Genomic DNA, 57,392 nt, shown 5'->3' with positions numbered 1-57,392 from the left:
CCTAAGTTTCTTCCTTGGGATGTGTACTTTCCTGGCGGTATCAAAGAAAGTCAGCACTGCGATTGGTCTGGGTGTTGCGGTTATCGTTGTACTTGGTATCGCGGTTCCTGTTAACCAAATCATCTATCAAGGTATCCTGGCACCAGGCGCTTTGGATAGTGTCCTAGGTATTACCGATCCGAAAGAATCAGTAGACCTTAGCTTCCTTTCGTTTATCACCTTTATCGGTGTTATCGCGGCACTTGTACAAATCTTAGAGATGATTCTCGATAAGTACTTCCCGCCACTTTATAACGCCCTAGGGATTTTCCTGCCACTTATTACCGTAAACTGTGCAATTTTTGGTGCGGTTTCTTTCATGGTAGCGAAAAACCTGACATTAGGTGAGAGTGTTGTATACGGTATTGGCTCCGGTGTTGGCTGGGCTTTAGCTATCGTATTGCTTGCGGGTCTGCGCGAGAAAATGAAGTACTCTGATGTACCTGATGGTTTGAAAGGTTTAGGGATTACGTTTATTACTGCAGGTTTGATGGCTTTTGGCTTTCTATCCTTCGGTGGTATCTCGTTATAAGGTTTAAGCAGGCCAACTAATCGGTTGGCCTCAAGTGAAGTTTAAAGGAAAAGTCGATGGAAATTATTCTCGGCGTAACGATGTTTACCGCAATCGTACTGGCATTGGTATTGGTAATTCTATTTGCCAAGTCCAAACTTGTTGCCAGCGGTGACGTTACCATTGCAATTAATGGCGATCCGGACAAAGCGGTAACAACTGCTGCGGGCGGCAAGCTACTGGGCGTGTTAGCGAACCAGGGTATTTTCGTTCCATCTGCCTGTGGTGGCGGTGGTACCTGTGGTCAGTGTCTTGTACACGTACATTCCGGTGGTGGTGATATCTTGCCGACTGAATTGGGTCACATCACGAAACGTGAAGCAAAAGAAGGCTGTCGTTTATCTTGTCAGGTAAACGTTAAGCAAGATATGGAAATTGAACTGGAAGATGAAATCTTCGGCGTTCAACAATGGGAATGTGAAGTTATTTCTAACGATAACAAAGCAACCTTCATTAAAGAATTGAAACTTGGCATTCCAGACGGCGAATCTGTACCGTTCCGTGCCGGTGGTTATATTCAAATTGAAGCACCAGCCCACCATATCAAATATAAAGAGTTTGAGATCCCCGAAGAATATCGTGGCGATTGGGAGCGTTTTGGCTTTTTTGATATTGAATCAAAAGTTGATACCGATACCCTGCGCGCCTATTCAATGGCGAACTACCCGGAAGAAGAAGGTATTATTATGCTAAACGTGCGTATTGCTACGCCGCCGCCTAATAACCTATCACTTCCTGCAGGTAAAATGTCTTCATATATCTGGAGCCTGAAAGCCGGTGATAAAGTCACCATCTCAGGTCCATTTGGTGAATTCTTTGCCAAAGATACCGATGCTGAAATGGTATTTGTTGGCGGTGGTGCGGGTATGGCGCCAATGCGTTCACACATTTTCGATCAGTTAAAACGTTTACAATCTAAGCGTAAGATCAGCTTCTGGTACGGTGCACGTTCATCACGTGAAATGTTCTATGAAGACGACTTTAATGGTCTTGCCGCTGAGAATGAAAATTTCGACTGGCATGTGGCATTATCTGATCCGCAACCGGAAGATAACTGGGAAGGTTATACCGGATTCATTCACAATGTTCTTTATGAAAACTATTTACGTGATCATGACGCGCCAGAAGACTGTGAATTTTATATGTGTGGTCCACCGATGATGAATGCTGCCGTGATTGGTATGCTGAAAGACTTAGGTGTGGAAGACGAAAATATCATGCTCGATGACTTTGGTGGTTAACCCCCGATAAGTGACTCGGCTTCAAAGAATCGAAAAGGTCAGACTGCAAAGTTCTGACCTTTTTTTTGTTGTATCAATCGTGCGGATGTCAGACTCTTTAATTTCATTTATAATGAGTCGCAATTAAGGTCGTTTATCTTTAAGGAACTGATTTGCGCGCTCTCTCTACTCATTACGCTGTGGCATTGCTGTGTACGTTGCTATTTGCCTGTACAGATCAAAAACCCAGCGAGCAATCCTCCTCGCATACCCCGCAAGAACAAAGTGATTCGACATCACAGCCTCTGCAAGAATTGCAATTAAGCGGTTATACCATGGGGCCGATTGTTTATACCGTTAAATTGATTGCCAACAAGCCGCAAATAGAGCAGGAAAATCTCGCCGGTGAAGTCGATCAATTACTGGTGGCTTTAAATAAGAAAATGTCGACTTGGGATAAGTCTTCAGAGTTATCCTTGATTAATCAGGGGAGCGCTGAGCAAGCCTACAATATATCCGATGAGTTACGAGTTGTTTTAAGTGAATCGATTCGCCTGGCTAAATTAACCCAAGGAAGCCTTGACGTCACGGTAGGACCGCTTGTGAATTTGTGGAGTTTCGGACCTGAAAACCGCCCGGAAAAAATTCCATCTAAGCAACAAATCGACGACGCGAAATCCAACATTGGCATTAATAAGCTGGTCCTGCAAGGGAATGAGCTACGTAAAAGGCAGGATGCCTTGTACGTGGATCTATCGGCAATCGCGAAAGGGTATGCCGTAGATAAAGTCGCTGAATTGCTCGAGCAACGCGGCCATCTAAACTACCTCGTTGATATCGGTGGCGAGATGCGCATTAAAGGTTACAAAATTGATAACAAACCCTGGAGAATCGCGGTTGAAAAGCCGGTTTCCGGGACAAGGGCTGTGCAAAAGGTTATAATGCCCGGCGATAACGCAGTCGCGACTTCAGGCGACTATCGAAACTATTTTGAAGTCGATGGCGTTCGCTATTCGCACACCATAGATCCGGCCACTGGCTGGCCGATAGATCACAAATTGGTATCGGTTACGGTTGTTCACCCGTCGGCAATGACCGCAGATGGACTGGCAACGGCGATTGAAGTTATGGGGCCAGAAAAAGGCTTTAAATTTGCTAAGCAACATCGTTTAGCAGTGTATTTGATATCAAAAACCGATAATGGTTTTTCAGAGCAGGCAACCGATTCATTTAAGCAACTGGTTGCTGAGTAACAGGTTAGATTTATGTCAGTCTTTTTATTAACATTTGCATTTTTTCTTATTATCGTGGCTGCTATGGCGGTTGGATATATTGTTCAGCAAAAAAGCCTGGCTGGCAGCTGTGGTGGTTTATCAACAATAGGAATTGATAAGGCCTGCAATTGTGATAACCCTTGTGAAAAGCGGCTGGAACGCGAGCGTCAGGAAAAGCTCAAGGGTGAGCAGATTAATATTAAAAACCTTTAAATACGTTTATCGTTTGCTCTTAGGTGGTGTTAGCGGCAGTTAATACCGCCTTGTTGTTTAAAGGACATTAAAATCTAAATCTAAATCTAAATCTAAGCACCAGGCCCCAGGCCCCAGAAATCGATGGTAGCGAGATTAAGATTCGCCTGGTGGATACAAGGCGAGAATACTGGCAACCGTGTTATCAATATTATTCTGGCGTTTTTCTGGGCTATCGTTACCTTTGGCATTAAAGGTGTCATATCCACGCCATATCAGTTTTCCTTGTTGATGAAAGTCAATCGTCACTCTCACTTCAACCGTTTCCCGGCCCGATACCGGAATCGATGTATTGACGCCAACACCCACTGAACTGCTACTTCCTGACCGTCCGGTACCCAAACCAATATTGATTGATGAATTATTTTGCTTGGTGCGAGTGGTAATAAAATGACTGACGGTTATGTGTTTCTCCGATTGTGGGTTGGCGCTTTTCGAGAAGCCTTTGGCGAGTAATTGGGTTTCAACAGCATTGGAAAGTCGCTGGTTAGTGAAATCATCATTTTTGATCCCCTGTTTACTCGGCTCCTGGCTAAATTCGTTGATCACTGAAAAATCTTTCTGGGTGTCATAATCCATAACCGCTGAAGAAGATTGACAACCGCTTAACAGTAAAACAACCATACTGGCGGTAAGCAAAGATAGCAATGAGTTAGAGCAGCGCTGGTGTGTAAGCATAATAGTCTTAATTTTTAGGGTTATTATTAGCTTATAGACATTCAGAGGTTATTTATCAACCCAATTAGGACACTGATTTTCAATCAAGTAACTCGATTTCCATATGTAGCTGATCACCGTTGCTGAACGCCAAGAGCTTATTGTCGTGCTGGCATACACCGATTTTTTGCGGCAACTTGCAAGGTTTTTTAAAGCCAATCTTACAATGTTCTGAGGTGATTTTTTTATCAAGCAATAAGCGATGACAAAGGTACATGCCGTGAATAATGGCGCGATCAAACCCAAACAGTTTTGCGCTAAAGTCATAAAGATGTATTGGATTGTAATCGCCGCTGACTTTCGCGTAACGGCGCGCAAGCTTATGATTAATCGCCAGAAAATATTGTTGTTGAAACGGCAGCCGTGCACGTTCGGATTTCGGTGCACCGTCTGCTCCTTTTATGCGTTTTAGCATTACATTGGTGTTGGTTAGGCAAAGCTTTTCTCGTTGATAAAACTCGATGCGCATTTCTATCAACTTTCCTTTTGGGTGCTCAATACCCTGAACAAGGTTAAATTGCAGATCAAAAGGTTGGCTTCGATCCAGCTGACAGTGACGCTGGAACTCGCTGGATAGATGGATTAACCCTAATGCCGGATAGGCAAACCGGATATCTGCCATGACCTGCAACATAAATGGAAAAGCACTGATGAACTCAAAACTGATCGGCAGTGATTGATCAGGGGAAATTTGCATCGCTTTACGAAATTTCTGCTGTTGTTTTTCGTTTGCCCGGCAGTTTGAAAAGTGGCATTGGAAATCGGCAATTTGTGCACTAGGAAGTGATTTTTTTAATAATAGTTTTAAATAGCTCAACATGAATATTACCGAAATTATGAAGGCCCGTTGAAGACCATCAGTGTGAATTCTTTACTTTAACGGATCCCGGTTATTTCGCAACTTATTCAGTGTCAACTTAAAGGGATTGTGGAGTCGGCGAAAAGGCGAGATTGGTAAGCACTAGGGGTTGAGGGGAGGTTGTTTGTTGATGACAGCATCGTTTAGCCATATCCGGCAACATTCAGAAGTGTGAGCGGCTTGTTAATCGGATTAAAGCAAACTTTTGCATCTATACTCTCTGTGTCTTGTACGCGCGATGTGCGCGTCTTATACGAGTCTAAATGTGTTTAGATTACAGGAGTGATTGTAATGAAACGACGTATTACTCGATTGAGTATCCATCAAAACGCGTTAATGGCCGGTATTTTAATGGCTACCGCGATGCTGCCTTTTTTAATCCCAATGATTCTGTTATCAAATATGGCACCAGAAGTCGCAAATCAAAGTCATGCAATGCCCGGATTTAGTGGTTGGGCACTACTTATTTTACCACTGATTTATTTTGTGTTTACCTACATTAGTGCTGCAATCATGTGTTTTATATACAATCTCCTCTCGCCGATGATTGGCGGTTTTGAAGTTGAGATTGAATCATTAGACGCAACTACAAAACTCAACACAAAAGCCTAACGATGCAAATACCTAATTGAGTAAATAAATAAAGTATCGGTGTTTGTAATATTGATCAATAACATCATTGATCACGCCGAGCTTAGACCAGCCCATCACGTCATAATCCTGGCCACCTTCGGTCAGGTGCACGACGGCTCGATAGTAGTGATGATCGTCATTGTCTGGATCGTCGTTAACCACTTCCATATCTTGATCACTTAAGTTTGGTTGCAAGTTTTTGTGTCGATACACCGCATAAATAAAATCAGGAGAGTCATCGAGACTGACCCTTAATTGCCATCCTTTATCGGACTCTTCGACTGTCGAGGTTTCCCCTAAATTATTGAATTCTTCTTGCAGCTCAATAAATGCCGGGTTCACAGTGTTTTCAATAAACTTGTCGATATTTTCTTTGGTTGGGTAATGGTTAATTTTGGTGAGCCGTTCGCGCCAGGATTTATTTTCCGCCCCAGCATGGGGGAAGGATGTCAGCAAAAAGCTTTCTTGCTTAAATGTTTCAACCCGTAATGCTTTTATCAGCCCTCCCATGGATAACATCAGGACGATGGTAAAGGGAAGTGCGCTGGCTATGGTCATAGTCTGTAGTGAATTCAAACCACCGGCCAACAATAAGATTCCTGCAACTAAGCCTACACAAATAGCCCAATAAATGCGCTGCCAAACTGGGGTGTTATTGTTGCCATACGAGCACAGCATATCAATAACCATTGCCCCCGAGTCGCAACTGGTAACGAAGAAAATCACGATCATTAATACCGTTAATCCTGCCAGGATCTCAGTAAACGGAAAGTGTTCTAAAAACACAAACAAGGCAACGGACGTGTTCTCCGAGACCATTTGCACTAAGTCATTAGCCTTACCACTACTGACCATTTCGATGGCGCTGTTTCCAAAAATGGTCATCCAGAACATAGTAAAAGCGCTGGGAATAATTAATACGCCAACAATGAACTGTCGTATGGTTCTGCCTCGAGATATGCGGGCGATAAACAAGCCGACAAACGGAGCCCAAGCTAACCACCAACCCCAGTAAAACAGGGTCCAACCACCAATCCACTCGGTTTTTTGATACGCATATAAATTAAACGTCGAGCGAACGATATGGGACAGGTAGTCACCAATGTTTTGCACATAAGCCGAGAGCAAAAACACGGTTGGCCCAAGAATAAATACCAACAACAGTAAACCTAAGGCTAAGCCCATGTTGGTTTCAGAAAGGCGCTTTATGCCTTTATCTAATCCGCTGACAACGGAGATAATCGCAAAGCCGATGATAATCGACATTAAAATAATTTGATTAAGGTTGTTTACTTCAATCCCAAATAAATAGTGAAACCCCGAGTTTACCTGAGAAGCCCCAAGGCCAAGAGAAGTGGCGACACCAAATACGGTACCAACCGCGGCGAAGATATCCACGAGGTGGCCAGGCCAGCCGTAAATTTTATTACCAATAAAGGGATATAGTGCGGATCTCAGGGTTAAGGGGAGATTCATTCGAAACGCGAAATACGCAAGAATTAATGCAACTACGGCATAGATAGCCCAAGCATGTAAACCCCAATGGAAGAACGTCGTTCGCATCGCTTCTCTGGCCGCTTCTATGGTTTCCGGCGCGGCATTTGGCGGCGATGAGTAGTGCATAATCGGTTCAGCAACGCTGAAAAACATTAACCCGATGCCCATGCCAGCGGCAAATAGCATCGAGATCCACGACATCATCGAGTAGGCGGGCTTGGAGTGATCAGGGCCTAAGCGAATGTCGCCATATTTGGAGACGCAAAGGAATATCACATAGACCAGGATAATGGCGACACTGAGAATATAGAACCAACTGGCATCTTTGATGATGACGTCTTGCAGGCTATTGAAGTTGTTTTCGGCGGATTTAGGCCAGATAACGGCGTAAACGAGAAGAAGCATTATGAGCGCAGAAGAACTGATGAAGACCGTTTTATTCAGTCCTGTGGGTTGAGATTTATTTGTCACTGCCGACTCCCGTAAATTACGTCTTTATGGAGAATTTCAATCACTTGCTTTTACTGCGCACCGGCAAGTTGAAATTAAGTATAGACAAGCTTCGTATAACTTCATTAATTCTTCATTTTCCGTGATTGCATTCCGAAAGATTAGTGATTAAACTGTTTATTTATACAGTGCTTGTGTTTAGCTTTAAATGAAAAGCAATTGGCGAGGTTGCTATTAAAAAAATTATTCATATCGATATGGACTGCTTTTATGCTGCCGTAGAGATGCGCGATAACCCGGCTTTGCGAGATATCCCGATTGCTATTGGTGGCAGCAGCGAGCGCGGTGTGATTGCCACCTGTAATTATCTCGCACGCAAATTCGGCGTTCGCTCCGCCATGCCGGTCGCCCACGCGTTAAGGTTGTGTCCCGATCTTACTATGGTGCCTGGACGCATGTCGGTATACAAAGAAGTGTCTGAACAGATCCGAGAAATTTTTCATCGCTACACGGATTTGATCGAACCTTTATCTCTTGATGAAGCGTATTTAGATGTTAGCGACAGTCCTCATTGTCAGGGAAGTGCGACTTTGATCGCCCAACGTATTCGCCAGGACATCTTTAACGAGCTCAATTTAACGGCTTCTGCGGGGGTAGCCTCTTGTAAGTTTGTTGCCAAGATTGCATCCGATGAAAATAAACCTGACGGTATCTGTGTGATTAAACCTGCAGAAATTATGGATTTTGTCGCAACGCTGGATTTAAAAAAAATTCCCGGAGTGGGTCCAAAAACATTACAAAAATTACACCGAAAGGGTCTTAAAACCGGTGCTGATGTCAGGCAATGCCATAAGGATGAATTGATTCAATGGTTTGGCAAATTTGGCGCTAGTTTATATGAACGCTGCCAAGGGATTGATAACCGGAGCGTTTCTCCAGACAGAGTAAGAAAATCGTTGGCTATCGAAACCACATTGGCCAAAAACATAGAAGGGGAGAGTGCGTGCCTCGATGTTCTCAATACGCTACTGCCAAAGTTTGAGCAAAGATTACAACGAACGGATGATCTATTGATTTGTCGGCAGGGCATAAAGGTGAAATTCGCGGATTTCACCCAAACCACAGTCGATCAAAGTTGTGCGCAACTCACCCCTGAGCAATTTCCAACATTACTGAAAGAAGCGCTTAATCGGGGCGAAGGTAAAGCTGTGCGTTTGCTTGGACTGCATGTCGGCTTTGCTGAGCATCAGGATAAACAACAACTCTGCTTTAATCTGTGATCCATCCATTTGCCCCAAAGGTATTGGTACTGGATTTTCCAGTGGAAATATCCCATAGTCAGAGGGTACCAAACATTCACTGGGTAATACTAAAAACAAATCAGGTAATACTATGAAAAACTTATCTATTTTATTGCTGCTAAGCAGCATGATGAGTCTGTCAGCGCAAGCCGCTCAAGACTTTTCAGATGTCAATATTGCGGCCAACAATGTCGCTGGTGACGTTTACATGTTAGAAGGCGCGGGCGGCAATATCGGCGTTCTGGCAACCGATGCAGGTTTGCTGTTGGTTGATGACCAATTCGAGCCACTGGCGGAAAAAATTGAAGCGGCAATGAAGGACATTAAAGATCAGCCATTAAGGTATGTGGTAAATACCCACTATCATGGTGACCATACTGGTGGTAATGCTTATTTCGCTCAGCATGCGCCAATATTTGCCCATGAAAATGTGCGCAAACGGGTGCTCGAAGACAACAAGAAAAGCGGCGAAAATTTGCCTGTTGTTACCTATAAAGACGGGGTTAAAATTTATCTTGATGATGAAGTGATTGAGCTAATGCACCTACCTTCTGGGCATACTGACGGCGATACCGTGGTGTACTTCACCAAACACAAAGTGTTGCATATGGGCGACTTGTTTTTTGAAGGACGTTTCCCATATATCGACATTACCCATGGTGGTAGTGTCAAAGGGTACTTGGCGAATATTACAAAGATCCGAAAAAGTTATGCGCAGGATATTAAAATCATCCCAGGGCATGGCAAATTAACTGACATGATTGGTCTGCAGTCGTTTATCGAAATGCTCACTTACTCTATCGATTTGGTTGAAACCGCTCTAGCAGAAGGTAAAACGGAAGAAGAAATATTGCAGGCCGGGATCGGTGAACAATATGAATCCTGGGGCTGGCAGTTTATTAACGAAGAACGTTGGTTGAAAACCTTAGTCGCCGATCTGAATAAGTAGCGCTTATCAGGGGGGGCGTTACAACCGTGCCTCTACTGTAAGACTTAGACAACAGAAACAAAAAAGCCCACAGGACTGTGGGCTTTTTGAGATTACTTTGAGTGATAACTTACTGTTCAGGTTTAAAGTTGTCGTTGAAAAAACGCATAATGGCGTTATTTAAATGTGTTTTCACCGGCTTGCCACGCATGCTGTGTTTCGAGCCAGGATAGGTCATTAAATCAAACATCTTATTGTTATCCTGCAATGTTTTAATTAACTTTGTGGTGTTAGTAAACAACACATTATCATCAGCCATACCATGATATAAAAACAGTTTGCCTGCAAATCCTTCGACATACGGAAACACTGAACTTTGTTCATAACCATCGGCATTGCTTTGTGGGTGCCCCAAATAACGCTCAGTATAATGAGTGTCGTATAGCAACCAGTCGGTTACAGGAGCACCACTGACCCCCGCCTGAAAATACTCTGGCGCTTTAAATAACGCCATCAAAGCCATATACCCACCATAACTGTGACCATAAATGCCGATACGTTCAGGATCGACAAATGGCAATGTTCTCAGATGTTTTACGCCTGTGATTTGATCGCTAAGCTCAACATCGCCAAGCTTTTTGTAGATCGGGAATTCAAACGCGGTGCCGCGGTAATTTGAACCACGGTTATCTAATTGATAGACAATGTAACCCTGGCTGACCATGTATTGAATCATATCCGCGCCACTCCATTGATTGGTGACGCGTTGTGCATGAGGGCCGCCATACACATGGACAATGACAGGGTATTTCTTACCAGGCTTGAGGTTCTTTGGCGTATACAGTTTGTAATACAGATCGACTTCACCGTCATCGGATTTGAGCGTGCCAAATTTTGGGGTTACCAGGGCATCGAGATAAGGAGCTACCGGATGGTTGGCATCCAGTGCATTTTCCAATAAATAGGTCATGCGCTCGCCATCGGCTTTATGCAAGCTTAATTGCGGTGCAGTGCTGATGCTGGAATAGTTATCCAGATAAGTCTGTTGGTCTTTGGCGAAACGGATCTTATGGAAACCACTACGCTTACTGATGCGGGTAACATGTTCCGGTGACTTACCATCAAGGGTTACCTTGTATAAATGCTTTTCCAATGGTGTATCGGCACGGCCGGTAAAATACACCCAACCTTGATTTTCATCAACCGCAACTAATTCATCGACTACCCATTTACCTTTGGTTAGCTGTGCAATTTGCTCTCCTTCGTAATTGTAAAGATACAAATGCTTAAATCCATCTTGTTCCGAGGCCCAGATAAACTGCCGGCTTTCCTTTAAAAACTGCAAGTCTTGGTTTAAATTAATCCAATGATCGGACGTTTCGGTAATGACCGTAGTGCCCACTCGGGATTTCAACTGATGAAAGCGCAGTTTTAAGGTTTGTTGATCGCGACTTTGCCACTGGTAACTCAAACCTTTGGAATCCGGCAGCCACTTAACCCGTGGCAAATAAATATCCTGTTCGTCCCCTAATGGGAAATTTTTCACTTTACGATTGCTGATTTGTACCGATTTCAATTTTACCGTGACATTGTTGGTACCAGTCGCAGGGTAGCGCTGTTCAAAGAGCTTGACTTCTTCCGCATAAATTTCATTGCGGATGGCAATATCAACACCTGCTTCGTCGACTTGAATGTATGCCAGATGTTTTTCATTGGGTGACCACCAATAGCCACTCATACGATCCATTTCTTCCTGCGCGACAAATTCCGCCATACCATTTTTGACCGTGCCCTTACCATCTTTGGTCAGTGCAATTTGCTTTTTATTGGGAGAAGAAACGTCAATAAGGTAAATATTTTGCTGCTTGATATAAGAGACATATTTTCCTTTTGGTGAAAATTTAATGTCGGTTTCCCAGTCTTCATCTTGAGTCAGTTGTATCGCGTTTTGTTGTTCAAGATTGTATAAGTAAAGATCGCCATTGATCGGGAATACGATACTGTCACCATTTGGAGAGATCACATATTCCATGATGCCTGAGCCGTAAACGCGTTGACGTTCACGACGCGCCTTCTCTTCGTCGCTTAGCTCTTCTTTGCCACTGAATATGCTGTTTGAATCGACCAGTAAGGTATGTTCGTTATCGGCAATATTGTATTGCCACAGGTCGTAACGGTTTTGATCTTCCTGCTTTGCCTTGAGATAAGATACCTTGGTACCATCCGGGAAATATTGGAGATTTTTCGATTTTTCACCGCTTAAGGAAGGCGCGCTGTAGATTCGTTCGATGGTTAATGGCTGGGATTCCACTTTAGTGGCTGTTGAGACTTGCTCTTGGGTCTGGGATTGTTCTGCATTACTGGTTGTGCTGAGCATCAACATCAGTATGCCGGATACTGCTTTGTTCATAATATCGCCAGGATCAATAGAATTAAATAACTGATTATTCTACTAACCAAAACCATGCCTGTCGAAAGGTTTTTATTATTCAGCTGGGTAAATGAACAAAGCGAAGCGAAAATATGGTTGCGGGGTACGCACCGAAAACTACAAAATCGCTTCCAATGCCTGGGCCAACGTATTTACGCCGATAATTTCCATTCCTTCGATCGTATCTTTGGGTTTATTTGCCATGGGCACAATCGCTTTACGAAATCCATGTTTGGCCGCTTCGTTGATTCGTTCTTGACCACTTGGCACAGGACGGATTTCGCCAGATAAACCGATTTCACCAAAGGCGACGAGATCTCTCGGTAAATCTTTGTCTCGAAAACTGGAGACCATCGCCAACAATAACGCTAAATCAACGCTGGTTTCGGTGACTTTAACGCCACCGACAACGTTGATGAACACATCTTGATCATTCATCTGCAGGCCACCATGACGGTGCAATACGGCTAACAGCATCGACAGACGATTTTGATCGGCGCCCACCGCAACCCGACGAGGGTTCGCCAATGCGGAGTAATCCACTAGCGCCTGCACTTCAACCAATAGTGGACGTGTCCCTTCCCACAAGACCATCACCACAGAGCCGGAGGTCTGTTCTTCCTGTCGCGACAAGAAAATGGCGCTGGGGTTTTTGACTTCTTTAAGGCCTTGTCCGGTCATGGCAAATACGCCAAGTTCATTTACTGCACCGAAACGGTTTTTACTGCCGCGTAATGTTCTAAACCTTGAATCCGTGCTGCCTTCGAGCATTATCGAACAATCAATACAATGTTCAAGAACCTTGGGACCGGCCAGAGACCCATCTTTAGTAACATGACCGACGATAATCATCGCAACATGGTTTTGCTTAGCAAAGCGGGTTAAATACGCGGCACTTTCCCTGACTTGTGAAACACTTCCCGGGGCGGATTGAATGTCTCCCATATGCATTACCTGAATCGAGTCGATTACCATAATTTTTGGCTTTTCCCGATCGGCAATATTACAGATATTCTCAACACTGGTTTCCGATAGCATTTTTAATTTATCGGTTTTTAATTCCAGTCGATGGGCGCGCATTGCCACTTGTTGCAGCGATTCTTCACCGGTAATGTACAATGCGTTCATTTGTTCGGCCAGGGCACACATGGTCTGCAGTAACAAGGTACTTTTACCAGCGCCAGGCTCACCACCGATAAGAATGGCACTGCCTGGCACGATACCGCCGCCAAGGACCCGATCAAATTCGGCAAATCCGGAGCTAAATCTGGGTAAGTCACTTAAATCGATAGCATTAAGCACTTGCACCTGAGCATTCGTCTGACCGGCGTAACCCGATAAACTATCGGTTCGTTTTGGCGCCGAGCCTAAACGGACTTCGGATATTGTATTCCAGGCCTTACATTCCGAACACTGGCCCTGCCAGCGGGGAAAGTCTGCGCCACAATCGTTACAGACAAATGCCGTTTTGTTTTTTGCCATTGGTGAAAGACTCGCTTAACTCAATTTATTATGAAAACTAATATGTATAAATATACAGTATCAGGTTGAGTTTAATGGATTTTAAATTCACAATAAATAATTATTTCCAACTATTTATTTTAACCAATGCGCTAAGCAATCAAGTCCGGAAAAATTTATCGCGCAATCCGCTTGTTGAAGTACCACAGGCTTTGCTTTATAAGCTACCCCTAGTTCCGCCGCCGCTAACATTTGCAGATCATTGGCGCCATCCCCCATCGCCACTGTCTGTGCGGTTGGAATCGAAAACTCGGTTGCCAGTCGCCCTAATGTATCCGCTTTAACTTGTGCATCGGTGATATCACCAAGCACGTGGCCAGTAAGCTTACCATCGACAATTTCAAGGACATTTGCCTGAGTTGCATCAAGCTCCAGCTCTTTTTGCAAATAGTCGGTAAAATAGGTAAAGCCTCCGGAGGCCACAGCAATACGCCATTGATGGGACTTGAGTAAGTCCAATAGGGGGCGCAATCCTGGCATTAACGGAAGTTGGCTGGCGACTTCGCTAAGAATCGATTCGCTTGAACCACTAAGAGTCGCGACACGTTGTTTCAAACTGGCTGCAAAATCTAGTTCGCCTTGCATTGCACGTTCAGTTACTTCTGCAACTTCTTCGCCTACACCGGCAAGCTTGGCAATTTCATCAATGCATTCAATCTCAATCGTGGTGCTGTCCATATCCATCACCAACAATCCTGGGGTCGCCAGACTTGGCGCTTGCTCAATAAGGGCAAGCTCTAAGCTTTGCTCTAATGCATATTGATTGGCCAGCTTGCGGGCAGCATTGATGTCAGTTGCCTGCAGGGCGAAGCGATAACTGGAAACCCCTAAGCGATGGTTAATGCGATTCAGCTTGACCAGTTTTATTCCTGCAAACTGACAAATATCAACGAGTTGGCTGATTGTAGTCGAACTTAATAACACCAATTCCCAGCCGTTGTTTACCGAGTCATTGTTTTCAGGCTGAAGATCATTGTCACTAAATAACGTTGGGGTTAATGTTTCGAGGCTACTGTCGAGATACAGATAACTCTGATCAAAGTAAAAATCTGCCGGATTTGGAATATTCTGGTGGGTTAAAAGTTGGTTTAGGGTCAGAGCGTTCGTGGTTGATATAGGAGCTCGCATACTTTTAGTGGCCACAATAGATACCTTTAATACTGAAAACAAGATGATGGATAAAAAAAGGATTCTATCTTCGCAAATAAAGCACTATGATTAAAACTTTATTTTCATTTTTTTAATACCAATTTGTATGATGATATGAATTGGTATTATCCCTGATTTTACACAGGAAAAATCAATGTCGACAATGATTTCGCGGCTCAAGCATACGGTTAATCGTCTGCTTCCAATTTTTATGACGATTGTGTTACTGCTGATTATTTTTAATAGTTCTATTGTGCGTATATATAAAAACCAACAGGTCATGAGTCAGCACGTCGAAGAGATTGCCCGAGGGTTTATGAGTCAGGCGGTATTGAGTACGAAAATACTGCTACAACAAGGCCAGCGTCAGGGGCTACGACAGTTGGCTGAACAAATGGAAGAAAACCCATGGGTTGATCAAGTATTGGTTTATGACAATCATGGTCAGCTTATCGCCCACTCTAAATCGGCACAAAAAATTATTCCTGAACTTGCCGCCGGGGAAAATGACACCAGTCCATATCAGTCCCCATACGTTGCAGAAATACGAGACCAGCAATTATTAGGCTATTTACGCATCAATTTTAATGCGCAAAGTTTGATTGATGATTTTAATGAACGGCAGCGCGACAATCTGGCGTTTATTTTAATGTTGTTGCTGGGCGCGATGGTCGTTCTGTATTGGTATAACCACCCGACAACTCCGAGCTTAAGAATACCGGGTTTAAAACGTAAATAACTGCTCGCAGTTTTGCTCTATTTGGGCGGCGATTTTCGTGGGAGGCTCCTCGCGTAAATCGCATAAATGCTGGAATACCTTTACGACATTTGTCGGTGAGTTGGCTTGACCTTGCTGCCCCTGCAACGGCATCGAAGGGGCGTCGGTTTCAAGGACTAGGCTATCTAGTGGCAATTTGGCTACCGCATGTCGCGTTTTTTTCGCTCTCTCGTAAGTAATGACACCGCCAATACCCAATTTAAATCCTAACCCCAGGTATTGTTTTGCTTGTTGGTAACTACCTGAAAAGGCGTGGATAACCCCGCCATGCGTTAAGCGCATTTGTTTCAATATCGGGATAATTAAATGATGAGTTTGTCGATGGTGGATTAAAACCGGGAGCGCCAGCGTATTCGCCAGTGATAGCTGTTGTTCGAAAAAACGGATCTGTTTATCCATATCGTCTATGTGAGCGTCCAGGCCTATTTCGCCGAGCGCGACAACGCGACTTTTTGTACTTAAGTAGCGTTCAAGCTTGGTTAAGTCGTCCTGCCGGGCATTGTTAATCCACCATGGATGAATACCGAAGCCGAAATAACACCCCGAGAAAGACCCACAAGTGTCAAGTTGTCGCTGCCAGTGCTTGGCGCTGACGCCGGGTATAATAATACGCCCAATTCCAGACTGCGTTAATTGATGTATCAGGGTAGGACGGGATTGATCGAAATCCGCAAAGTCTAGATGGCAATGGCTATCGGTGAATTTCACAATTTAAACACGATGGTAAACGGGTTCGTTTAACTATAAATTCAATCGCGACTGATGTCAGTAACTTCTCGTCGATTTAGCGATGCTGTCGCACACTTGGTTTTTGACCCTGTGACAAACGAAATGACAAAACTAATTGGCGATATCATTTACTTTACCTGCAAGCCAGATAAATCGATAACCAAACCAGAATAAAATGCCAAGGCCAAATAAGGCAAAGCTGGATATCAACAACGCGGAGGTGAAAGAGATAGGTAGTAAGTATTTGACGTTGAATATCATAAATAAAATGAATAACACCGAAAATACTAAAGCAATGGTGAGCATGATGACTTTAGTGAGCCCATCATCTTGAAAATATTCCTTTATTTTCATCATACTATCCTTGGTTTTTAAGCAAACTGTAATATATGAAAATGCTGGCTGAAAAACAACCAAAATATTCGAAATGAGAATATTTTGGTTAAAAAAAAGCTAACCCTTAGGCTAGCTCTTTTGATATTCATGAAAATTCAAGTGGCTACATTCTGTCCATTACTTCAATACCCAATAACCCGAGGCCTTGTTCCAGGGTTTTTGATATCAGTTGACACAGTTGTAAACGCGATTGCTTGACGTTATCTGCAATACCGTCTTTGAGGATTGGACAGGCTTCATGAAAACTCATGTACAGGCTTGCCAGCTCATATAGGTAGTTACACAACAGGTTTGGTGTACATTCGCTAATCACCGCATCCAGAACTTCTTCAAGCTGTAGTAATTTCACCGCCAGAGCTTTTTCCTGAGGCGTGGCGATGAGGATATCGCCGGTCAGGTTACTGGTATCGACTGCGGCTTTTTTGAAGATACTTTGGATACGCACATAAGCATATTGCAAATACGGCGCGGTGGCACCTTCAAAACTAAGCATGGTATCCCAGTTGAAGATATAATCGCTGGTGCGGTTTTTTGATAAATCGGCAAATTTTACTGCACCGATACCAACCTTACGGGCAATTTCATCACGCTCTTGTTCAGAAAAATCGGCAATTTTATCAGCCATTAGGGTTTGTGCGCGACTCACCGCTTCGTCAAGTAACTCAGCCAGTTTTACCGTGCCCCCACTGCGGGTTTTAAATGGTTTGCCATCGCTCCCCATCATCATCCCGAACGGGCAATGATCATAGGCAGTATCTTGAGGTAAAAAACCGGCTTTACGGGCGGTAATCTCAACTTGTTTGAAGTGCAACGCCTGACGAGCATCAGTGAAAATGATGATGCGATCCGCATCTAAATCAAAGCTGCGATAACGACAAGCGGATAAATCCGTCGTCGCATACAAATATCCGCCGCCAGATTTTTGCACGATGAAAACCGAAGGATCGCCGTCTTTGTTCGCCATTTCTTCAATAAAGACGACTTTCGCACCCTGATCTTCTACCGCAATGTTTTTCTCCATCAGGGTATCAATGACTTTCGGCAAATCAGGGTTATAGGCACTTTCACCCATAATATCGTCACGAGTTAGGGTGACATTGAGCTTTTGATAAATCTCTTCACTGTGATGGATGGAAATATCAATGAATAATTTCCAAAGTGCCAGGCAGGACGCATCGCCGCCTTGCAGTTTTACCACGTAATCGCGGGCACGATCGGCAAACCCTTGTTCTTCATCAAATCGCACTTTCGCCTGGCGATAAAAATCTTCAAGATCAGCCAGGGCGGTTTCGGCAACCTCATCATGGGCAAGTTTATCGCTTAAATGTGCCAGTAACATGCCAAACTGAGTACCCCAGTCGCCCATATGATTCTGACGAATAACCTGTTCGCCGCGAAACTCTAATGCACGGACAACCGCATCACCAATAATGGTCGAGCGTAAATGACCGACGTGCATCTCTTTGGCGAGATTGGGTGCCGAGTAATCCACAACCACTTGCTTGGGTTGTTGGCTTTGGCTAACACTAAGTCTGTCATCCTGGTTAGCCAGTTGCAGTTGTGTTGCTAACCAAGCCGGGCTTAAATGGATATTAATAAATCCTGGGCCAGCAATTTCTACCTGGTCGGCAATCTCTGATAGATCCAATTCGGCAATGACTTTTTGTGCCAATTCTCTTGGGTTTGTTTTCAGTTTTTTGGCAGCGCCCATAACACCATTAGCCTGGTAATCACCAAACTGTGGACGATTAGAACCGCTGACTGCAGGGTTTGTGTCGGCAGGCAATCCAGCGGCAACCATAGCAGCGCTGACTTTTTCATTCAGTAAGTGACGAATATTCATAATTAATGTTCACGGGTTTTGTGGAATTTAACATCGGGATAGCGTTCCTGAGTCAGGTTCAGGTTGACCATGGTTGGGGCAATATACGTTAAGTTGTTGCCGCCATCGAGCGCTAAGTTGTCATGGGCTTTTCTTTCAAACGTGGCCATGGTTTTCTCATCGTTGCAGTAAACCCAACGAGCGGTGGCGACGGAGATTGGCTCATAAATCGCATCGACGTTGTACTCTGTCTTAAGACGGTGGACGACGACTTCAAATTGCAATACACCAACAGCGCCGACAATCATATCGTTGTTTGCCAAAGGTCTGAATACCTGTACCGCACCTTCTTCGGATAGCTGTATCAGGCCTTTTTGCAGTTGCTTGGCTTTAAGCGGATCGCGTAATCGAATGCGGCGGAACATTTCCGGAGCGAAGTTGGGAATGCCACTAAATTTCATTTCTTCACCGGCAGTAAAGGTATCGCCGATCTGGATTGAACCGTGATTGTGCAAGCCAATAATATCACCGGCAAAAGCTTCTTCTACGTTAGCGCGATCGCCCGCCATAAAGGTAACCGCGTCGGCAATTTTTACGTCCTTACCAATGCGTACCTGACGCATTTTCATACCCTTGGTGTATTTGCCTGAACAGATACGCATAAAGGCGATACGGTCACGGTGTTTTGGATCCATGTTGGCTTGAATTTTAAAAACAAAACCGGAGAATTTTTCTTCTTCGGCTTTTACTTCGCGAAGGTCGGTTTGTCGAGACTGCGGCTTTGGCGCCCATTTTGTCAGGCCATCAAGCATGTGATCGACACCAAAGTTACCAAGCGCAGTACCAAAATAGACCGGGGTTAGCTCACCAGCCAGAAACTCTTCTAAGTTAAACTCATGGCATGCGCCTTGAACCAACTCTAACTCTTCACGCAAATCGTCGGCGTAGGTGCCGATGACCGCATCGAGTTCAGGGCTATCAACGCCTTTAATGATCCGTTTTTCCTGGATGGTATGACCTTGACCTGACTGATACAATACGACTTCATCGGTCAGCAGGTTGTAAACACCTTTAAACTCTTTACCCATACCTATCGGCCAGGTAACCGGAGAACACTTAATTTTCAGAATGCTTTCTACTTCATCCATGACTTCAATCGGATCGCGAACGTCACGATCCATTTTGTTCATAAACGTAATAATCGGTGTATCACGTAGACGAGTAACTTCCATTAACTTAATGGTTCTGTCCTCAACACCTTTGGCGGTATCGATAACCATTAAACAACTATCGACTGCGGTCAGCGTGCGGTAGGTATCTTCTGAAAAGTCTTCGTGGCCTGGGGTGTCGAGTAGATTGACCAGGCAATCAGCATAAGGGAACTGCATAACCGAGGTGGTAATCGAGATGCCCCGATCTTTTTCCATTTCCATCCAGTCTGATTTGGCATGTTGCCCAGACTTCTTGCCTTTTACCGTACCAGCGGTCTGTAACGCCTGACCAAAAAGCAACACCTTTTCGGTGATTGTCGTCTTACCCGCATCTGGGTGAGAGATTATGGCGAAAGTACGGCGTTTTGCGACTTCCTGCAGTTGTATCGTCATACTAAAATTTAGCCCGATGAATGAGAGGTTTGCCCGGTACTAATCCGATTTTCAGTGATCAGAAAAACACACCAGGTACTCAAAATTATTAAAAAACGCGCCATTATAACGAATGCGTCGATAATGAGCAGTATTTATGGAGAAAATTTTAGCAAATATTTATCCGCTGACAGCCATTTCTCACTGCCAACAACAAATATTCATCCGTAGGGAGGGTTACTTTTCTATAAGCGCTGCAACGTCAAGGGATTTACGCATGATAATGGCATCCTCATGGCCCGTCTGCGCCGGGTAATAGCCGGTGCGCCGGTCAATCTGGGAAAAATCATGGTTGATATACAAAAGCTGAGCCGCAAAATTACTGGCGCGAACTTCCAAAAAACATTGGCGGATATTGAGCTTATCCGCCTGGTGAAACAGATCATTTAACAAGGCGTTGCCATAACCACGACGTTGCCAGCTTGGGTGTATCGCAATTTCCATTAGAGTCATTTCATCGACTACGTAATCGGCGACATAAAAACCACACCATTGATTATCAACCATAATGCCGCGGGTAATGTATCTTGGGCCAAAACAACCCTGAAGCGTTTTGCGAGACCAGGGAAATGGGTTACACGCAACTTCAATGGCATGAATAGGATCGATGTCACTAACAGAGAACGACTTAATTACACTCATAAATACTACCGGGCTCTTTACGAATTAACTTTTGAGATGAGACTTAAACCAGTTAAATAACTGACGTTTTTGTTTATTGGTTGGGGATTCACTGGCCAAAACGGGTGTTTTGATATGCCGGTCAGAAAACTCAATAATATCTTTGTTATGAAATTGCCAACAATAATCACCAAAATGCAGGCCGTTGTCATCAATCGTGATATCTGTGTTTGTATAGCCAAGCCAGACTAAAAGATCCGCAAACCAGCGACTGTCGGCACAGGCTTCAAGTTGTTGTTTGGCAGATAATTTGGGTTGCTGCTTGGTGGATTTTGGCTTGCTTTTATTAACCTTAGGATGACTTTGTAAAGTATTTAACTGAGCAATAATTTTATTGCTCTGGTCGATAATTATCCGATTGTCATCTTTCCCTTCAAGGGTTGAAAACTTTTCTTCCCGGGCCGACCAAACACTTATCCCCATGGCTTGCAGGTAATCAAATTGTTTACGGTTTAAGCTCATAAAACAGTGCACCAGATATTCAGGGCTAATTTAAACATCAGTTAATAATGACAGAAAAATTCACAACAACCTAGAAATCAACCGGGTTTTTCTTGAAATATTTAGGCTTGATTATCACGATTAACGTTTAAGTAATTGAAATAAAATCGGATAAGTGATGAAAACTGTGAATTTAAACGCAACTTAATTTAACTTGAATTCGATTAAGTGAGTTTGAAAAGGGTTGGCATGAAAAGAATGGCAGGGGTGGAGAGACTCGAACTCCCAACCGTCGGTTTTGGAGACCGCCGTTCTACCAATTGGAACTACACCCCTGCAATGGCTGAGCATTATACCCAACCAAAGACAAAGGTAAAGGGCTATTTAGGGATTTTTTTAACGAAGTGCTGCAACTGCTGTTTTATTGTGCAATCGCTTATTCGGTAAGGGGCGGGAAGGTGATCGATATTCTACCATCTGAGCTTGGTCTGTGGCAGTTAATGGTCAATTTATGGCCATTGGCTCATCGTGTTTTAAGGTCACCAAGTCGTGATTTGGTATTGTATTGGCAGCTCAGTGATAAACTTTCGTTATAAACAATAAACTTAAAATCTCTATATTTCATATAGTTAGGGTTGAAATGCACGATGAATGACCATAGAATGCTGATAAATTAAGCAGTACTCATTTAAACTAAGCAAGTATTGTAACCTGGCTCGTCCCCCACCAACGGCTCGTTATCAATGACTAAAAGGATGTTATGCATGAATTTTTTGAAAATGCTACGCAAGCTAACGCGCCCGAATAAAGCCTCTGAATGTAAACCAGTTAACAAGCGGGTGAATGTCGATATAAATTATGTGGAATCTAAACTCACCCATGAAGACTTGAAGTCACAGCCTGAGATCGAGAGTCAAGCGGATACTGCTCGCAGCAAGTAACCGCAGTACGAGCTCGCCCTATGGTAGCGCGTTAAATAAAACGATTGCCGATGACCTATTCGTCACTAAAAACATACTATATTCGTAAGCGATATCTTAATTTGCATTCAGCGATTGATTTGCTTTTTGTCTAGGTTAAAATTTGATGCGCTTTTGGTAACGGAGTTTATTCTAACGCTCTGTTTACATTGATTTTTAATTGTTTGGTATTGACCAGTCCTTGTCATCTTGACGGTAATTTCCATCCTCCCTGTAAATTTTCCAACTTTCTCATCTGCCCGGACTTTGTCAAACGGGTAGGTATTACTTGCTATTAAAGGCCTCGGGCACTAAACTGTCGCGGATTTTTTAACCTCGATTTTTGGTGCATAAAAATGACCAAACGCGTTAGCGATTTTGCTTTTGATTTACCGGATGAGCTGATTGCTCGTTATCCGCAAGCTCAACGTACAGCCAGCCGTTTAATGGCTCTTGATGGTAATAGTGGCACGATTGACCATAAAACCTTTGCCAATGTTGTCGATATGCTTAACCCTGGTGATTTATTGGTATTTAATAATACCCGGGTAATTCCTGCCCGTATGTTTGGTACCAAAGCGAGCGGTGGCAAAATCGAAGTTTTGGTTGAGCGTATTCTCGATCAGCATCGTGCTCTTGCTCATATACGCTCAAGTAAGTCACCAAAACCCGGCGCGAAATTATTGCTCGAAGGTAAGGTTGAAGCCACAATGGTCGCACGCCATGGCGCTCTATTTGAATTGCAAATCGACCCAGGACAATCAATCTTAGAGGTTTTGGAAGATATCGGCCATATGCCGCTGCCACCCTACATCGATCGTCCCGATGAAGAATCCGATAAAGAGCGCTACCAAACGGTTTACAATGAAAAACCGGGTGCCGTGGCAGCACCGACGGCGGGATTGCATTTTGATGAAGCGTTACTCGAAAAAATTCAAAATAGAGGTGTGAAACTGGCGTTTATCACCTTGCATGTTGGCGCTGGTACCTTTCAGCCTGTACGTGTCGAAAACATCGATGAGCACGAGATGCACTCTGAATATGTGGAGGTCAGTGCTGAAGTCATTGCCCAAATCCAACAAACGAAAGCCAATGGCAAGCGTGTCATCGCGGTTGGTACCACTTCTGTGCGTTCATTAGAAAGTGCGGCGAAGTTTCACCATGAAAATGGCCAGCCATTGGCTGAATTTTATGGTGATACCGATATTTTCATTACCCCGGGATTTGAGTTTCGAGTGGTGGATTGCCTGATCACCAATTTTCATTTATCGGAATCGACGTTGCTAATGCTAGTCAGTGCATTTTCTGGCTATCAACATATTATCGATGCTTATCAACAGGCTGTGGCGGAAAAATATCGTTTTTTCAGTTACGGTGATGCGATGTTTTTAACAAAACAACAAAACCTTTAATGTTTCAGGCAAAGCAATTTAAACACTCTGCCTGGAAATAAACACGTGCTTGTGGCTTTTGATATACTTAGCCCAAGTTTGAAACTATACGCCAGTGGCCTGTTTCGCTGCTTGGTGAGGAAGACAATATGAAGTACGAATTAATTAATCAAGACGGCAAAGCCCGTCGTGGCCGCTTGATATTCGACCGAGGAGTCGTCGAAACTCCAGCTTTTATGCCGGTAGGCACCTATGGCACGGTAAAAGGCATGACCACCGATGAAGTGGAAGCGACCGGTGCGCACATCTTGTTGGGTAACACCTTCCATTTAATGCTACGTCCTGGCACGGAAATCATCGAGCAACATGGTGATTTGCATGATTTTATGAACTGGCACAAGCCTATCCTAACCGATTCCGGGGGGTTCCAGGTGTTCAGTCTTGGTGAAATGCGTAAAATCACCGAAAAAGGCGTGGAATTTCGTTCGCCGGTTAATGGTGAAAAAATTATGTTAACCCCTGAACGTTCTATGGAAGTACAACGTAGTCTTGGCTCTGATGTGGTGATGATTTTTGATGAATGTACGCCCTATCCAGCAACCCATGAAGAGGCAAAAGCGTCGATGGAATTATCGTTACGCTGGGCCAAACGTTCAAAGCAGGCGCATGGCGATAATCCGTCCGCCTTGTTTGGTATTGTTCAGGGCGGTATGTATGAAGACCTCAGAGAAGTCTCAGCGCAAGGCCTGTTAGATATCGATTTTGACGGTTATGCGATTGGTGGTTTATCGGTTGGTGAACCGAAAGATGAGATGATTAAAATTCTTGATCACACTCCGGACTTGATCCCCAAAGAAAAGCCCCGATATCTAATGGGAGTAGGGAAACCTGAAGACCTGGTTGAAGGTGTGCGTCGCGGTATCGATATGTTCGATTGTGTGATGCCAACCCGAAACGCCCGTAATGGCCATTTGTTTGTCACTAATGGTGTTGTGAAGATTCGCAACGCCAAAAATAAGACAGATACCGGCCCTTTGGATCCCGAGTGTGATTGTTATACCTGCAAGAATTATTCGAAAGCATATCTCCATCATTTGGATAAATGTAACGAGATTCTTGGAGCACAATTGAATACTATGCATAACCTGAGATTTTATCAGCGGGTCATGCAAGATTTGCGTGATGCCATTGAGCAAGGTAAATTAGACGACTTTGTCGCCGAGTTTTATGCGTTACGTGGGATGGACGTGCCCCCATTGGGCGCGAAACCAGACAGTTCAGGCAACAGTTAAGAATAATTTAAAATAAGTTACCTAAGGGTAATCATTGTATAAAGAGGAAGTTATGGATTTTTTTATTAGTAAAGCATACGCAGCAGGGCAACCACAATCAGGTGGTGGATTTGAAATGCTGATCATGTTGGCGGTATTTGGTTTGATCTTTTATTTTATGATCTACCGTCCGCAAGCTAAGCGAGTGAAAGAGCACAAGAGCCTAATGTCAGCACTAGGTAAGAACGATGAAGTTCTAACCCAAGGTGGTGTTGTCGGCAAAATCGTTAAAGTCAGTGATGAAAAAGATTTCATCGTTGTCGCGATTGCTGAAGGTACAGAAGTTACTGTACAAAAAGCAGCGATCACCGCTGTACTTCCTAAGGGAACTATGAAGTCACTGTAAGGACAGTCTCGTGTTAAATAAATATCCGTTATGGAAATCCTTGATGGTGGTTTTTCTCCTCTTTTTTGGCGCGCTTTATGCGTTGCCAAACTTGTACGGTGAAGACCCCGCAGTTCAAATTTCCGGGAAACGTGGCCTGGAAGTTACTGCGTCTACGTTAGACACAGTAAAGAGCGAATTGGATAACGGTAATATCCGCTATCAAAGTGCTGCTCTGGAAAACGGACAGATTCTTGTTCGTTTTGATAATTACGAAAATCAACAGAATGCTCGCGATACCTTGATGAAAGGACTGAGCGATGAATATTCCGTTGCGCTTAACTTGACCCCTGCCACGCCTGACTGGCTTGACAGTATCGGCGCCGTGCCCATGAAACTGGGTCTGGATTTATCCGGTGGTGTGCACTTTCTGATGGAAGTGGATATGAAAACGGCGATGGATCGCGCTAAGGTCAATATGACAGATACGTTTCGCGCCAAATTGCGTGAAGAGAAAATCCGTTATAAGCGTGTTGCTGAAGCCGGTAACGGTGTGGAAGTGATTTTACGTAATGTCGAAGATCTCGAGCAGGCTGAACGTGTCCTAAAGCGCGTCGACCCAGGTTATCTATTTGTTGATAACGAAGACAAGCTGTCTTTGAAAGTCACCATGTCTGAGCAAAAAATCAGAGAAACCCGCGAAAACGCCATCTCTCAGAATATTACCATTATTCGTAATCGTGTTAATGAACTTGGTGTTGCTGAACCTTTGGTGCAGCGTCAGGGACAAAAGCATATTGTGGTTGAATTACCAGGTGTCCAGGATACTGCCAAAGCCAAAGAGATTTTAGGTGCAACGGCAACCCTAAGCTTCCATATGGTCGATCAAGATGGCGATGTTAATTCGGCAGTTAATGGTCGGGTACCTCCGGGATCGTTTGTGGTCTATGACCAGGACAATCGTCCGGTGCTTTTGAAAAAACGTTCGATCTTGCAAGGTGAACATATTGTTGGGGCGAACTCTGGACGTGATCAACAATCTCAACAGCCTGCAGTTTACGTTGATCTCGACGCGGCGGGTGGCGATAAAATGTCACGTGGTACCAAAGGTAATGTGGGTAAGCCGATGGCCACTGTCTTTATTGAGAGTGTTGCGAGCGGTAACAACCCCGATGGCAGCCTGAAGTTTAAGAAAGAAATGGAAGTGATTTCTGTTGCGACCATTCAATCTCGCTTAGGTCGTAGTTTTCAGATCACCGGTGAACGATCACCTGCATCTGCTCACAATTTGGCGCTATTGCTTCGCGCAGGTGCTTTGATTGCGCCGATTGCGATTGTTGAAGAACGTACTGTAGGTCCATCCTTGGGTGCGGAAAATGTTCAACTTGGTCTGCAGGCGATTATGTGGGGCTTTGCCATGGTATTGGCATTTATGATGTTCTACTACCGTAAATTTGGTGTGGTGGCAAACCTGGCGTTGGCGGCAAACCTGATATTGATTGTCGGCATTATGTCGTTAATCCCAGGTGCAACCCTAACCTTACCAGGTATGGCGGGTATTGTTCTTACCGTCGGTATGGCCGTTGATGCCAACGTTCTTATTTTTGAGCGGATTCGTGAAGAGTTGCGCGAAGGTAAGAGTGTTCAGCAATCTATTCACCAAGGTTACGATGCGGCATTTTCAACGATTTTTGATGCCAATATTACGACGTTAATCGCGGCTATTATATTGTTTGCGGTAGGTACGGGCCCGATTAAAGGCTTCGCCGTTACTCTCTCTATCGGTATTATTACTTCCATGTTTACCTCAATTATTGGTACTCGTGCTGTCGTAAATGCGGTTTGGGGTGGTAAGAAAGTCGATAAGCTATCGATATAGGTCAGGTGAACATTATGCAATTATTAAAACTTAAAAACACCGTACCTTTCATGTCATTTCGCAAGTCTGCGATGATATTTAGCTTGGTAATGGTTCTTGCGTCAATCGTGTCGTTATCCGTCAATAAACTGAATTTAGGTCTCGATTTTACCGGCGGTACTCTGATTGAGGTTGGCTTTGATCAACCGGCAAATCTTGGCGAAGTGCGCAAGGTGATGGAGCAGGGCGGCTATGACGATGCTGTTGTTCAGTTATTCGGCAGTGCCAATGACGTGCTGATCCGTTTGGGCCAGCGTGACAATGTTAAAGCTGAAATGCTGGGCAACGAAATCCTGAAGTTACTTAAAGACGGAACGGGCCAAGACATTGAAATGCGTCGTATCGAATTTGTCGGTGCCAATGTCGGGGAAGAGCTGACAGAGCAAGGTGGTCTGGCAATGTTAACCGCATTGATCTGTATCTTGATTTATGTGGCATTTCGCTTTGAATGGCGCTTCGCACTGGGTTCTGTTACGGCACTTGCCCACGATGTGATATTAACCTTAGGCTTGTTTTCGGTACTGCAAATCGAGTTTGATTTAACGGTACTTGCGGCGATACTCGCGGTTATCGGTTACTCTCTCAACGATACCATCGTGGTTTCAGATCGTATCCGTGAGAATTTCCGTAAAATCCGCAAAGGGGAGCCAGAAGAAATCATTAATATTTCTTTGACGCAAACTCTGAGTCGTACCATGATCACGTCATTAACGACGTTTTTGGTATTGCTTGCCTTGTTCTTTATAGGCGGCCCTTTGATCCACGGTTTTGCTACCGCGTTGCTGTTTGGTATATTTGTGGGTACATACTCTTCAATTTATGTCGCCAGTACCGTAGCACTTGGATTAGGTATTTCAAAAGAAGACTTGATCCCAGAAGTTATCGAAAAAGAAGGTGCCGATCAGGAAGAATTGATGCCTTAGGTTTTCAAGGATTTTTGATGCATGTTAAAAACCACCCAATGGGTGGTTTTTTTGTGTTTCAATATTTCTACCGCTTACCGCTTACCGCTTACCGCTTACCGCTTACCGCTTATCGCTTGCCGCTTACCGCTTACCGCTTACCGCTTACCGCTTACCGCTTATCGCTTACCGCTTACCGCTTACCGCTTATCGCTTACAACTTACCTCTTACCACTTACCGCTTAACGGCGACGGGACAGGACAGCCTCGCGGTTAGAATGTCAGGAAATCACACAAGATTACGCTCGCTAACGTCTTTATCCAGGACATGGATACGAGGCTTTCAGTGCCTGGTGCACGCTCACCCAGGCCAGTACGTTGTCAATATCGTGTTGCGCAAGCCAGTCGACCACATTGATCACAACATCTTCGATAGCGACAGGGCTACCCAGACAAAAATCGCTATTGCTCGTGGTGCTGTACCTTGCTGTGGTTCGTGTTTGCATTGCCCGGCTTGTTACCCCATCAGACTGGATCTGGCGTTTCGCGATATTGGCATCAATCGCAATGGCACCATCAATAAACCCTTTGATATAGCGAATGCATAGCCTGGCCTCAGTACTGCTAGGTTGTTGCTGATAAGCCTCGCACATGCTCTCCAATTCAGTAGATTGCAGTGGTTCTATTGCTTGAGCTGGAGCATGAGGCAACAGCAATATTGCAAATAGTAATACGCTACTCGACAAGATTTTTACCATTGGTTTTCCTTTTATCCAAAACCCATTAATAAATTTAGTCTATGCCCTAAAATTCGCACCAGGATAGTCTTGGTTTGTGGTTTGTGGTTTGTGGTTTGTGGTTTGTTAAAACTGGCATCCGCAACGTCTAGAGATAAACGCGAACATGTCAGTGAACCTTATGACCGGCTAAAAACCCATTCGACAAGCGCTCTGGCGCAGTCAACCCGGAGCCCGTCGATGTAGGAATGTTGGTGGGCGCTTTATCTATGCGGTTCTATCAATGGGCACTGGAGCAGGAGAAAAATAGGCATTCGCTGATATCGGATTCATCTTTGCCGTAAGGGGGGCCTGCTGAGCGATCTGAACCGCATTTACGACATCACCTATCACCAATAGACTGGGAGATTTAACTTCTTCATTTGCGATTAAGGTGGGTAAAGTTTGCAGTGTTGTTCGCCAAACCTTTTGATTGTTTTGCGTACCGCTATGAATGATTGCGGCGGGAGTCGATGGTGCTCTGCCGTGCTTAATCAACTGCTTAGCAATGGTTGCTGAGCTTTTTATGCCCATGTAAAACACCAGTGTTTGGCCGCTATCAATGTAGTTCTGCCAGGGCAAGATTAATTCACCGTCTTTTGAAAAGTGCCCGGTAATGAAGCTACAGCTGTGAGCTAACCCTCTATGGGTCAATGGGATCCCCGCATAGGTAGTGCACCCAGAGGCCGCGGTGATGCCAGGGATCACATGGGCGGAAACCTGTTGCTCGAGAATGTAATTGAGTTCTTCTGAGCCACGACCAAAGATAAAGCTATCTCCCCCCTTAAGGCGGACAACTCGCATTTGCTTACGCGCAAGCTCGACCAGAGTTTCATTAATTTTTTCCTGGGGCACGCTATGACGATTCAACTCCTTACCAACGTATATTCTTCGGGCATTGTCTGGCAGTAAGTTGAGTATGTCTCTTGAAACCAGACGATCATAAACCACAACATCGGCATGTTGCAGAAAACGAACGGCTTTGACAGTAAGTAGCTCAGCATCGCCGGGACCTGCGCCAATTAAGGCGATTTCGCCCGGTTTAAAGTTGGATTTTGATGCTGGGAGTTGCATAGTTTATTGATACATGAGTTTAACCTAAGCTAAGTTTAAACAGGTTTGTAATAACCACTAACGATTTAATATCTATTTAATATTCCTTTTGGTTATTAACATTGTTTCCATCAATGAATATTAACTGCAGCTGTGTTCGTTTTGTGGAGTGAATGTCAGGGACAATGGTTTTAGGCGTATATCCTGACGTTTATCGACAACAAATGGCCACTTACCGTATTACGATTGCGAGTTTGTTGCACTCAATTGAAAAAACGGTAAGGATGGCCATTCGCGAGTTTTGCAATCGTGCCAATACGGCGATATATATCCAACCATCATTGATAATCGTACGTGGCAATTCGAGCGAATAATAATAAGGAAAATCCATGTTTAAACAAAACCCATTTTCGAGTTTGCTACGCCCATTGCCTGTGGCATTGGTATTTAGCGCTTTCCTGCAGCTTCCTGCTCAGGCTTTTGAACCGCTCGTTGTACCACCTTCTGAACATCCAATACTCAGAGACATTCAAAAATCCGCGAGTGCTGAAAACCTGCGAAATGATGTAACCACATTGGTTAGCTTTGGCACTCGCCATACGTTGTCAGAAACTGAATCGGATACCCATGGGATCGGTGCTGCGCGGCGTTGGATAAAACATGAATTTGAAAAAATTTCGGAGCAATGTGGTGGTTGCCTGGAAGTCATTGAACAAAAGCGGACGTTTTCTGGTGAGACCCGAATTCCAAACCCTACCGAAGTGGTAAATATTATTGCCATACAAAAAGGCACAACAGATCCTAATCGGCACATTATTATGAGTGGCGACATCGATTCGAGAGTTACAGATCCTCTTGATTTTACATCAGTTTCGCCGGGTGCTAACGATAATGCCAGCGGCGTTGCCGGAGTGATCGAGGCGGCACGGATGCTCAGTAAATACCAATTTAATGGAACCTTAGTCTATGCCGCATTATCCGGTGAAGAACAGGGGCTATTCGGTGGTAAAATCATGGCAGAGCAAGCGCTAGAAGATAACTGGCGTGTCGAAGCGGTGGTGAACAACGACATGATAGGGAATATCGCAGGTATTAATGGCGTCATTAATAACACCACGGCACGGGTATTTTCTGAGGGTGTACGTGTCACTGAGACAGCACAGGAAGCGAGGTTGCGCAGATTTACCGGAGGGGAAGTGGATTCACCATCACGAAATCTAGCCCGCTATATTGATGTCATCGCCGATAGATATATCCCGAATCTCGACATTATGATGGTTTATCGATTGGATCGATTTGCGCGTGGAGGCCATCATCGACCATTTAACCTGGTAGGATTTCCAGCGGTAAGAATTATGGAAACGAATGAGCATTATGATCGCCAGCATCAGGATCTTAGAAGTGAAAATAATCGTGAATATGGTGATGTGATCAGCGGTGTTGATTTTGACTTTAATGCCAAGCTCACTTCGTTGAATGCCGTCACGATGGCTTCACTGGCCTGGGCTCCTGCGCCACCGGCGGGTGTGGAAATTAAAGGGGCAGTGCAGCCATCAACGACTCTTTCCTGGCTAAAACCGCAGGGCAAGCAGGCTGAAAACCTTGCGGGCTATCGAATCTATTGGCGTTTAACAACAGAGCCGCAATGGACCCACAGTCAGTATGTAGGGAATGTTGAGCGTTTTACGCTGGACAATATTGTGATTGATAATTATTTCTTTGGCGTTGCCAGTGTGTCAAAAGACGGCTTTGAATCTCCGGTGGTTTTCCCGGGTCCTGCCGGTTCTTTTGGTGGTTATCAATAATCCCATTAATTCGGATTTAAGACAGTACGAATCTACACAAACGAGATGAAACAATACGAAAAAAGGGGACTGATAAATCAGTCCCCTTTTTGTTAAAGGTAGATGCTAAGCGGTGTGCTTACTTTGCTTTCATCGCCGGGGTAAGGTGCGGGCGAATGTCCGTAAGGATTTCTTTGGTTAATCGCGGGTTCGCGGCAACGATATTGCCACTGGTACCATGTTGGTGTCCACCAACAAAGTCGGTAACCAAGCCACCGGCTTCGATAACAAGCAATTCACCAGCGGCAGTGTCCCAAGGCTTAAGCCCAAGTTCCCAGTAACCGTCCATGCGGCCTGCTGCAACGTAAGCTAAATCAAGTGCTGCACTACCGGCACGGCGGATATCTGCGCTTTTCGCAAACAAATCACTGAACATCGCTAAATAGGCATCCGTATTATGCTTTTGTTTGTAAGGGAAGCCTGTGGCCAAAATGCTGCCGGACAATTCTTTGCCGCCTTTGACGCGAAGTCTGACATTATTCAGTTGTGCGCCTTTACCACGACTGGCGGTGAATAATTCGCCTCGGATTGGATCATAGATAACGGCTTGATCAAGCTTACCTTTGACTTTGAGTGCGATCGATACGGCAAAATGAGGAATGCCGCGTACAAAATTGGTGGTACCATCAAGAGGATCGATAACCCACTGATAATCGCTATCTTTCCCAGCGGTTAGTCCTGTTTCCTCGCCAATAATGGCGTGTTCAGGATACGATTTGAGAATGATATCTTTGATAACAGATTCAGCTTGTTTATCAATGTTAGTAACAATATCGTTACTGCCTTTGGCTTCTATTTCAACTTTATCAAGTTGCTCGAAAGCGCGAGATATAACGTTACCGGCACTACGCGCAGCGCGCACAGCGATGTTTAGCATCGGATGCATAGATGACTACCCCAATTTTTAAAAGAACAATTTTAAGCGGCGCGCATCATACCAGAAAGACTTCTGGGTTGCGAATAAAACCGTATTTTAAATTGTATCTGTAACTGGCAAAACTATAGTTTAGTTCGTTTAAATTTGCTTAATGATCCTTTTGCCAAATCTTACATAGAATGTACAGGGATCATGGATTCAAAAACCTTGGGTACGATTTTTTTCAAAACGATTATCTGCGCCTTATATCGCCTTGCACTTAACAAGAATCAACTATTATTTAGAAATCTCAACGCAGTAGTTAAAATAGTAGATGCTCGACATCGATACGGATTGTTGAATATTTCGTGGTAAAACCCCTTAATCCGTCTTTGCTTTATGGTATTATTGCCGGCAAATTCGATGGCCGAAAAAATTTAGATTAAATCTATGTTAGAAAACGTAAAAATTGTGTTAGTGAACACATCCGATTGTCGTAATATTGGTTCTGCAGCGCGGGCGATGAAGACCATGGGCTTAACTAATTTGGTATTGGTCGATCCAATCGAGATGCCAAACGGTCAGGCCCAGGCACTAGCCGCGGGAGCCACCGACGTACTTGCCAATGCGACAGTGGTCTCCACTTTGGAAGAAGCCATTTCAGATTGCGGCCTTGTGGTCGGTACCAGTGCTCGGTCACGCACGCTGCCGTGGCCTATGCTTGAACCGCGTAATTGTGGGGCAAAAATGGTCGAGGAAGGCAAACAGTATCCAGTTGCCTTGGTGTTTGGTCGTGAGAGCAGTGGCCTGACTAACGATGAATTACAGCTTTGCCACTTTCATGTGGCAATACCGGCGAACCCTGAATACAGTTCATTAAACCTGGCCATGGCCGTACAAACGTTAAGTTACGAAGTACGGATGAATTATCTTGATGATGTCCAACAATCGAGAATACAGGACGTCGCCGAAAAAACGAGCGATGTGTCTGATGATGCGGACAATGACGCACAATACCCGTTAGTGCAGGAAACCGAACGATTCTACCAACACTTTGAGAAAGCGCTGGAAGGAACCGGTTTTATTGTCCCTAAGCATCCAGGATTAATCATGACTAAGGTAAGACGATTGTTTAACCGTGCTCGTCCAGACGGAAAAGAATTAAAAATGTTACGAGGCATCCTTGCGTCCATCGATAAAACGGTCGCCAATGCCAACAAGGATTAAATAAGCCGCTCATCGAGGTTGGCAGCAGGAAAGAGTATGTTTGATCGAATAAAGGAAGACATCAATAGTGTATTCGACCGTGACCCCGCGGCTCGCAATGCCCTGGAAGTTTTATTCAGTTACCCAGGGTTGCATGCCATTTGGGGACATTGTCTGACCAAATGGCTGTGGGGACATAAACTTCGTTGGCTGGCCCGATTTCTCTCAACATTATTTCGCTGGCTGACTGGCGTTGAAATTCATCCCGGCGCCACAATTGGTCGCCGCTTCTTTATTGATCATGGCATGGGGATCGTTATTGGCGAAACCGCAGAAATTGGTGATGATTGTACCGTTTACCATGGAGTGACGTTAGGTGGGACCAGCTGGAACGCGGGCAAACGCCACCCGACCTTAGGTAATAACGTCGTCATAGGTGCCGGCGCGAAAGTCTTAGGGCCGCTCATTGTCGGTGAAGGTGCTCGTATTGGTTCTAATGCGGTTGTGGTAAAAGATGTGCCTGCCGGCTCTACCGTGGTAGGGATACCTGGGCGCATTGTCAGCACCAATGAACCGCAACAAGAGAAGCAACAACAGCGCCAGGAAATGGCTAAAAAATATGGCTTTGATGCCTATGCAGTAGCGAGCGATAATCCAGATCCCGTTGCTAAGGCCATTGGACGATTGCTTGATCACGTACAGTTATTAGACCGTAAGCTTCAGGAAGTCACAGTTGCGGTGAATCATGTCGGCGGTAAAGTCAGTGAAGATCAACTGCCCCCGTTGCATGTTCGTGAGTTCAGCGAAGATGAAAAAGCCGCTGCAGAACGCCGAAAATCCGCGCAAGATTCTTTTGATCCTAAAATTTAATTTGACCGTAAACTAAATACCTGAGTAAAATAGTAGGGTATTTAGTTGACTATTTTACTGTGATAAGTAAAATGCGCGCTGCAATGCTCTTACGAATGCTGGAATATCACCAAAGAATTCCCGCTTAATTAAGGTTTTGAGCATCGTTGCAGCAATTTAAAGGTAACACGATGAAATTGACTTCCAAAGGCCGTTATGCGGTGACAGCAATGCTTGATGTAGCCATTCATGCTGAGCAAGGGCCAGTGCCATTGGCGGATATTTCTGAACGACAGGGCATTTCCTTGTCTTACCTTGAACAATTATTTTCTCGATTACGTAAACATGGTTTGGTTTGCAGTGTCCGAGGCCCCGGTGGCGGTTACCGCCTAGGGCGTTGTAGCGCTGAGATTGCCATCGCCGATGTGATTAGCGCCGTAGATGAAAGTGTTGATGCCACCAAATGTCTGGGTAAAGGCAATTGTCAGGGTGGTCACCAGTGTTTAACTCACAACTTATGGCGTGACTTAAGTAATCGTATCGCAGATTTTTTAAGCGGTATCACCTTGTCCGAATTGGTGAATCAGGGTGATGTTCAACAAGTAGCTCAGCGACAGGATCTTGAACATGCGATGCATGCTGAAGATAAGCAAGTCGGCACATTGATTTCCACCAGAAGTATTATTAACGAATGGTAAAGCCAGCGTTATTAGAGGCAATATATTAATGAAATTACCAATTTATCTCGATTACTCAGCGACGACACCAGTAGATAAGCGTGTTGCTGAACAAATGATGAAATTCCTAACGACTGACGGTACATATGGTAATCCGGCAAGTCGCTCTCACAAATTTGGTTGGCAAGCCGAAGAAGCTGTGGATATTGCCCGCAATCAAATTGCGGACTTAATCAATGCCGATCCTCGCGAAATTGTTTTCACTTCCGGCGCAACCGAGTCAGACAACCTGGCAATTAAAGGTGCGGCGCGCTTTTATCAGAAAAAAGGCAAGCACATCATCACCGCGAAAACTGAGCACAAAGCAGTTTTAGACACTTGCCGTGAATTAGAACGACAGGGCTTTGAGGTGACTTACCTTGACCCACAAGCCAACGGATTAATCGATTTAGGCAAATTAGAAGCGGCAATGCGTGATGACACCGTTGTGGTCAGCATTATGCACGTGAATAACGAAATCGGTGTCATTCAGGACATCAGCGCCATCGGTGAGCTTTGTCGTGCTCGTAAAATCGTATTCCATGTCGATGCCGCGCAAAGTGCTGGCAAGATCCCAATCGATTTACAAGAAATGAAAGTCGACCTAATGTCATTCTCGGCGCACAAAATGTACGGACCTAAAGGTATCGGTGCACTTTACGTTCGTCGTAAACCGCGCATTCGCCTGGAAGCGCAAATGCACGGTGGTGGCCATGAACGTGGTATGCGCAGCGGTACGTTGCCGACGCACCAAATCGTCGGTATGGGTGAAGCCTGTCGTATTGCGAAAGAAGAAATGCAACAGGATCTTGAACATGTCACCGCAATGCGTGACCGTTTAATGGCTGGCGTTAAAGATTTAGAACAAGTATTCGTTAACGGTGATTTTGATCAGCGTTATCCGGGTAACCTGAATGTAAGCTTCAACTTTGTTGAAGGTGAGTCGCTGATTATGTCATTAAAAGACTTAGCGGTATCTTCAGGCTCTGCCTGTACATCAGCAAGTTTAGAACCATCTTACGTGCTTCGTGCCTTAGGCCTGAATGACGAGATGGCACACAGTTCAATTCGATTCAGTTTTGGACGTTTCACGACCACAGAAGAAGTGGATTATGCCATTGAGCTAATCCGTAAAGCGATTACGCATTTGCGTGATATGTCGCCTTTGTGGGAAATGTTTCAAGACGGCGTAGATTTAGACAAAGTAGAGTGGGTAGCACACTAAGTTTAGTGTCTGAAAGGGGTTTATTATGGCTTACAGCGAAAAAGTTATTGATCATTATGAAAATCCACGCAATGTCGGTTCATTCGATAAGAATGACCCGAAGATTGCCACTGGTATGGTAGGCGCACCCGCTTGTGGTGACGTGATGAAGTTACAACTGAAAATCGACGAGCAGGGCATTATCGAAGATGCCAAGTTTAAAACTTACGGTTGTGGTTCTGCGATTGCTTCAAGCTCTCTGGTAACAGAGTGGGTGAAAGGCAAGTCGATTGATGAAGCGGCAGAGATTAAGAATACTGCAATTGCTGAAGAATTAGCGTTGCCACCTGTAAAGATTCACTGCTCGATTTTAGCCGAAGACGCAATTAAAGCGGCTATCGACGATTATCGCGCAAAGAATAAAGAGTAGTCCGGAGTAAATCATGGCTGTAACTATGACAGCGGCGGCGGCTGAGCGAGTAAAATCATTTCTTACTAATCGCGGTAAAGGAATCGGTTTACGTTTAGGTATTAAAACCACCGGTTGTTCAGGGCTTGCCTATGTTATTGAGTTCGTAGATGACCTCAATGCCGATGACGAAGTATTTGCGGTCAATGATGTCAACATCATTATTGACAGCAAATCGCTTGCGTACCTTGAAGGTACAGAGCTGGATTTTGTGAAAGAAGGCTTAAACGAAGGTTTCCAATTTACCAACCCGAATGCCAAAGGCGAATGTGGTTGTGGCGAAAGCTTTAACGTTTAAACCCAACCACCTACGGTGAACTCTATTGAATTTTTTTGAATTATTTGGTTTAGAGGCCGATTATTCGATTGATTTAACCTCGCTTGCAACCACTTATCAAGCATTACAGAAAACGGTCCATCCGGACCGTTTTGCGCATTCTTCTAGCCAGGAACAAATGCTGGCGGTGCAAAAATCTGCACAAATCAATGATGCTTACGATACGCTCAAAAACCCTATCAAACGTGGTGAATATCTACTGCAGCATTTAGGCGCGGAACTTCCCAATGAACAGGCATCGTTTCAGGACATTGAATTTCTGATGGTGCAGATGGAACTTCGCGAGATGTTAGCTCAAATCAAGTTTGCCAACGATATCGATGCGGCACTGATGTCTGCACAGGAAAGTCTCGATATTCAAGCCAGGCAACTGTGGCTCGAATTTGAACAACAACTGGCAGCTAAAAGCGATGCCGCGAATCAACAGGCCGGTGAAACTCTGCGTAAACTCAAGTTTTATCATAAGTTATATATTGAACTCGAGCGCATCGAAGATGCGTTGTTCGATGATTAAATATTAAGAACAGATTATGGCGTTATTACAAATTGCCGAACCGGGTCAAAGTACGGTTCCCCATCAACATCGATTGGCAGCGGGTATCGATTTAGGCACTACCAACTCGTTGGTTGCTAGCGTGCAAAGCGGCATGCCCAAGACTCTGCCTGATGCAAATGGCGAGGATATCTTACCATCGATTGTCAGCTACCAAAGCGACAAAGTATTAGTTGGCAATGCGGCGAAAGCCCTCGCAATATCCGATCCACAAAATACCATTGTCTCTGCCAAGCGATTAATCGGTCGGTCGTTGGCCGATATCCAACAAAAATATCCGAATCTGCCCTATACCTTCTCAGGAGATAAAGCGCATCCAACGATTGCAACTGTGGTCGGTGATATCAATCCGGTACAGGTATCTTCACAGATCCTGACCAACCTGGTTGAGCGCGCGACACAAGCACTTGGTGGCGACCTTGAAGGTGTGGTGATCACCGTTCCCGCTTATTTTGATGATGCCCAGCGCCAAAGCACAAAAGATGCAGCGCAACTTGCTGGCGTCAATGTACTGCGATTGCTGAATGAGCCTACGGCAGCGGCAGTTGCTTATGGCTTGGATTCCGGTCAGGAAGGTGTTATTGCGGTTTATGATTTAGGTGGTGGTACCTTTGATATCTCTGTCTTGCGCCTCAATAAAGGAATTTTTGAAGTCCTGTCGACCGGTGGCGATTCCGCTTTAGGTGGTGATGATTTTGATAATGCGATTGTTGATTATCTGGTGAGCCAGTTTAATTTGCAGCGACCGCTTTCCCATCAGTTAGAACGTCAGCTGTTAGAGCAGGCATGTAAAGCCAAAGAGTTACTCTCTTCTCAAGACAGTGTTGATATCGACGTTGAACATCAAGCCAATACACTGACACTATCCATGACAAAAGCTCAGCTAAATGCGTTAATTTCGCCGCTGGTGAGCAAGACTCTTCGAGCCTGTCGTCGCGCCTTAAAAGATGCCGGTGTCAGTATTGAAGAAGTTCAGGAAGTAGTGATGGTTGGGGGCTCTACCCGCGTACCTTTGGTTCGTGAACAAGTTGGTCAATATTTTAAACGACTACCTCTGACCTCTATCGACCCCGATAAAGTCGTCGCAATCGGCGCCGCGATTCAAGCGGATGTACTTGCCGGTAATAAGCCTGACAGCGAAATGTTACTGTTAGATGTCACCCCTTTGTCGTTAGGTTTAGAAACCATGGGTGGATTGGTGGAAAAAGTGATTCCCCGTAATTCAACCATTCCTGTCGCCAAAGCTCAGGAATTTACCACATTCAAAGATGGGCAAACGGCAATGGCCGTCCATGTTTTACAAGGCGAAAGAGAGTTGGTGGAAGATTGCCGTTCTTTAGCGCGCTTTGAATTACGCGGTATTCCGGCAATGACTGCGGGTGCAGCGCATATTCGCGTGACGTTTAAAGTTGATGCCGATGGCCTGTTAAGCGTAAGCGCAATGGAAAAATCCACGGGTGTCGAAGCAGCCATTGAGGTGAAACCTTCGTTCGGTTTAGAAGATGGCGATATTATTAAGATGTTGCAGGAAAGCGTCACCCACGCCAAAGACGATATTCAAGCACGTATGCTCAAAGAACAGCAGGTTGAAGCATCTCGAGTTGTAGAGGGCGTCGAAGCGGCTTTGGTTGTTGATGGTGAACGCCTATTATCACCACAAGAGCGCACAGCCATCGAAAATGCTTTGCAGGAATTAACGAAAATCAGTCAGTCGTCTGAAATCGCCCGTATTGAACAGGCAATTAAAGACGTCGATACAATTACAGCCAGCTTTGCCGAGCGTCGGATGGATTCATCCATTAAGACCGCATTGGCAGGACATTCGGTAGACGAGGTTTAACCATGCCAAAAATTATATTTCTTCCCCACGAAGAATTGTGTCCGGACGGAGCAGTTCTGGACGCAAATACCGGTCAAACGGTATTGGACGTCGCGCTTAAAAATGACATTGATATTGAACACGCCTGTGAAAAATCTTGCGCCTGTACAACCTGTCATGTGATTGTTCGCGAGGGCTTTGATTCATTAGCTGAAAGTGATGAGCTAGAAGACGATATGCTGGACAAAGCCTGGGGCTTAGATCCAGAATCCCGTTTAGGCTGTCAGGCGGTGATCGCCGATGAAGATTTAGTGGTAGAAATTCCCAAATACACCCTAAATATGGTGAGTGAGAATCACTAACCCAAAAAATTCTTATTTTTGTGTTAACGAAACATTAATAGCCGCTATACATCAATGCGTTGTTCAGGCAAAATAGCGGCCTAATAAATAGTCTATCTACGTTTTAAACAGAGGAAAAAACATGCTCACTCGGGATATGAATATTGCTGATTTTGACCCTGAATTGTTTCAGGCCATGGCTGATGAAGTTGTCCGTCAGGAACAGCATATCGAATTGATCGCATCAGAAAACTATACCAGCCCGCGCGTGCTAGAAGCACAAGGTTCACAGTTAACCAATAAATACGCGGAAGGTTATCCTGGTAAACGTTACTACGGCGGTTGTGAGTATGTCGATAAAGCAGAGCAACTCGCGATTGATCGTGCGTGCGAACTATTTGGTGCAACGTATGCTAACGTGCAACCGCACGCAGGTTCACAGGCAAATGCCGCGGTTTTCCAGGCATTAGTTACACCCGGTGCAAAAGTGCTTGGTATGAGCCTTGCCCATGGTGGTCACTTAACTCACGGCTCTCATGTGAATTTCTCTGGCAAGCTGTATGAAGCGATTCAATATGGTCTTCACCCAGAAACCGGCGAAATCGATTATGAAGAAGTTGAGCGTTTAGCGTTAGAGCACAAACCAGAAATGATTATTGGTGGTTTTTCAGCGTACTCCGGTATTGTTGACTGGGCGCGCATGCGTGAAATCGCTGATAAAATTGATGCCTATTTCATGGTAGATATGGCTCACGTAGCCGGTTTAGTTGCTGCAGGTTTATATCCAAACCCAGTTCCTCATGCCCATGTCGTTACCACCACCACTCACAAAACATTAGCTGGCCCTCGTGGCGGTTTGATTGTCTCTGGTTGTAACGATGAAACCATCTATAAAAAATTAAACAGTGCGGTATTCCCTGGTGGCCAGGGTGGTCCTTTGATGCACGTTATTGCTGCAAAAGCCGTAGCGTTTAAAGAAGCGCTAGAGCCAGAATTCAAAGACTATCAGCAAAAAGTGTTAGATAACGCCAAAACGATGGTCGCGGTTCTTCAGGAACGTGGCTATAAAGTTGTGTCAAACGGCACAGACAACCACTTATTATTGTTAGATCTTATCGACAAAGATATTACCGGTAAAGATGCGGACGCAGCCCTAGGCAAAGCGCACATCACGGTAAATAAAAATTCAGTACCGAATGATCCTCGCTCTCCATTTGTTACATCAGGTTTACGCCTGGGAACACCTGCCATTACTCGTCGTGGTTTTGGTGAAGCGGAAACACGAGCACTAACCGGTTGGATTTGCGATATCCTGGATGACATTAACAACGAGAACATCATTGCTGACGTTCAACAAAAAGTTAGTGCACTCTGTGGAAAATTCCCTGTCTACGCTTAATAGGGATAGCTATCACGAATTTAAGTGTGGCAATTTGCAATAATTTTGGATGGCTAGGCTAGCATTCGGAATTGGGCAGATACCATCCTAAATTGGTATTATGGATCGCAATCTATTGATGATTCGATTAAAATGGTCGCCTATAAGCGGCCATTTTTTTTGCCGTAATGAATAAAGAAACACGCCGAGGAGGCCTATGCATTGCCCATTTTGTTCCGCCAATGACACCAAAGTGATCGATTCGAGATTGGTTGCCGATGGCCACCAGATCCGCCGTCGTCGTGAGTGTTTGCACTGCTCCGAACGTTTTACCACGTTTGAAACGGCTGAATTGGTAATGCCAAGGATCATTAAGCGCGATGGCTCTCGAGAGCCTTTCAATGAAGATAAATTGCGTAATGGCTTGTTGCGAGCGCTAGAGAAAAGGCCCGTTAGTATTGAGCAGATAGAAGGTTCAATCAATCATGTAATGTCTCGCTTGCGCGCCACTGGTGAACGAGAAGTGGCCTCAGAAATGCTCGGTAACTTCATTATGGAAGAACTGAAAAAGCTCGATAAAGTCGCCTATGTTCGTTTCGCTTCGGTGTACCGCTCTTTTGAAGATATCCGTGAATTTGGTGAAGAAATTGCACGTTTGGGCAGTAATGGCGATTCTTAGCACCATATACAATGGTTAATTTTTCCTTTACCAGGGGTGATTTGTGAGTTTAGAAGCTAATTTTAGCAGCGCCGATTACCACTATATGCAACGCGCGATCCAGTTAGCGAAGCGTGGGCGTTACACTACGTCACCGAATCCGGTTGTCGGCTGTGTGTTAGTGAGCAAAGATAAAATCGTTGGTGAAGGCTGGCATATAAGAGCCGGCGAAGGACATGCCGAGGTCAATGCTTTATCGATGGCAGGTTCGCTGGCTAAAGGGTGTACTGCGTATGTCACATTAGAGCCTTGCAGCCACTATGGCCGAACACCGCCTTGTGCGAAAGCACTAATCGAGGCAGGTGTCAGTCAGGTTGTTGTTGCGATGCAGGATCCTAACCCTCAGGTTAGTGGTCGCGGCATACAATTGCTTGAAGATGCGGGAATTGCCACCAGAGTCGGTTTGCTTGAACAATCGGCACAACAAATTAATATCGGTTTTGTCAAAAGGATGCGAACGGGGTTTCCTCGGGTGATTTGTAAACTCGCCAGTTCACTCGATGGCAAAATAGCCATGCACAGCGGCGAAAGCAAATGGATAACGTCTCCCGAATCACGCCAGGACGTCCAGCGACTCAGAGCCCTGAGTTGCGCAATTATTTCCGGTGCAGATACCGTATTGGTTGATGACGCACGATTAACCGTCCGGTATGAGCAACTCGGTTTTGCAATGCAGGATATCGAACCAGAAAAATTACGGCAGCCGACACGAATTGTTATCGACAGTCAGTATCGTTTGCACCCGCAACTTGCCTTATTTAAAGAAATCTCAAACATTATTGTGGTTCGCAATCTGCAAATGTTGCAACGTGAACCGAATTGGCCTGATCACGTACAGGTGATCAATATTGCTGGCAGTTCGCAACATCCAGGCAAAGTCGATTTAAACTCGTTACTGTCGGAATTGGCCAAATCTGGGGTTAATAACCTGTTGGTGGAAGCTGGGGGGAATCTTACCTCGGCGTTTATTCAAGCTCAGCGGGTCGATGAGCTATGGTTATATCAGGCTCCAAAACTTATGGGCGCTCAGGCATTAAGTTTACTGGCTCTGCCCGGAGTGGAAACGTTGGCTCAGGCACCACAATTGAGCATTATAGATATTCGTAAAATAGGCCCGGATATTCGTATCCGCGCCAATTTTAATTAGCAATAAGAAAGCAATGAGTTATGTTTACCGGAATTATAGAAGCCATAGGGCGAATTAAAGCAATCCAGCGCCAATCCAGCGGCGCTCGCATTGAAATCGAAACCCAGAGTCTGGATATGTCCGATGTGAAGCTTGGTGACTCGATTGCCACCAATGGTATTTGCCTGACGGTTGTTGCATTCAACGACGCTAGCTTTAGTGCCGATGTCTCCATGGAAACTTTGGATCGTACGGCGTTTGGCAATTATCAGATTGGCCAGCATGTAAACCTGGAAAAGGCGATGCTGGCAACCGCTAGGTTTGGTGGTCATATTGTTAGTGGTCATGTGGATGGCATGGCAAATATTGTATCGGTCACCGAACGGGGTAACGCCTGGGAATATTGGTTGCAGGTCGATAAATCGTTGAAAGCCTATATCGCAGAAAAAGGCTCGGTAACGATTGATGGTGTCAGTCTTACCGTCAATAGCATCGATGATGATAAATTTCGTCTGACAATTGTGCCCCATACCCGAGCCGAAACCATTATTGCAAGCTATTGCGTTGGCCACCAGGTGAACCTGGAGGTTGATGTTGTGGCGCGTTATGTTGAACGATTACTACAGTGTCGTGAGTCTCAAAGTACGGACTCAGGCGTGAGCGAATCCTTATTAAGAAAAAGTGGCTTTATTTAAGCCCAGAGGTATTTATGAAATTTAATTCTCCAAAGGAGCTGATCGCCGATATCGCGTTAGGCAAAATGGTTATCCTGATGGACGATGAAGATCGTGAGAACGAAGGCGACTTTATCATGGCAGCCGAAAAGGTAACGCCAGAGGCGATTAACTTTATGGCGACTCACGGTCGTGGCTTAATTTGCATGCCAATGAGTAAAGATCGTTGTCAGCGCCTCAAGCTTCCTTTGATGGTTGACAACAATGAAGCCCAGTTTACCACCAATTTTACTGTTTCCATTGAAGCCGCTCAGGGTGTCACTACCGGTATTTCCGCCGCCGATCGTGCCACTACGGTGTTAGCTGCTGTTGCCAAAGATGCAGACCATTCGTCGATTGTACAACCCGGGCATATTTTTCCTCTGGTTGCTAAAGACGGCGGTGTCTTAAATCGTGCCGGGCATACCGAAGCAGGCGTCGATTTAGCTCGATTGGCCGGGTTAGAGTCTGCTGCCGTGATTGTCGAAATCCTTAACGAAGATGGCACCATGGCTCGTCGTAATGATTTGGAAGTCATCGCGCAAAAGCACGATTTGAAAATTGGCACGATTGCCGATTTGATTGAATATCGTAATGCGACGGAAACTACCATACAACGGGTTAGTGAATGTAAATTTCCAACCACGTTCGGCGAGTTTGATTTAGTTGCGTTCACCGATACCATCGATGGTCAAAGTCATTTCGCCTTAATTAAAGGTGATATTAAGGCAGATGAACCCACGTTGGTTCGGGTTCATCTGGAAAATACCTTTAAAGATTTATTGCATTGTCAGCGTGGTAATGTCACATCCTGGCCGATTGCCAGCGCGTTGCAAAAAATAGCTCAAGAGGGCGGAGTGCTGGTTCTTCTTGGAAAGCATCAGACTCCTCAGGCATTAATTCAGCAAGTGAAAAGATTCGCGCTACAAGATTCTGGTGAAGACGTGAAGGAAGTGCATAAGCATGTCGGCTCACGCAATGTTGGGGTTGGCTCGCAAATCCTGGCAAACCTTGGAGTGAGTAAAATGCGCCTGTTAAGTTCGCAAACCAAATATCATTCGTTATCCGGCTTTGGTCTGGAAATCGTTGAATATCTCCACGATTAAGTCGCAGTTGTCGCGATAAGGTTTTATGAAATCCAGCTTAGGCTGGATTTTTTATGCTATTTGTCAGTCGCTTCAAAGATCCCTTTTACTCTTATTTCCTAACGGCCGTTTTTAACTGCCAGGTTTTAATTTAGACACAAGCTTAACGCCAAGCAATACCAGGGTGCCCAATATTATCCCTAAAACCAGTGTAAACAAGGGGCCAACTAACCAAGAGTACCAGATATGTGCAGGCCAGGTATTAACCACTTCCACGGCGTGTAATTGCAAATGATGAAAATATTCAATGCCATGAACCAATATGCCGCCACCTACCAGAAACATTGCCGCTGTTCCTAAAAATGAAAGGCTTTTCATTAGTTTAGGGGCGAAGCTAAGCAGACCGTTGCCAATTTTATTACGCAACTTACCGCGCCAGCCCTGTTTGGGGTTGTTAAGAAAATATACCCCGAGATCATCGATTTTGACGATGCCAGCGACTAATCCATAGACACCGATTGTCATCACAATGGCAATAAGTGATACGACAAGCGCTTGATCGACAAAGGCTCGATGTTGCACTGTACCAAGGGCGATAACGATAATTTCCGCCGACAGAATAAAGTCGGTTCTTATCGCCCCTTTAATTTTATCTTTTTCGTAGTTTACCATATCAACCGATTCATCGGTCAGTGCCTGGAGATCTTGTTGATGCTGTTCATCATCATGCTCGCCGCGAAGGCTATGGTAGATTTTCTCTACCCCTTCAAAACAAAGATAGGCACCGCCGAGGATCAATAGTGGCGTAATTAATGCGGGTATAAAGGCGCTGATCAATAGCGCCGCAGGCACCAGGATTAACTTATTGACAAAAGAGCCTTTGGCGACGGCCCATACAACGGGTATTTCCCGATCCGCTTTTACACCGCTAACCTGCTGTGCATTGAGTGCCAGGTCATCACCTAACACGCCGGCCGTTTTCTTCGCGGCGACCTTAGTCATTAAAGCCACGTCGTCTAATGCGACGGCTATTTTATCAATGAGTGCGAATAAACTGGAACCTGCCATAGCTGACCTTTTATGTTTGTTTTACCGATTGTTGACGTTGCTGCCATCCTTTTCGGAACTTCCAGGGAGCAACTTACGGTTGAATGTTAAAAATATGTTAACTCAATAAGGTAAAAATAAACCCTTAAGTTTTCACTTAAGGGTTTATATTGATTAAATGACTGCTTGGATTTGGGATAGTATCCCTTTGGCGTCCAGGCCTAGTTCCGCATGAATCTCAGATTGAGTTCCGTGTTTAATAAATTCATCGGGGATGCCGATATTCGACACGGTCTGGCGAATACCTTGCTGGGCCAAGTACTCACTTACGGCAGAGCCAGCACCACCGGCGATGGCGTTATCTTCCACGGTAATTAAATAGTCATGGCTGCTGGCAAGCGCTTTGATTTTCTCGTGATCCAGCGGTTTGACAAAGCGCATATCCACTAGTGTGGCATTTAACTCGTCGGCAACGCTGGATGCTTCATGCAACATAGTACCAAACGATAAAATAGCGATTTTTTCACCGTCTCGAATTTGTCTGGCTTTGCCAACTTCAATCGTTTGTGAAATCTCTGGAAGCTCGATTCCGGTGCCACTACCACGCGGATAACGCACCGCGGCAGGTTGTTGCAATTGATGTCCGGTATTTAACATTAAACGGCATTCCGCTTCGTCGGAAGGGCACATAATCACCAAATTAGGGATACAACGCATAAAGGATAGATCGAATGCACCTTGATGGGTTGGGCCATCGGCACCAACAATACCCGCACGATCAATCGCAAACAAAACCGGTAGGTTTTGAATGGCGACATCGTGGATAAGTTGATCGTAAGCGCGTTGCAGAAAGCTCGAGTAAATGGCAACGACAGGTTTGTAGCCGCCAATCGCCAAACCCGCAGCAAAGGTTACTGCGTGTTGTTCGGCAATCGCCACATCAAAGTATTGATTTGCAAAACGCTGGCTAAATTCAACCATTCCTGAGCCTTCACGCATTGCTGGCGTGATCGCCATTAACTTGTCATCCTGTTCGGCCGTTGCGCATAACCAGTCGCCAAAAATTTGCGAGTAGGTCGGTAAACTCGGTTTATTTTTGGGCAATGAATCACTGCTAGGATCAAATTTTGGAACCGCATGATATTTGATAGGGTCTTGTTCTGCTTGCTCATACCCCTTACCTTTGCGGGTCACCACATGCAATATCTGTGGACCCTTGAGGCTACGCATATTACGTACTGTATCCACTATGCCATTTACATCATGACCATCGATAGGGCCGATATAGTTAAAACCCAATTCCTCAAAGAAGGTACTTGGTACAACCATCCCCTTAATGTGTTCTTCTGCTTTTGAGGCCAATTCTTTAATGGGAGGAATCGACCCTAAAATGCGTTTTCCGCCTTCTCTTAAGCCGGTATAAAGACTACCGGATAATAACTTGGCAAGATGATTGTTCAAGGCGCCGACATTTTCAGAAATTGACATTTCATTGTCGTTTAATACCACCAACATATCTTTGTGGATGTCACCGCCGTGATTTAATGCTTCAAACGCCATACCTGCAGTCATCGCGCCATCACCAATTACCGCAACTGTTTTGCGGTTCAAACCTTCTTTTTCCGCGGCAACAGCCATTCCCAGTGCTGCAGAAATCGATGTCGACGAGTGGCCGACACTGAGGACGTCATATTCACTTTCTTCACGCCATGGGAATGGATGTAATCCTTCCTTTTGACGAATAGTATGCAATTGGTCACGGCGACCAGTAAGGATTTTGTGGGGGTAAGCCTGATGGCCAACGTCCCAGATCAAATGATCAAAAGGGGTGTCATAGACATAATGCAGTGCAACGGTAAGTTCAATCGCACCAAGACCCGAGGCAAAATGGCCACTACTTTTACTGACGGAATTGAGCAAATAGCTGCGTAACTCATCACTGATCTGTTTTAGCTGATCCTGGGAAAACTCGCGCAATTGTTGGGGTTTATCGATTTGCGCTAACAAAGGATAATTTTGAAGATCAATAGTCATAAATTCTTTCGTTTAATGATCACGTTGTACAATGAACGTGGAAAAATTCGCTAAATTCTGTGTATTGTAGGGCAAAGAGTCTAACGCGTGAAGTGAATTAGCATATAACTCCTGCTCTTTTTCCTGTGCCCCTTCAAGTCCGAGTAGCGCTGGGTAAGTTGACTTGTTGGCCTGAAGATCTGAGCCCGCCGGTTTTCCCAGTATTGCTTCGCTGCTAGTGATATCGATAATATCGTCATGGACCTGATATAAAAGACCGGTGGTCGCAGAGTAGCGTTTTAAAAGAGTAATGTGCTGTGGATCGATATCGGCAACACATAACGTTGGCATTAAGATAGCTGATTCAAGCAAGGCGCCCGTTTTTAACCGGTGAATTTGCTCGAGATGTTCAAGTGTTACGCATTTGTCGGTTGCGGCCAAATCCATAGCCTGCCCACCACACATACCTTGATATCCCGACGCCTGAGCTAACATTTGAATCAATTTAACCTGACGGTTCGCTGGTACATCGATAAATGGATGATTGGCGAGAATGTCGAAGGCCAATGTTTGCAGACTATCGCCGGCGAGAATTGCCGTCGCCTCATCAAATTTTCGATGGCAAGTGGGTTGTCCCCGGCGCAGATCATCATTATCCATAGCGGGTAAGTCATCGTGCAGTAACGAGTACGCGTGTATACATTCAAGAGAAGCGGCAATTGCGTCAACATCCTGCAATTCCACACCTAGCATTTCAGCGGTTGTATAGGCCAAAAAAGGCCGCATTCGCTTACCACCGATTAACAGCCCATAATTCATTGCTTCTAACAACTTAGGGTCATTGATACTAAGCGTATCTAAGTGCTGTTTTAAAAAGGTGTCAATGCGTTGTTGGTAAGTCTCTAGGTTTGCCAAAGTCGCCACTAGCTGTCGGACTCCGCATCGTCAAAAGGACGTAATTCAGCTTGTTCATCGTTATTCATCAACACCTGAATTTTTTGCTCGGCATTCGCCAGAGTCTGCTGACCGTGCTGGCTTAAAGCGAGCCCACGTTCAAACAACTTCATAGAATCTTCCAATGACAGGTCACCTTGCTCTAATTGAGTAACAAGCGTTTCCAATTCCGTCATCGACTCTTCAAAGCTTAGATTTTCCGGCTTCTTCTTTGCCATACTTGCCCCGATAATTTGCTAACTTTTTCATTCTTTGTTGGCATTCTAACCCGTAACGCGCCGCAGAGGAAGTTTGAAGGTTCAATTTGAGTGAAGACACAAGTGATAAAAACCCATCATCAGAATGACTAGAATTAATTGCAAAAGTGTATCTTCACAGGCAATTATTGGTCGGTTGTGTATAATACGGGGATTTAAAGCTTAACTGGCATTCTCAATGAAATTTATTGTTAAATTGCAATCGGAAATCACCATCAAATCCCGTCCGGTTCGCAAGCGTTTTACGAAAATCCTCGAGTCCAATATTAAGAACGTCCTGCGTCGTGTCGATGATCAGGTTCGTACCAAAATTAATTGGGACAGTATTGAAGTTACCAGTAAAAATACCTGCGAAGAAAATCGCCAATTGCTGATTGAAACTTTGCAATGCGTGCCGGGCATCCCACATTTTTTGGAAGTGCAGCAAAGCACCTATACCGACCTTGATGATATTTTTCAAAAAACCTTAGCCGTACACGGTGAGACGATTGAGAATAAGTCTTTTTGTGTGCGAGCCAAACGTACCGGTCAACACGATTTTAATTCGTTACAGGTCGAGCAATACGTTGGTGGGGGATTAAACCAGCATGTTGAGTCTGCGCGTGTACAACTGCGCAAACCGGATGTAACCATCCGATTGGAAATCAACAAAGACCAATTGTTTATCGTGTCTTATCGCCACGAAGGCCTAGGTGGTTTTCCAATAGCGACCCAAGAAGATGTGTTGTCATTGATGTCCGGTGGTTTTGATTCTGGTGTGGCCAGTTATCAAATGATCCGCAAAGGGGCGCGAACCCATTTTTGTTTCTTCAGACTTGGTGGATCAGCCCATGAAGTGGGTGTGAAGCAAGTCAGTTACTATCTGTGGAACAAATATGGTGCTTCCCATCGCGTCAAATTTTTTGCCGTTGATTTTGAACCTGTGGTTGCGGAAATACTAGAGAAAGTCGATAACGGCCAGATGGGCGTTGTGTTAAAGCGAATGATGATGCGTGCCGCATCCATGATTGCCGAGAAACGTGGCATTCAATCGCTGGTTACGGGTGAAGCATTAGGCCAGGTTTCATCACAAACCTTAACCAACCTTAATGTTATTGATCGAGTAACTGAAACCTTAATTCTGCGTCCTTTGGTGGCCATGGATAAGCAAGAAATTATTGATATTGCACGGGAAATTGGCACCGAAGACTTCGCCAAAACCATGCCGGAGTATTGTGGCGTAATTTCCCAAAAACCCACGGTTAAAGCAGTATTGTCACGCATCGAAGCCGAAGAAGATAATTTCAATATGGATATCCTCACCGATGTGGTGAGTCGCACGAAGATCCTCGATATGCGTGATATTGCCATGGAAGCCGAAGAGGAAGTGGCAACGGTTGATAAGGTCGAAACCGTCGATAGTGCAGGGCATGATAATGTGGTCATTGATATCCGATCTCCGGAAGAGGAAGATGCCAACCCATTGGATTTAGACGATATTGATGTCAAACACATTCCGTTTTATAAACTTGCTACCCAGTTTGGCGATTTGCCAAGCGACAAAACCTATTTGTTGTATTGTGACCGCGGTGTGATGAGTAAACTACAAGCCTTGCTATTGCATGACAACGGTTTTGACAATGTGAAGGTGTATCGACCTTAACGAGCAACTATCGCTCTCAAGGTTAACCGTTGCAGACAAAAGGTGCTAGCGGGAGTTGACACTCCCTGAAGTAAATAGGTGGCAGGTTTCAGGGCTCAGAAAAGCATGCCACCTTGCGTCATTCCCTGATACTACAGGGAATCTATCGGCACCGGTTGAACGGCGGGTATGTGGCAATAACGGGAATTTAAATTCCCTTAGTACGTATCGCAAGCGATACTCCGGGAACGCGACGAAAAACGTCGCTTTGAGTACGCTGATGTCATCAGCTCCGAGTACACGCTGTTTCGAGTTGCCTATATGGATATAGGTATGTCGACAGCGTCTGGAACTGGCTGTCGATTCATGCAACCCCACCTCGCGTCATTCCCTGACACTACAGGGAATCTATCGTCACCGATTGAATGGCGGCTATGTGCCAACAACGGGAGTTGAAACTCCCTTAGTACGTATCGCAAGCGATACTCCGGGAACGCGACGCAAAACGTCGCTTCGAGTACACAATCAAAGATTGTTCCGGGTACACGACGAAAAACGTCGCTTCGAGTTCGCTGATGCCATCAGCTCCGAGTACACGCTGTTTCGAGTGAAAAACAACCTAACCTCGCGTCATTCCCTGACACTACAGGGAATCTATCGTCACAGCTTGAACGGCGGCTATGTGCCATTAGCTGCCTGTTAGCAATTGCTAATATACGCTGGTTTCGGGGTGTTAACGCTCGATTAACGGGTTAAAAATAGTGGGCTAAAATCCAGCGAAGCGAAAAGCCCGCTTTTTTTAATCCCCGTTTAATTGCTTGTTAGTTTGCGTCTACGACCATTTATTTCGCTAGTAAACAACGACGCAAGTAACATTATTTAACTGCCTGTTTATCTAAGATTTTACCGATAGCCGCTTTAATATCTCTAGTTTTTTCAGCTTCTTCGATTATAGGAATAACCCAAGCACAATTGAGCTGATGGAGCGATGCCCGCCAATCTTTCCATTTAGAGCCACTTATATTATCAAGATTATCGAGTCCGAATGTAGAAGCTGCTCCCCACTGTGCAATTGAAGGTAAGCTAGGGTCATTGGAATATCCTCCAAGTATAAATGGTCTTTCTAAATTACCAGGATCTATAGCAAAATATAAATCCGCTTTCTCTGTTGGTTCAGAAACTTTATTGATTAACTGCATAGCGACACCTGATAGCAAACTAACGCCCGCCTAAACGGTGAAAAATGCTTGGCTATAATGTTTATCGAACGTAGCCAAGCGCTTTACGTCCGATTTTAAGGCTCTTGTTATATTTCCACTTTTTGGGAATTAACGCTGCCCTATTCTATGTACTATTTTCGACTTCCGCTATCCCGATTTCTATACGCAATGTCTGGATATTTACGCTTGAATAGATACGTTCGCTGGGAATTAATGTGCGGAGTGAATTTACTTATGTTCCTACGCCATTCCCTGACTTTTCAACCATTCCTGGTATCTGCGATAAATCGCTGGTGGTAAATATAACGCCTTACTAATGGGCGCATAAATGCTTGGCTAAAATTAGCGACGAAGGAGCGCAAGCCAAGCGTTTTGCGTCCTTTTGAGTAACTTGTTATATTGCGATTTATTTTGAAATACTTTTTATAGCAATTAAAAGTCCAACAACAAAACCAATAACGATGCTTATTCCTGCGGCTTCGATAAACCCAACTAAAGTCCAACTCTCTGTACCATCCCGAAAAAACGACTTCAGAACACCTAAGCAAAAAATTAGCAATTGAAATGGTAAACTGGCTTTAAAAATACCAAATAAAAACTTCCTGTTAATTAGATATTTATACTTCATTTAAGCCCACTAGGTGATAGCAATATAACAGTTTATTATGTAGACGGCTCAGTAATTCCCGTCTATTTTGGTTCCCTTAAATTACCAGAAAGAAACTAAAATTCAATCAGTTAAAAATCATCCAAGCGTCAATGTGCCAGTTTTCGTGGAAATTACTGAGAAGGCTTACTAATGACCCTCATGAAAGACTGAAAATTTTCTTTCAATTTAGGTGGTTAGCTAGATTTTCGATAAACTTCAGGAATTAATTAGAATTCCTAGAAATTCTCGTTTTGGGGAATTCTGACTGACTGTAATTCGACACAACAGCCGCTCATGACTGGGAACTATTCAATAACTTACGTTAATTATGAGGACGTGGCAAATGTGCTAGCTACAGCCTGCTTACGATTGCTAACACTTCCTTATTTTGGATTATCAACGCCCTAGTATCTTAAGTTCAGTAGACTAATCCATCCCTTGTTTATTAATACCGAGGAAATCAAATTCATACTTTAAAGCAACAATAAATCTATCAGTTTTAATGTCTATCGCACCAATAACTTGAAAGTTATCATTTTCTTCAGCTTGAATAATTATGACATTGGTTCTTTCACCAGTTTCTTGATCAATATGGACCGCATATTGAGGGATTAGAATATCAATAGGTCTACCAATATTTTTGCCGTCAACTTGCAACATAAATGCTGCTGCACCGGCGTTAATATCGTCTTCGGTAGCTTGTCGACCACTAGTATATTTATAGTCACCTAGCGGTGGCCATTCCATAGTATTCTTTCCATGGACGAGTGTTGAAATTAGAAACAAAGGTAAAATTAAAAATCGATACATGATTTCGACTGCTTTTAGTTTATTATGTCGATGACTTCGTAACATCCGTTACTGGGCACTCTAACCGACTATAGTTCGTTCAAAGCACCTGAAAATACTCAATTAAGTTATGCGCAATTTGCTGTTGGAATTCAGGGCGAACGCACAACATGAGTTGTCGTTCTACTCCATTTTTATCGAAAAATAATGAGAGACCACTCTCGTAAGGGACAAATTCAAAACCTATGAATTTCAACCTATCTCCAACTTCATATGGCATGTTCTTAAAATCTCGGAAGGCTTTAATAACTTCGTACGAGCGTCCTTTTTTGAGAATGTCATATTCTGGCTGTAGATAGCTTCGTTCCATACATTTCCTAATGCACATGACAGTTTATTATTTTAACGATAAACGAGTGACTGCTGTTCGCTCTCAAGAGACATTAACCTTTTCAATCTGTTAACGTCAAATTTGTGGCAACTACATCCCGTTAGCTGTTGCTAACATACAATGTTTTTCGATATTAAACTCTGTAATAATGAAAATAAGAAAGGCAGCGCACTGAACTAATCGGCTTGTTTTGCGTTTGAATTTCAATCAATGCATCGTTCCAAATTGCCTATCAGCCTGTTTAAATCGACAATACTCAGATATGACCTCATGAAGGCAGAAGAGCTAAAGAACAAAAAGCCCGTGATATAGGCTCTTACTTTAAAACCTTGAACAGCATCGTATCCGGAAAAAGTGATACGAATGTTCGACCAAAAACTTACTGGAATTTTTAATGCTTTTTTAGCGTTTGATTCATTCAAGTAGCGCAGGTCGGTTAACAGTTTCATCAAATCTTCCTGTTCGAGCGGATCTTGAACGTCGACATAATGTGAATTAGCCCCCGCACAAAATAGCTGAAGATGAAGCTTACCGGGAACTTGGCCGCTAAAAAAAGAAAATATCGCGGAAGATACGTTAACTCGAGATTGAATTTGTTTTAGTTTTCTCATTTCATTCTTTGATTATAAATAAACTAATAACTCAGGATTGAAAGACTATACCTCGCTGTGAGTTCAATCGATGGACGCACACACTCATTAAATCGTTCAGCAGGTGTTTCATATTCTAGTGTCTTTCTCGGTCTTTCATTAAGTTGTCTTGCAACTTGACTTAATCGTAACTGAGAATGCACGCTCAAGTCAGTACCTTTCGGGAAATATTGTCGCATAATCTACTGGTGTTCTCATTTGAGCCAAGTTGCCAAGGGCACTTAGGTTCGCAGAAATAAACCTGTATTTCGGTCTCTAGTGTGAGGTTTTTATGGGGATGAAAGTTCAGCGCCTTTGTCTCAGGTAAGTGATTTATAAAGCTCTGTGGGCAGCTTTTTTGATTGTTATATTAGTGCCTTTATTACTTGTGCGGGGCAGAAGATCCCGAAAAATACATGGTGAATTGAGGATGTACATTCAGGGGGTATTAAAGGCAACCGGGATCGCTTGTCAATGCAGCGGTAACTGCCCGGTTGCTTTAGTGATAAGAATTAGAGAAGGCTTAAGCTTCTTCTTTTACTTCTTCTTGTGGCTCTTGTTCTGGCGTTTGCTTAATGGCGAAGTACATAACAGCACCAACCACGATAGCACCGAGGCGAATCGCCCAACCGGCATTTTGTCCCCAGTTATCGACCCACATCAGTATTTTTAACTCATAACCTACTAGGTTTAGCAGCAAAGATGCAATGCCCGCGATCATCAAATATAAACCGACTTGTTTCATATTCTTATTCCTTATTGTAATTATTATGTTTTGGTTTTTATTTTCGTTATTAATTATCTGAATAAATCCAGACGTTTGATAACCATACAGGAAATAGGGCAATAAAATAAAGACCTGTAAAGTCGAAGGAATTAAGGAAAAAGAGGGCGAGGTTAAGCGGTACAAGATGTACTAGGGCTTAGGGGAAAATTAAGAAAATATCACAGTGTAAAATTTAGCGCTGGTTTTTGATGATAGCGATTTGAAAAATGTATTTGTAGAGGTATTTGAAAAAGATTTTTGAAAAAGATATTTGGAAAATCAGAAGGTAATTCAGAAAAGTTGGCTGGGGTACGAGGATTTGAACCTCGGAATGACGGGATCAAAACCCGCTGCCTTACCGCTTGGCTATACCCCAACTCAGGGACTTTCTTTACATTGATTGCTTTAATACGCGCCGCTTAAGAAAAGTGGCTGGGGTACGAGGATTTGAACCTCGGAATGACGGGATCAAAACCCGCTGCCTTACCGCTTGGCTATACCCCAACAATGTAAATGGTGCGGGAGGAGAGACTTGAACTCTCACATCCTAGGATACTGGAACCTAAATCCAGCGCGTCTACCAATTCCGCCACTCCCGCGATTTGGTGGCTACGGCGGGACTCGAACCTGCGACCCCATCATTATGAGTGATGTGCTCTAACCAGCTGAGCTACGTAGCCTTCCAAACACTTGTCTGAGTTGCCTCAAGCAAGTGCGGCGTATTATGCAAATCTGCCTTGAGGTCGTCAACTCTTTTTTGCGAAAACTTTGTGACTTTTTGTCTGTTTGCTCAAAGAGTCGCCAATTCGCGCTAATAATCTCCTAAAGTTGACGAAAAAGCCCGGACATCAGGCTTTTTTTAAATTTAGGGTAAATATCAGAGTTACCAATTTTTTACATTTAATTGGCTATGGCTGCGGTTAAATCAAATGAACGCTTGCGACTCATCAGATAAAAAGCCGCCGGAACAAAGTAAAAAGACAATAGTGTCGTTAACACGGTGCCGCCAGCAATGGCAATTGCAAATGGCGGCCAGAAGCCACCTCCAGCCAATATTAACGGTAAAAATCCACCGACAGTAGTAATGGTTGTGGAGCTGATATGTCGTGTACAACTTAACACACCATGAATCACACTGTCTTTATCGCCTTGTATTGCCAACTTGTCGGCTTTTAATTCGGCCAAAATTACGATAGCTGAGTTAATCGCCAGACCCATGAGGCCCAATAAGCCAATAATAACGGTAAATCCAAAGGGGTAGTTAAATATAAACACGGTTAATAAACCTAATCCCATCGACATGAATGCAGAGATAAAAATAATCGATGATACTCGAAATGAATTAAACGACAGGACAACCACGGTAATAAGTAGTGTCAGGATCACACCGACGCTACCCAATAATTTACCAACGGCATCGTCTCGGGCTTTGGATTCACCGCCAAATTCTAAGCTATAACCGGTAGGGATGTCGATTTCACCGGCTTCGATTTGCTCGTTCACTTTCGCCAATACCACCGACGGCAGGATGCCAGCGCGTAAATATCCCTCAACCACATTCACCCGTTTTCCGTCGCGGTGGGGAATGGCTCCCCGGGAGGGTTTAATATCCACCTCGGAAATCGCGGCTAAAGGGATGAAATCTCCGGTAGCGCTATTAATGATCGGGAAATTAGCCAGATTATTGACCCCCTGACGATATTCATCCCCGGCACGGACTCGCACGCCAATGGATTCTGTCGCTTCAATAATGGAACCTTGGGTTCGCCCTTGCAACCCGACTTCCAGCTGGCTTGCCAGTGAGCTTAGAGTTAGCTGTAAGGTGCTTATCGCATCTTCATCGGCGTTTAACCAG

At 44.5% G+C, this 57,392-nt stretch carries 59 protein-coding genes, 5 tRNA genes and 1 pseudogene (2 of these 65 cut by a window edge); 33 read left to right on the top strand and 32 right to left on the bottom strand.

Annotated features, from left to right (window positions below; all coding sequences use genetic code 11):
* The 4 genes from nqrE to nqrM form a co-directional block, all read left to right on the top strand.
* Positions 1 to 571: the 3' portion of an NADH:ubiquinone reductase (Na(+)-transporting) subunit E gene (nqrE, locus tag FE810_RS14365; RefSeq protein WP_138320867.1), read on the top strand. The gene continues 53 nt to the left of window position 1, outside the view; 571 of the gene's 624 nt are visible here — the last part of the coding sequence; the start codon falls outside the window, past its left edge; it ends in the stop codon at positions 569 to 571.
* Between the two features lie 56 nt (positions 572 to 627).
* Positions 628 to 1,851 carry an NADH:ubiquinone reductase (Na(+)-transporting) subunit F gene (gene nqrF / locus FE810_RS14360; RefSeq protein ID WP_138320865.1) on the top strand — a complete coding sequence of 408 codons (1,224 nt, stop codon included), beginning with the start codon at positions 628 to 630 and terminating at the stop codon, positions 1,849 to 1,851.
* Positions 1,852 to 2,003: 152 nt separating this feature from the next.
* Positions 2,004 to 3,083: an FAD:protein FMN transferase gene (locus FE810_RS14355; protein ID WP_246037066.1), complete on the top strand. Its 1,080-nt coding sequence runs from the start codon at positions 2,004 to 2,006 to the stop codon at positions 3,081 to 3,083.
* Between the two features lie 12 nt (positions 3,084 to 3,095).
* Positions 3,096 to 3,317 (top strand): (Na+)-NQR maturation NqrM, encoded by a 222-nt coding sequence (gene nqrM / locus FE810_RS14350; protein WP_138320863.1) that lies wholly within the window; start codon positions 3,096 to 3,098, stop codon positions 3,315 to 3,317.
* A gap of 135 nt (positions 3,318 to 3,452) precedes the next feature.
* On the opposite strand, the gene FE810_RS14345 is transcribed toward nqrM, so the two are convergent.
* Positions 3,453 to 4,034 (bottom strand): DUF4136 domain-containing protein, encoded by a 582-nt coding sequence (locus FE810_RS14345; RefSeq protein WP_138320861.1) that lies wholly within the window; start codon positions 4,032 to 4,034, stop codon positions 3,453 to 3,455.
* Between the two features lie 79 nt (positions 4,035 to 4,113).
* Entirely contained in the window at positions 4,114 to 4,893 is a 780-nt protein-coding gene (locus tag FE810_RS14340) for a MaoC/PaaZ C-terminal domain-containing protein (protein ID WP_138320859.1), read from the bottom strand.
* A 330-nt stretch (positions 4,894 to 5,223) separates the two neighbouring features.
* On the opposite strand from FE810_RS14340, the gene FE810_RS14335 reads away from it, so the two are divergent.
* Complete coding sequence (locus FE810_RS14335) at positions 5,224 to 5,544, top strand: DUF3566 domain-containing protein (protein ID WP_138320857.1); 321 nt, start codon at positions 5,224 to 5,226, stop codon at positions 5,542 to 5,544.
* A 12-nt stretch (positions 5,545 to 5,556) separates the two neighbouring features.
* Here the strand turns inward: FE810_RS14335 and FE810_RS14330 are convergent, their stop codons facing one another.
* On the bottom strand, positions 5,557 to 7,533 hold the full coding sequence (locus tag FE810_RS14330) for a BCCT family transporter (RefSeq protein ID WP_138320855.1): 1,977 nt from the start codon (positions 7,531 to 7,533) through the stop codon (positions 5,557 to 5,559).
* Positions 7,534 to 7,745: 212 nt separating this feature from the next.
* Between FE810_RS14330 and dinB the strand changes: the two genes are divergently transcribed.
* Together dinB and FE810_RS14320 are read left to right on the top strand one after the other, a co-directional pair.
* Positions 7,746 to 8,792 carry a DNA polymerase IV gene (gene dinB / locus FE810_RS14325; RefSeq protein WP_138320853.1) on the top strand — a complete coding sequence of 349 codons (1,047 nt, stop codon included), beginning with the start codon at positions 7,746 to 7,748 and terminating at the stop codon, positions 8,790 to 8,792.
* Positions 8,793 to 8,904: 112 nt separating this feature from the next.
* Entirely contained in the window at positions 8,905 to 9,762 is an 858-nt protein-coding gene (locus FE810_RS14320; protein ID WP_138320851.1) for an MBL fold metallo-hydrolase, read from the top strand.
* 109 nt (positions 9,763 to 9,871) lie between these two features.
* Here the strand turns inward: FE810_RS14320 and FE810_RS14315 are convergent, their stop codons facing one another.
* From FE810_RS14315 to serB, 3 genes are all read right to left on the bottom strand, one after another.
* Positions 9,872 to 12,118 carry a S9 family peptidase gene (locus FE810_RS14315; RefSeq protein ID WP_370738938.1) on the bottom strand — a complete coding sequence of 749 codons (2,247 nt, stop codon included), beginning with the start codon at positions 12,116 to 12,118 and terminating at the stop codon, positions 9,872 to 9,874.
* A 171-nt stretch (positions 12,119 to 12,289) separates the two neighbouring features.
* Positions 12,290 to 13,654, bottom strand: a complete 1,365-nt coding sequence (gene radA, locus FE810_RS14310) for a DNA repair protein RadA (RefSeq protein WP_138320847.1) — start codon at positions 13,652 to 13,654, stop codon at positions 12,290 to 12,292.
* 114 nt (positions 13,655 to 13,768) lie between these two features.
* Positions 13,769 to 14,836, bottom strand: coding sequence for a phosphoserine phosphatase SerB (gene serB, locus FE810_RS14305; protein ID WP_246037065.1), 1,068 nt, complete (start codon positions 14,834 to 14,836; stop codon positions 13,769 to 13,771).
* 160 nt (positions 14,837 to 14,996) lie between these two features.
* Between serB and FE810_RS14300 the strand changes: the two genes are divergently transcribed.
* Positions 14,997 to 15,581, top strand: a complete 585-nt coding sequence (locus tag FE810_RS14300; RefSeq protein WP_138320845.1) for an AhpA/YtjB family protein — start codon at positions 14,997 to 14,999, stop codon at positions 15,579 to 15,581.
* Here the strand turns inward: FE810_RS14300 and FE810_RS14295 are convergent.
* From FE810_RS14295 to FE810_RS14265, 7 genes are all read right to left on the bottom strand, one after another.
* Positions 15,567 to 16,328 (bottom strand): TatD family hydrolase, encoded by a 762-nt coding sequence (locus tag FE810_RS14295; RefSeq protein ID WP_171022382.1) that lies wholly within the window; start codon positions 16,326 to 16,328, stop codon positions 15,567 to 15,569. The genes FE810_RS14300 and FE810_RS14295 overlap by 15 nt on opposite strands.
* A 132-nt stretch (positions 16,329 to 16,460) precedes the next feature.
* The gene (locus FE810_RS14290; RefSeq protein WP_138320842.1) at positions 16,461 to 16,706 is read right to left on the bottom strand and encodes a hypothetical protein; all 246 of its coding nucleotides are present in this window, start codon (positions 16,704 to 16,706) and stop codon (positions 16,461 to 16,463) included.
* Between the two features lie 142 nt (positions 16,707 to 16,848).
* Entirely contained in the window at positions 16,849 to 18,588 is a 1,740-nt protein-coding gene (gene argS / locus FE810_RS14285) for an arginine--tRNA ligase (protein WP_138320840.1), read from the bottom strand.
* A gap of 2 nt (positions 18,589 to 18,590) precedes the next feature.
* A complete protein-coding gene (gene prfC / locus FE810_RS14280) occupies positions 18,591 to 20,171 on the bottom strand; it encodes a peptide chain release factor 3 (protein WP_138320838.1) in 1,581 nt (526 codons plus the stop codon).
* Between the two features lie 216 nt (positions 20,172 to 20,387).
* Complete coding sequence (gene rimI, locus FE810_RS14275) at positions 20,388 to 20,852, bottom strand: ribosomal protein S18-alanine N-acetyltransferase (RefSeq protein ID WP_138320836.1); 465 nt, start codon at positions 20,850 to 20,852, stop codon at positions 20,388 to 20,390.
* Positions 20,853 to 20,876: 24 nt separating this feature from the next.
* Positions 20,877 to 21,353 (bottom strand): hypothetical protein, encoded by a 477-nt coding sequence (locus FE810_RS14270; RefSeq protein ID WP_138320834.1) that lies wholly within the window; start codon positions 21,351 to 21,353, stop codon positions 20,877 to 20,879.
* A 238-nt stretch (positions 21,354 to 21,591) separates the two neighbouring features.
* A tRNA-Trp gene (locus FE810_RS14265) sits at positions 21,592 to 21,668 on the bottom strand.
* A gap of 122 nt (positions 21,669 to 21,790) precedes the next feature.
* On the opposite strand from FE810_RS14265, the gene FE810_RS17115 reads away from it, so the two are divergent.
* The 7 genes from FE810_RS17115 to FE810_RS14235 all read left to right on the top strand — a co-directional run bounded on the left by FE810_RS17115 (position 21,791) and on the right by FE810_RS14235 (position 28,404).
* On the top strand, positions 21,791 to 21,928 hold the full coding sequence (locus FE810_RS17115; RefSeq protein ID WP_171022381.1) for a hypothetical protein: 138 nt from the start codon (positions 21,791 to 21,793) through the stop codon (positions 21,926 to 21,928).
* A 719-nt stretch (positions 21,929 to 22,647) separates the two neighbouring features.
* A complete protein-coding gene (gene queA, locus FE810_RS14260) occupies positions 22,648 to 23,703 on the top strand; it encodes a tRNA preQ1(34) S-adenosylmethionine ribosyltransferase-isomerase QueA (protein ID WP_138320832.1) in 1,056 nt (351 codons plus the stop codon).
* A 128-nt stretch (positions 23,704 to 23,831) separates the two neighbouring features.
* Positions 23,832 to 24,974: a tRNA guanosine(34) transglycosylase Tgt gene (gene tgt / locus FE810_RS14255; RefSeq protein ID WP_138320830.1), complete on the top strand. Its 1,143-nt coding sequence runs from the start codon at positions 23,832 to 23,834 to the stop codon at positions 24,972 to 24,974.
* Positions 24,975 to 25,026: 52 nt separating this feature from the next.
* Entirely contained in the window at positions 25,027 to 25,359 is a 333-nt protein-coding gene (yajC, locus tag FE810_RS14250) for a preprotein translocase subunit YajC (RefSeq protein WP_138320828.1), read from the top strand.
* A gap of 10 nt (positions 25,360 to 25,369) precedes the next feature.
* A complete protein-coding gene (gene secD, locus FE810_RS14245) occupies positions 25,370 to 27,217 on the top strand; it encodes a protein translocase subunit SecD (RefSeq protein WP_138320826.1) in 1,848 nt (615 codons plus the stop codon).
* Between the two features lie 14 nt (positions 27,218 to 27,231).
* Positions 27,232 to 28,179, top strand: coding sequence for a protein translocase subunit SecF (gene secF / locus FE810_RS14240; RefSeq protein ID WP_138320824.1), 948 nt, complete (start codon positions 27,232 to 27,234; stop codon positions 28,177 to 28,179).
* A 21-nt stretch (positions 28,180 to 28,200) separates the two neighbouring features.
* Positions 28,201 to 28,404: a hypothetical protein gene (locus FE810_RS14235; protein ID WP_171022380.1), complete on the top strand. Its 204-nt coding sequence runs from the start codon at positions 28,201 to 28,203 to the stop codon at positions 28,402 to 28,404.
* 71 nt (positions 28,405 to 28,475) lie between these two features.
* Here the strand turns inward: FE810_RS14235 and FE810_RS17110 are convergent, their stop codons facing one another.
* Positions 28,476 to 28,916 (bottom strand): Rap1a/Tai family immunity protein, encoded by a 441-nt coding sequence (locus FE810_RS17110; protein ID WP_171022379.1) that lies wholly within the window; start codon positions 28,914 to 28,916, stop codon positions 28,476 to 28,478.
* Between the two features lie 246 nt (positions 28,917 to 29,162).
* Positions 29,163 to 30,008 (bottom strand): uroporphyrinogen-III C-methyltransferase, encoded by an 846-nt coding sequence (gene cobA, locus FE810_RS14230; protein WP_138320822.1) that lies wholly within the window; start codon positions 30,006 to 30,008, stop codon positions 29,163 to 29,165.
* Between the two features lie 152 nt (positions 30,009 to 30,160).
* Between cobA and FE810_RS14225 the strand changes: the two genes are divergently transcribed.
* A complete protein-coding gene (locus FE810_RS14225) occupies positions 30,161 to 30,361 on the top strand; it encodes a hypothetical protein (protein WP_138320820.1) in 201 nt (66 codons plus the stop codon).
* A gap of 15 nt (positions 30,362 to 30,376) precedes the next feature.
* Positions 30,377 to 31,792, top strand: coding sequence for a M28 family peptidase (locus FE810_RS14220; protein WP_138320818.1), 1,416 nt, complete (start codon positions 30,377 to 30,379; stop codon positions 31,790 to 31,792).
* A 118-nt stretch (positions 31,793 to 31,910) separates the two neighbouring features.
* On the opposite strand, the gene suhB is transcribed toward FE810_RS14220, so the two are convergent.
* Positions 31,911 to 32,717 carry an inositol-1-monophosphatase gene (gene suhB, locus FE810_RS14215; RefSeq protein WP_138320816.1) on the bottom strand — a complete coding sequence of 269 codons (807 nt, stop codon included), beginning with the start codon at positions 32,715 to 32,717 and terminating at the stop codon, positions 31,911 to 31,913.
* A 420-nt stretch (positions 32,718 to 33,137) separates the two neighbouring features.
* On the opposite strand from suhB, the gene trmJ reads away from it, so the two are divergent.
* The 14 genes from trmJ (at position 33,138) to ribBA (ending at position 45,222) form a co-directional block, all read left to right on the top strand.
* Entirely contained in the window at positions 33,138 to 33,914 is a 777-nt protein-coding gene (gene trmJ / locus FE810_RS14210; RefSeq protein ID WP_138320814.1) for a tRNA (cytosine(32)/uridine(32)-2'-O)-methyltransferase TrmJ, read from the top strand.
* A gap of 18 nt (positions 33,915 to 33,932) precedes the next feature.
* Positions 33,933 to 34,763: a serine O-acetyltransferase gene (gene cysE, locus FE810_RS14205; RefSeq protein WP_281278336.1), complete on the top strand. Its 831-nt coding sequence runs from the start codon at positions 33,933 to 33,935 to the stop codon at positions 34,761 to 34,763.
* A gap of 170 nt (positions 34,764 to 34,933) precedes the next feature.
* Complete coding sequence (iscR, locus tag FE810_RS14200) at positions 34,934 to 35,440, top strand: Fe-S cluster assembly transcriptional regulator IscR (protein ID WP_138320811.1); 507 nt, start codon at positions 34,934 to 34,936, stop codon at positions 35,438 to 35,440.
* 28 nt (positions 35,441 to 35,468) lie between these two features.
* Positions 35,469 to 36,683 carry an IscS subfamily cysteine desulfurase gene (locus FE810_RS14195; protein WP_138320809.1) on the top strand — a complete coding sequence of 405 codons (1,215 nt, stop codon included), beginning with the start codon at positions 35,469 to 35,471 and terminating at the stop codon, positions 36,681 to 36,683.
* A gap of 25 nt (positions 36,684 to 36,708) precedes the next feature.
* Complete coding sequence (iscU, locus tag FE810_RS14190; RefSeq protein ID WP_138320807.1) at positions 36,709 to 37,092, top strand: Fe-S cluster assembly scaffold IscU; 384 nt, start codon at positions 36,709 to 36,711, stop codon at positions 37,090 to 37,092.
* A gap of 13 nt (positions 37,093 to 37,105) precedes the next feature.
* Complete coding sequence (iscA, locus tag FE810_RS14185) at positions 37,106 to 37,429, top strand: iron-sulfur cluster assembly protein IscA (protein WP_138320805.1); 324 nt, start codon at positions 37,106 to 37,108, stop codon at positions 37,427 to 37,429.
* 25 nt (positions 37,430 to 37,454) lie between these two features.
* A complete protein-coding gene (hscB, locus tag FE810_RS14180) occupies positions 37,455 to 37,982 on the top strand; it encodes a co-chaperone HscB (protein WP_138320803.1) in 528 nt (175 codons plus the stop codon).
* 16 nt (positions 37,983 to 37,998) lie between these two features.
* Positions 37,999 to 39,861, top strand: coding sequence for a Fe-S protein assembly chaperone HscA (hscA, locus tag FE810_RS14175; protein WP_138320801.1), 1,863 nt, complete (start codon positions 37,999 to 38,001; stop codon positions 39,859 to 39,861).
* A 2-nt stretch (positions 39,862 to 39,863) separates the two neighbouring features.
* Positions 39,864 to 40,202 carry an ISC system 2Fe-2S type ferredoxin gene (gene fdx / locus FE810_RS14170; RefSeq protein WP_138320799.1) on the top strand — a complete coding sequence of 113 codons (339 nt, stop codon included), beginning with the start codon at positions 39,864 to 39,866 and terminating at the stop codon, positions 40,200 to 40,202.
* Between the two features lie 121 nt (positions 40,203 to 40,323).
* Positions 40,324 to 41,580, top strand: a complete 1,257-nt coding sequence (gene glyA, locus FE810_RS14165; RefSeq protein ID WP_138320797.1) for a serine hydroxymethyltransferase — start codon at positions 40,324 to 40,326, stop codon at positions 41,578 to 41,580.
* Between the two features lie 196 nt (positions 41,581 to 41,776).
* The gene (gene nrdR / locus FE810_RS14160) at positions 41,777 to 42,238 is read left to right on the top strand and encodes a transcriptional regulator NrdR (RefSeq protein ID WP_138320795.1); all 462 of its coding nucleotides are present in this window, start codon (positions 41,777 to 41,779) and stop codon (positions 42,236 to 42,238) included.
* Positions 42,239 to 42,281: 43 nt separating this feature from the next.
* Positions 42,282 to 43,424, top strand: a complete 1,143-nt coding sequence (ribD, locus tag FE810_RS14155) for a bifunctional diaminohydroxyphosphoribosylaminopyrimidine deaminase/5-amino-6-(5-phosphoribosylamino)uracil reductase RibD (protein WP_212744521.1) — start codon at positions 42,282 to 42,284, stop codon at positions 43,422 to 43,424.
* Between the two features lie 20 nt (positions 43,425 to 43,444).
* Positions 43,445 to 44,098, top strand: coding sequence for a riboflavin synthase (locus FE810_RS14150; RefSeq protein WP_138320793.1), 654 nt, complete (start codon positions 43,445 to 43,447; stop codon positions 44,096 to 44,098).
* Between the two features lie 14 nt (positions 44,099 to 44,112).
* On the top strand, positions 44,113 to 45,222 hold the full coding sequence (gene ribBA, locus FE810_RS14145) for a bifunctional 3,4-dihydroxy-2-butanone-4-phosphate synthase/GTP cyclohydrolase II (protein ID WP_138320792.1): 1,110 nt from the start codon (positions 44,113 to 44,115) through the stop codon (positions 45,220 to 45,222).
* A gap of 111 nt (positions 45,223 to 45,333) precedes the next feature.
* Here the strand turns inward: ribBA and FE810_RS14140 are convergent, their stop codons facing one another.
* The 4 genes from FE810_RS14140 to xseB all read right to left on the bottom strand — a co-directional run bounded on the left by FE810_RS14140 (position 45,334) and on the right by xseB (position 49,433).
* Positions 45,334 to 46,269 (bottom strand): DUF808 domain-containing protein, encoded by a 936-nt coding sequence (locus tag FE810_RS14140; RefSeq protein ID WP_138320790.1) that lies wholly within the window; start codon positions 46,267 to 46,269, stop codon positions 45,334 to 45,336.
* 153 nt (positions 46,270 to 46,422) lie between these two features.
* The gene (dxs, locus tag FE810_RS14135) at positions 46,423 to 48,282 is read right to left on the bottom strand and encodes a 1-deoxy-D-xylulose-5-phosphate synthase (protein ID WP_138320788.1); all 1,860 of its coding nucleotides are present in this window, start codon (positions 48,280 to 48,282) and stop codon (positions 46,423 to 46,425) included.
* A gap of 12 nt (positions 48,283 to 48,294) precedes the next feature.
* On the bottom strand, positions 48,295 to 49,185 hold the full coding sequence (ispA, locus tag FE810_RS14130) for a (2E,6E)-farnesyl diphosphate synthase (RefSeq protein ID WP_138320786.1): 891 nt from the start codon (positions 49,183 to 49,185) through the stop codon (positions 48,295 to 48,297).
* The gene (xseB, locus tag FE810_RS14125; protein ID WP_138320784.1) at positions 49,185 to 49,433 is read right to left on the bottom strand and encodes an exodeoxyribonuclease VII small subunit; all 249 of its coding nucleotides are present in this window, start codon (positions 49,431 to 49,433) and stop codon (positions 49,185 to 49,187) included. The genes ispA and xseB overlap by 1 nt, the downstream gene beginning before the upstream one ends.
* A 217-nt stretch (positions 49,434 to 49,650) precedes the next feature.
* Between xseB and thiI the strand changes: the two genes are divergently transcribed.
* Positions 49,651 to 51,114 (top strand): tRNA uracil 4-sulfurtransferase ThiI, encoded by a 1,464-nt coding sequence (gene thiI, locus FE810_RS14120; protein ID WP_138320782.1) that lies wholly within the window; start codon positions 49,651 to 49,653, stop codon positions 51,112 to 51,114.
* Between the two features lie 415 nt (positions 51,115 to 51,529).
* Entirely contained in the window at positions 51,530 to 51,796 is a 267-nt protein-coding gene (locus FE810_RS14115; protein ID WP_138320780.1) for a hypothetical protein, read from the top strand.
* Positions 51,797 to 51,968: 172 nt separating this feature from the next.
* Here FE810_RS14115 and FE810_RS14110 read toward each other — a convergent pair whose 3' ends face one another.
* The 12 genes and pseudogenes from FE810_RS14110 to FE810_RS14055 all read right to left on the bottom strand — a co-directional run.
* A complete protein-coding gene (locus FE810_RS14110; RefSeq protein WP_138320778.1) occupies positions 51,969 to 52,292 on the bottom strand; it encodes a hypothetical protein in 324 nt (107 codons plus the stop codon).
* A 427-nt stretch (positions 52,293 to 52,719) separates the two neighbouring features.
* A complete protein-coding gene (locus FE810_RS14105) occupies positions 52,720 to 52,941 on the bottom strand; it encodes a hypothetical protein (RefSeq protein ID WP_138320777.1) in 222 nt (73 codons plus the stop codon).
* A 447-nt stretch (positions 52,942 to 53,388) separates the two neighbouring features.
* Positions 53,389 to 53,709, bottom strand: a complete 321-nt coding sequence (locus FE810_RS14100) for a hypothetical protein (RefSeq protein ID WP_138320775.1) — start codon at positions 53,707 to 53,709, stop codon at positions 53,389 to 53,391.
* Positions 53,710 to 53,851: 142 nt separating this feature from the next.
* The gene (locus tag FE810_RS14095) at positions 53,852 to 54,121 is read right to left on the bottom strand and encodes a DUF3601 domain-containing protein (RefSeq protein WP_138320773.1); all 270 of its coding nucleotides are present in this window, start codon (positions 54,119 to 54,121) and stop codon (positions 53,852 to 53,854) included.
* A 224-nt stretch (positions 54,122 to 54,345) separates the two neighbouring features.
* Positions 54,346 to 54,753 (bottom strand): hypothetical protein, encoded by a 408-nt coding sequence (locus tag FE810_RS14090; protein ID WP_138320771.1) that lies wholly within the window; start codon positions 54,751 to 54,753, stop codon positions 54,346 to 54,348.
* A 23-nt stretch (positions 54,754 to 54,776) separates the two neighbouring features.
* Positions 54,777 to 55,127: pseudogene (locus tag FE810_RS14085) on the bottom strand (IS30 family transposase); the annotation flags it as partial.
* A 167-nt stretch (positions 55,128 to 55,294) separates the two neighbouring features.
* Positions 55,295 to 55,516, bottom strand: a complete 222-nt coding sequence (locus FE810_RS14080; protein ID WP_138320769.1) for a hypothetical protein — start codon at positions 55,514 to 55,516, stop codon at positions 55,295 to 55,297.
* A gap of 322 nt (positions 55,517 to 55,838) precedes the next feature.
* Positions 55,839 to 55,913, bottom strand: a tRNA-Gln gene (locus FE810_RS14075).
* A gap of 53 nt (positions 55,914 to 55,966) precedes the next feature.
* Positions 55,967 to 56,041: transfer RNA gene (locus tag FE810_RS14070), tRNA-Gln, on the bottom strand.
* A gap of 10 nt (positions 56,042 to 56,051) precedes the next feature.
* Positions 56,052 to 56,136, bottom strand: a tRNA-Leu gene (locus FE810_RS14065).
* A 4-nt stretch (positions 56,137 to 56,140) separates the two neighbouring features.
* Positions 56,141 to 56,217: transfer RNA gene (locus tag FE810_RS14060), tRNA-Met, on the bottom strand.
* Between the two features lie 220 nt (positions 56,218 to 56,437).
* Positions 56,438 to 57,392 carry the final stretch of an efflux RND transporter permease subunit gene (locus tag FE810_RS14055; protein WP_138320767.1) on the bottom strand. The gene runs 2,129 nt beyond the window's last position, so only the last 955 of its 3,084 coding nucleotides appear in the window; the start codon falls outside the window, past its right edge — the gene reads right to left on this strand; its stop codon occupies positions 56,438 to 56,440.

Origin of the sequence: Thalassotalea litorea, from assembly GCF_005843925.1 — a bacterium.
In the GTDB taxonomy this organism is placed as follows: domain Bacteria; phylum Pseudomonadota; class Gammaproteobacteria; order Enterobacterales; family Alteromonadaceae; genus Thalassotalea_A; species Thalassotalea_A litorea_A.
The sequence above is the reverse complement of the archived record's forward strand: the minus strand, read 5'-3'. Positions and strand labels throughout refer to the sequence as shown.

Excerpts from the sequence above, each read along its gene's own strand:
- nqrF (WP_138320865.1), top strand. The coding sequence starts at position 628 with ATGGAAATTATTCTCGGCGTAACGATGTTTACCGCAATCGTACTGGCA.
- nqrM (WP_138320863.1), top strand. The coding sequence starts at position 3,096 with ATGTCAGTCTTTTTATTAACATTTGCATTTTTTCTTATTATCGTGGCT.
- FE810_RS14345 (WP_138320861.1), bottom strand. The coding sequence starts at position 4,034 with ATGCTTACACACCAGCGCTGCTCTAACTCATTGCTATCTTTGCTTACC.
- FE810_RS14340 (WP_138320859.1), bottom strand. The coding sequence starts at position 4,893 with ATGTTGAGCTATTTAAAACTATTATTAAAAAAATCACTTCCTAGTGCA.
- FE810_RS14335 (WP_138320857.1), top strand. The coding sequence starts at position 5,224 with ATGAAACGACGTATTACTCGATTGAGTATCCATCAAAACGCGTTAATG.
- FE810_RS14320 (WP_138320851.1), top strand. The coding sequence starts at position 8,905 with ATGAAAAACTTATCTATTTTATTGCTGCTAAGCAGCATGATGAGTCTG.
- FE810_RS14315 (WP_370738938.1), bottom strand. The coding sequence starts at position 12,118 with ATGCTCAGCACAACCAGTAATGCAGAACAATCCCAGACCCAAGAGCAA.
- radA (WP_138320847.1), bottom strand. The coding sequence starts at position 13,654 with ATGGCAAAAAACAAAACGGCATTTGTCTGTAACGATTGTGGCGCAGAC.
- FE810_RS14300 (WP_138320845.1), top strand. The coding sequence starts at position 14,997 with ATGTCGACAATGATTTCGCGGCTCAAGCATACGGTTAATCGTCTGCTT.
- FE810_RS14290 (WP_138320842.1), bottom strand. The coding sequence starts at position 16,706 with ATGATGAAAATAAAGGAATATTTTCAAGATGATGGGCTCACTAAAGTC.
- argS (WP_138320840.1), bottom strand. The coding sequence starts at position 18,588 with ATGAATATTCGTCACTTACTGAATGAAAAAGTCAGCGCTGCTATGGTT.
- prfC (WP_138320838.1), bottom strand. The coding sequence starts at position 20,171 with ATGACGATACAACTGCAGGAAGTCGCAAAACGCCGTACTTTCGCCATA.
- rimI (WP_138320836.1), bottom strand. The coding sequence starts at position 20,852 with ATGAGTGTAATTAAGTCGTTCTCTGTTAGTGACATCGATCCTATTCAT.
- FE810_RS14270 (WP_138320834.1), bottom strand. The coding sequence starts at position 21,353 with ATGAGCTTAAACCGTAAACAATTTGATTACCTGCAAGCCATGGGGATA.
- queA (WP_138320832.1), top strand. The coding sequence starts at position 22,648 with ATGACCAAACGCGTTAGCGATTTTGCTTTTGATTTACCGGATGAGCTG.
- tgt (WP_138320830.1), top strand. The coding sequence starts at position 23,832 with ATGAAGTACGAATTAATTAATCAAGACGGCAAAGCCCGTCGTGGCCGC.
- yajC (WP_138320828.1), top strand. The coding sequence starts at position 25,027 with ATGGATTTTTTTATTAGTAAAGCATACGCAGCAGGGCAACCACAATCA.
- secF (WP_138320824.1), top strand. The coding sequence starts at position 27,232 with ATGCAATTATTAAAACTTAAAAACACCGTACCTTTCATGTCATTTCGC.
- FE810_RS14235 (WP_171022380.1), top strand. The coding sequence starts at position 28,201 with ATGTTAAAAACCACCCAATGGGTGGTTTTTTTGTGTTTCAATATTTCT.
- FE810_RS17110 (WP_171022379.1), bottom strand. The coding sequence starts at position 28,916 with ATGGTAAAAATCTTGTCGAGTAGCGTATTACTATTTGCAATATTGCTG.
- cobA (WP_138320822.1), bottom strand. The coding sequence starts at position 30,008 with ATGCAACTCCCAGCATCAAAATCCAACTTTAAACCGGGCGAAATCGCC.
- FE810_RS14225 (WP_138320820.1), top strand. The coding sequence starts at position 30,161 with ATGTCAGGGACAATGGTTTTAGGCGTATATCCTGACGTTTATCGACAA.
- FE810_RS14220 (WP_138320818.1), top strand. The coding sequence starts at position 30,377 with ATGTTTAAACAAAACCCATTTTCGAGTTTGCTACGCCCATTGCCTGTG.
- suhB (WP_138320816.1), bottom strand. The coding sequence starts at position 32,717 with ATGCATCCGATGCTAAACATCGCTGTGCGCGCTGCGCGTAGTGCCGGT.
- trmJ (WP_138320814.1), top strand. The coding sequence starts at position 33,138 with ATGTTAGAAAACGTAAAAATTGTGTTAGTGAACACATCCGATTGTCGT.
- iscR (WP_138320811.1), top strand. The coding sequence starts at position 34,934 with ATGAAATTGACTTCCAAAGGCCGTTATGCGGTGACAGCAATGCTTGAT.
- FE810_RS14195 (WP_138320809.1), top strand. The coding sequence starts at position 35,469 with ATGAAATTACCAATTTATCTCGATTACTCAGCGACGACACCAGTAGAT.
- iscU (WP_138320807.1), top strand. The coding sequence starts at position 36,709 with ATGGCTTACAGCGAAAAAGTTATTGATCATTATGAAAATCCACGCAAT.
- iscA (WP_138320805.1), top strand. The coding sequence starts at position 37,106 with ATGGCTGTAACTATGACAGCGGCGGCGGCTGAGCGAGTAAAATCATTT.
- hscA (WP_138320801.1), top strand. The coding sequence starts at position 37,999 with ATGGCGTTATTACAAATTGCCGAACCGGGTCAAAGTACGGTTCCCCAT.
- fdx (WP_138320799.1), top strand. The coding sequence starts at position 39,864 with ATGCCAAAAATTATATTTCTTCCCCACGAAGAATTGTGTCCGGACGGA.
- glyA (WP_138320797.1), top strand. The coding sequence starts at position 40,324 with ATGCTCACTCGGGATATGAATATTGCTGATTTTGACCCTGAATTGTTT.
- nrdR (WP_138320795.1), top strand. The coding sequence starts at position 41,777 with ATGCATTGCCCATTTTGTTCCGCCAATGACACCAAAGTGATCGATTCG.
- FE810_RS14150 (WP_138320793.1), top strand. The coding sequence starts at position 43,445 with ATGTTTACCGGAATTATAGAAGCCATAGGGCGAATTAAAGCAATCCAG.
- ribBA (WP_138320792.1), top strand. The coding sequence starts at position 44,113 with ATGAAATTTAATTCTCCAAAGGAGCTGATCGCCGATATCGCGTTAGGC.
- FE810_RS14140 (WP_138320790.1), bottom strand. The coding sequence starts at position 46,269 with ATGGCAGGTTCCAGTTTATTCGCACTCATTGATAAAATAGCCGTCGCA.
- dxs (WP_138320788.1), bottom strand. The coding sequence starts at position 48,282 with ATGACTATTGATCTTCAAAATTATCCTTTGTTAGCGCAAATCGATAAA.
- xseB (WP_138320784.1), bottom strand. The coding sequence starts at position 49,433 with ATGGCAAAGAAGAAGCCGGAAAATCTAAGCTTTGAAGAGTCGATGACG.
- thiI (WP_138320782.1), top strand. The coding sequence starts at position 49,651 with ATGAAATTTATTGTTAAATTGCAATCGGAAATCACCATCAAATCCCGT.
- FE810_RS14110 (WP_138320778.1), bottom strand. The coding sequence starts at position 52,292 with ATGCAGTTAATCAATAAAGTTTCTGAACCAACAGAGAAAGCGGATTTA.
- FE810_RS14105 (WP_138320777.1), bottom strand. The coding sequence starts at position 52,941 with ATGAAGTATAAATATCTAATTAACAGGAAGTTTTTATTTGGTATTTTT.
- FE810_RS14100 (WP_138320775.1), bottom strand. The coding sequence starts at position 53,709 with ATGGAATGGCCACCGCTAGGTGACTATAAATATACTAGTGGTCGACAA.
- FE810_RS14095 (WP_138320773.1), bottom strand. The coding sequence starts at position 54,121 with ATGGAACGAAGCTATCTACAGCCAGAATATGACATTCTCAAAAAAGGA.
- FE810_RS14090 (WP_138320771.1), bottom strand. The coding sequence starts at position 54,753 with ATGAGAAAACTAAAACAAATTCAATCTCGAGTTAACGTATCTTCCGCG.
- FE810_RS14080 (WP_138320769.1), bottom strand. The coding sequence starts at position 55,516 with ATGAAACAAGTCGGTTTATATTTGATGATCGCGGGCATTGCATCTTTG.